Raw genomic sequence first — 57671 nt, 5'->3', positions numbered from 1 at the left:
ATCAATTAAGCGAATCATGGCGTACTATCATCAGTTAGAAATCAAAGCTAAGTGATTGAAATTAAATATTTAAAATAGAGGTGTAAATATTTAATAACAAAATACCAAAGCTGCTGCCACCTTAAAGTAGTAACAAAAGTTACTTTTTAACTACTTTAAGGTAGCATGGTTCTTCCAACGATTGCCAAGAGAAGTATTACTATGATTAAAATTGAAAAAGTCCATCATGTCGCTTATCGCTGTAAAGACGCAAAAGAAACGGTTGAGTGGTACAAAGATAAACTGAATATGGATCTGGTATTGGCAATCGCTGAAAACGAAGTACCTTCAACTAAAGCCCCCGACCCTTATATGCATATCTTTCTCGATGCGGGTATGGGTAATGTATTGGCCTTTTTTGAGCTACCCAATTCAGACGAAATGGGCCGCGATGAAAACACGCCGGCTTGGGTACAGCATTTAGCGTTAAAAGTCGCTGACTTTGATGGCTTGGTCGCGGCAAAAGAGTCATTAGAAAGCAAAGGGGTAGAGGTATTAGGCCCTGTTCATCATGGGGTGTTTAAGTCCATTTACTTTTTTGATCCTAATGGCCACCGCCTTGAATTAGCTGCCGATATAGGTACACCAGAGCAATACAAGCAATTAAATGAAGTGGCGCCATTAATGATAGAAGAGTGGTCCAAAACCAAACGTGCCCCCAAGCACGCCGCATGGTTACATGAACAAGATTAAACCCTTTTAGTCGACTCTCAAATAAAGCCTGACATATGCCATCAGGCTTTTTTTATCTCTCTTTTTGATTGCAACTCTCCAGTTCGTCCAGTAGGCAAGTAATGAGATTAATGACATAATTGATTTATCGTTAAGTTGTCTTATCAAACATCAACGTCATGTATCATCTTGAACTTAAAATACCTCCGGTTATCTTAGTGTTGCTCTTTGGCGTTATAATGTGGGCTAGCAGCACTTTCTTACCGTTAGTTCCTTTGAATGATTTGTTAAGCCTAAGTATATTTATTCTTTTAGTAACAATAGGCGCAGTACTCACTATAGTAGGTGTAGTGGCATTTAAACGGGCGCAAACAACAGTCAATCCGATCAAACCTGAGACGAGTTCAGTATTAGTTAATACAGGGATTTACCGACTCACCCGAAACCCTATGTACGTAGGAATGGCACTTACGTTAACAGGCTGGGCTTTTTTTCTTCATAACCCGCTATCATTAATTTTTGTAGTAGCTTTTATTGTCTATATGACCTATTTTCAAATAAAACCCGAAGAAAAAATGCTAAAAGCATTATTTAAACAACAATATGTCGAATACTGCGCTAAGGTAAAACGCTGGATATGACAAATAGAATTGCTTACCTGCTGTTATCTACCTTTTTAATAGCCTGCTCAGATACGCAGGTACAAAGCTCCAATGCAACCCTAGAGCAACACTACAGTCAGGTCTCGCTTAAAGCAGCAGATATCTCTGATAATGGCCGATTCACTTTACTCAGTGATAATGCCCAAGTGTGTTTGTGGAATAACAACAAAAACAAACTACAATATCCTTGCCTTAACAGCCTTGATGCTCAAATGATCGAGTTATTGGGAATTTCATCATCGAATAAATATTTTTACACCTCAAACCGAGTCAATGTACATTTATACGATTTACACTCAGGGCGTTTAGTCACGGTATGGAGCGCCGGTGACAATATTATTAATGATATTGCAATGTCAGCCAATGAGAGCAAATTAATTTTTGGCTTTCGAAGCGGCCAAGCAAGTATTGTTTCGGTACTGGATAATCAAATTGCCACTTTCAAACCTCACCGATTAGATATAAACAGTGTTGCTATATCAGATGAGGGCGACAAAGCTTTCACCGGCTCAAGTGATAAAACAGCCGTGTTATGGCAAACTAATACCGGTAAAGCAATTCACCGTTTTGAACATCAAACACGCGTCAATCATGTCACCATGAGTGACGATGCTAGCTTAGGTTTTACCTTAGATGCCATTCGAGATAGATCTTTTTGGTTACTGAAAATAGGGGCGCCTTTTGCTGAATTAAAAAACAATATCAAGTTTATTGAATTTAATGATGCACAGTTTTCTGACAGCAAAAAGTGGTTAGCCAGCGCCTCTCCCAAACAAAAGATCCAATTATGGCAAACGAAAACAGGGGAACTACTCGGCCAATGGCAAGCGTTTAAACCAGCAGATAGTATTCGAGCTTCAGTGATCGCCATTGAATTTATTAATCATAACACGCTTGCAACCGTCACCAGCGACGGCGTGTATCAAACCTGGCCAATTCAAGCAATTTACCCCTAGCAGGGGCTGTTCGATCCTGATATCAGCACTTAGCAAAATAACTGCTGTACAAAATAAACCTAAGCTCTATGATAGGAGAATGGGTAGCGCGATTTTGGCGTTTAATCAGAGCTTATAAAAGAGTATAAAGAGAGTCGTTGTGGATTGGTTAGCAGACGAAGCCCCTGAAGAAAAAAAACACTACTTAACACCATGGAAAATAGTCATTGTCGATGACGATGAAGAGGTACATAAAGTCACTCAGATGACTTTAAGAAGCTTTGAATTTGAACAACGCCAGCTGGAGTTTGTAAACCTATACAGCGGTCAGGAAGCCAAAGACTACTTTGCCAATCATCATGATATCGCCATGGTATTTCTTGATGTTGTCATGGAGTCAGACAGTGCGGGACTTGACGTGGTCAAATATGTCAGAGAGACTTTACATAATCATTACACCCGCATAATCTTACGCACAGGTCAGCCAGGCACCGCTCCAGAAGACGAAGTCATTAAACAATACGACATTGACGGCTATAAGACCAAGACTCAAATTACCGCTAACACTTTAAATCATACCGTTTATCTTACGTTGCGTTCATATCGAGATTTAGTGCGTATTCAAAGTTACCAACGAGGGTTAGAAGCCCTGATCCACTCCATTGCTGATATTACCCAAATTGATAATATTATGGAGTTATCCAATGCGGTACTAGAGCAAATCAAGTCAGTGCTAAATGCTGAAAACACCCATTTTCTGGTTAAAGAAACCGAGGCTTTTTCTTTAGTACAAACTGACGAACATTGTTGGAACATTTCTATCGGCGAGTCTTGTGCATCTTTTGTAGAAGCAGATAACAATAAGTCGGAAGAGCCGATCGCCAAACTTGCCCAACAGTGTTTTCAACAAAAAGATCACTTAATTAAGCCACCTTATTATTGTCATTACTATCGTTCTGCCAGAGGTACTGAAAGTACTTTTGTTGTTAAGGGGCTTGGAGAACTAACACCAACCTCATTAAAGTTAGTTAAGCTGTTTTCTATCAACATTATTGTCACCATTGAAAAACTGCTTATCACTCAATAATACCCCCCGTATTCGGCGCTTAAGTTTTACTGCTTAGCTGGTGCACTTGTGACCAAAATTGACTTGATAATTTGTTGATGACATTTGATTCTGCATTAATCAGCATAGCAAAACCAATGCCTAACTCTGGTGCATAGCCAATATCAGCACGAAAGCCTGCCACCCAACCAGAATGATAAATAATGGTGTGATCATTTACCTGATAAATACGCCAACCATAGCCATAGTGGGCATCATCTAAATATTCTCGCCAGTATTTTCGCCTTAACTCTTTCCGCGTTTTAATTCTAGGCGTGGTTAGCTGTTCAATTAACTGTGGTGTTAATACCTCAGGTTGATAACCTAAATTGGCAATTAACCACTTTGCCATATCATTAATACTGGCATTCACACCTGCCGCTGGCGCTACTTTATAATAATCCGGCTCAACATCCACGGTACGCCATACATACTGTTTAATAGTATTACCTTGTTGGTCTTTTCTACCGGTATTAATTCGATTGATTAAAATATGTGGCTTAGCGGTATTATTCTCAGTTAAAAACACTTCGATACCGGTTGAGGCATCTTCCATCTTCAACGGTGTGAATATGCGTTCATCAAGTAACGCTTCATAACTTTTGCTTTGGCTTGCCTCAATTGCCGGCTGTAAAAAACCGTAAGCAATATTTTGATAACCGTAACATCGCATTGGCTGACAAATAGGCTTAATACGTTTAAAGCGTGAAATGATTTTTTCCATGCTCCAATTCTCATGCAGTAAATTGTCATATGCATTGGGCATCAAACCGCTGGAATGGCTTAATAGGTGATGTAGCTGAATTTTCTCAGCTGCGCCTGATTTAGCCAGTGAAAACTCAGGCACATACTTAGTAATGGGATCCGATAAACTCAGACGGTGCTCTTGTGCAAGCATAGTCGTCAACGTGGCAGCAAAAGGTTTTGACACTGAAGCTAACCGAAATATGGTATGTTCATTAATCGCTTGCGACTTATTCTTATCGGTATAGCCAAAGGTATTTAGCGCAACGACTTCATTGTCCTTGACGATGGCATACGCCCCGCCTGGTACACTATGCTTATCAAGTTCTTTCGCAACATGGCGGGTAAACGATTCACTAAACTCGTTTAAGTCAAAAGCATGTGCAAGAAGTGGCAACCATAAGCCAATAAACAGATAAATAAATCGAAGGAGCATAAGAAAAGCATTGATCAATAAAACCCCATTTTAATAACGTGTATTTTAAAGGTCAATAAAACCCAACCGTGAATACCCTTTCGCACGATATCTGTTTTATAGATAAAACCAACTCAACAGAAAAGATAACGATATCCACATTAAAATAATAAGGGGGACTCCTACACGGATGAAGTCTGAAAATTGATATCCTCCGGCATTCATCACTAATATATTCGTCTTATATGCCATAGGAGTGGCATAACTTAAATTAGCACCAAATAATACCGCTAAAATAAAAGGCTCAACTGGCAAGTTCAACTGTGTTGCCACCGAAACCGCAATCGGGGTACCGATAACCGCAGCCGCATTATTTGACACCACATTAGTTAACACCGCAAGCATTAGCATTAACGCAGATATTATGCCACCAGGCGGTAAATCAAACGCTAGAGCAACAAACAATTGCGCAATATACTCAGCTCCCCCTGTTTGCATCATAGCCGAACCTAGCGCCAGTGAAGCAACTACAATTAACACCACCTGACTACTGAGTGCCGCAGACACTTCGCCCCAATCTAAACACTTAGTGGCCAGTAATACTAAAATGCCGCACATGGAGCTTATCGCGATAGGTAAAATACCGAAGGCGGCAACGGCAACCACTAAAAATAATACCGTTAATGCCACGGGTGCTTTTTTTGAATGGGGTAAATCAGAAGCGCCATCAATAATCAAAAAGCCTTGCGCTTCTCTAAGCTCAGCAACTTGTCGACCATCCCCTTGCACTAACAGAACATCACCCGTTTGGATAACAATATTGCCAATACTTCGTCGGCCAATTTCCATCGCTTTACCATCGCGGTGTAACGCCAATACCGAAATGCCATAACGTCTGGCAAATTGAACGTCTTTGAGGGTACGTCCCACTAATTCAGACGACTGGATCACCACAATTTCGGCTAATTTCTGCTTTTCTGCCTTTAACGGATGTTCGTCATCGACACGATGCGCCCCTGAAAATAACGTTGCTTGTAAAACAGATTCAAATTCTTTGAGTTGATCTGGGGTATCTTTCACATGTAAGCGATCCCCCTCTTTTAACACCGTATCAGGAAACGGCATGATATTGCGATAATCGGGACTTCGCTGAATAGACTCTATCGTCATTTGATCATCGGTTAACTTAAAAATTTCTGCCACGGTTTTACCGTTAGCCACACTGTCTTCATTAATATTCAAGTACGCGCTAAACAAGCGCAGTGAGGTATCAGGTAAAGAAGCTTCACGCGCGGGCAATAATTTTGGCGCAATCAGCCAGAGGTAAACAATCGCAATCGCCCCAGCAATTAATGCAGGCAGACTAAAATCAAACATATTAATACGCGGCAGCCCCATATCGCTCGCTACACTGACCACTAATAAGTTGGTAGAGGTTCCTATGGTTGTGGTCATACCGCCCACTAGTGTTGCTAATCCCATGGGGAGTAACATCGAAGAAGTATCTGAATGAGTACGCAAGGCGACGCTGGTGAGAATTGGCAACAACAACACCACAATAGGGGTATTATTGACAAATGCACTCAGGGCACCGGCAATAATCAAGGTGAACAGTAACGAAATCGTAGGGCTAATTTTCCACAGCTTAGCTAAGTTACGTCCGACCGGCACTAACGCTCCGGTACGTACTAAAGCATGACCAATGATCATTAATGCACACACAGTCACTAACGCCTCGTGACCAAAGCCAAAAAACAACGACGAGGGTTCTAAGTGTTTTCCGTCATGTTCAAAAGGAAATACCGTAAAGATCAAGCATAAAATCACTAATACCGACAGTGATGAGGTTTCCAGTGGAATATCTTCTCGGCGAAAAAAGTACAGAGCCACTACAGTTAACACCAGCATGGCTAGGGCGTGGTGGTTAGGAATGTCTGGAATATTCACATTATGCTCTTTATCACAACTAAATACTTGTTTTAGTAAACGTTAGCATCAGCTGAAATAAAACGCGATTATTTCATGATAAATTACACTTTTAATCAATCGCCATTAGAAATTAGTGGTGCACTTCTCTACATTTTCTTGCGTACAATAATGATAATCTAAATAGTAATGTAATTTAGCTGGCCGTTCTTTAAACTGAATATATCGAAATAACAGCTCAGCGCCGAGATGCCCCATTTCAAAAGGGCGCTGGCCAATATTAGCCACGGATAAACCACGCTTAAGCGCCTGTAGCTGTATTTCTTCAGTATCCGCCGACACTATAATTAGCTCTTGTTTGTCAATCATCGACTTAAATGGCGTCATTCGCTTAATATAATCAGGATTAAACTGCGCAAACCCCGCCACTGCGAGAAAAATGGGCGGTTCTGCCAATGTCACCACGGCTTCAAGTTGCGTTAGGGCTTTAGCACGTTTACCTAAACTGTATAATGGGCAACGTACATACTCACTCCAACCCTTTTGTCCGGTTAAACGTTTAGTGCTTTGTCCAGAAAGAGCAAAGCGAATCCCAGCGATACGCTGATTTAAATTCGGCGTGGTTTGATGCCCGGATTGTAAACACAACATATTCGTTTCATCGTCAGCAAACTGTTTAATATATTCACCTAAGGCAATACCATAATCATAATTATTAGTACCAACATACGCTAAACGATATTGCTGATGTTCAGGCAGTAAATCAGAGTCAAAGGTAATTACCGGGATATTATCTTGCTGTAGCTTTGCCAAAGCACTGCTGACGATAAACCCTGAGTCAGTGGTTGAAATTAATAAACCATCAATACCTTTTTTCGCCATGGCATTAATCACTTGAGCCTGAGAGCGAATATCTTGGTAATCTTGCGGTCCATCATAAATACAACGCATATCTTGATGTTGCTTAGCAAATGCTAAACAACCTTTGTATGATTGTTGATAAAAACTATCATTCTTCGTTTTACCAATCACACCAATGACCACCTCGCCAAATACGCTAGAAGTGAACAAGAAACAAACAACACTGATTATATAATACGATAATAATTTCAATTCAATTGCTCTTTTATCAATGCAAAAAACACCATATGCGGTTACCTAAACACCCGAGATCACTATCCTCAACATATAATTTTCTTCATCAGACTATATCTTAATAATCTGGGCTCTTAACGGTGCTAATTTTGCCAATACGCGATTTTGTGTTTGATAAGTTATGTCAATTTCTTCCATTGCTTCAATCAATAGTTCCACCACACGGTTAAAATCTGCCTCATTAATATTCATCCCAGTGTGAATATCAACCATAGTATCACCTGTATATTGGCAAGGCCCCCCCGTTGTCTGACATAAATGACTCATAAAACCTTGCTTAAAATGACTCACACTAGCTTTTGCAAAATAGGGAAAAATTTGTTCATCTTTGGCAATTTTTTTTATAACAGTATTCACTAAGCGTTCCATACCTTGGTGAGCACCTAATTGTTCATACAATGTCGCTTGATGCTTACTATCAATTTTTGTGCTGCATGCCGCCAACAATAACACCAACAACACAGTAAAAATAACACCGTTACACCTATTCATTAATAATACCCCATAACTGATAGATACCAGCCATCTTGATTAGGTAGAGCCGCAATCACATCTAAATTGACATATGCTAGAGTAATGCTGGCATTTTTATTAGGAAACCAAGCGATAAATATATCAGACCAATCACTCTCACCAAGACCTAAATTGTCAGGTTTTTGTCGATATTCAGCACCTATAGCAAAGTGTTTATTAATTAACACCGCTGCCGATATTTCTGCTTCAAAGCCACCTCCACCATTCGAACCGCCGAAACCCAGTAATCCCATTTCATTTGCTTCGGTATAACGAATAGTGGCATTCCATAAAAAGTTGTAACCAGCAATTAAGCCTAAATGTAACCTACTCGCTGCAATATAAATATCGGTACCGGAATCGTGTTGGGCACCAAGGGCGAAGGCAATGTCGGGGGTGTCCAAGGTTTTGTGTTGTATCCCTAACGACAATTGCGGCCAGTGACTATAAACAACATCACCATACAACCTATATTTAACTCCAATAATTTGCTGAGAAAGAGAAAGACTGAGCGGATTAACATCAAAATTTTGCTGGGCAAAAGATAACTCAAGGCGATCATAGAAATTCAATTGAGCACCACAACTGTCAAGCTGAAAGTCCTTCACTGTCGCTTGAGTACAAAATGCAGAAGCTGCTATAGTATTTTCAGTTGCATAACCCGCAAGTTGTGCCCAAGGCACCAGCCCACCTCCGCCAGCACCTTCTACTTGAGAAACGCCAGGGGTTGCTAGAATTTTTCCTCCAGCCAAGCACGTGGATGAGATAATAAAAAATAGTAAGCTAAACTGGCGAATCATATTCTTGATACCATATTACAAGTTGCTCTGCTGTGATCGGTTTAGATAAATAATAGCCTTGAGCATAATCACAGTTAAATTGGCGAAGTAAATCTAAACTCGCTAAGTTTTCCACTCCTTCCGCGACCACATTTAAGCCAAGCTTATGACCCAATGAAATAGTTGAAGCAACAATGTCTTGATCTTGTTCGCATTGATCTAATGTCAAAATAAAACATTTATCAATTTTTAGCTCATCCACTGGTAAGTTTTTTAATTTTGCTAGTGATGATTGCCCAATGCCATAATCATCAACTGAAACCTTAAAACCGATGGATTTTAAATGGGTTAAACGAGCGGCAACCAATTCTTCATTATCGGCTAAATCACGCTCGGTTAACTCCAGTGTGACTTGTTCACTATTAACGTTAAAGCGACTGATTTGCTCAATCAGGTATTCAATAAATCCTTCATGTTGTATATCTTGAGCTGACAAGTTAATAGACACATTGAAGAAATATCCTTGTTCTTGCCATTGCGCTATTTGTTTGAGAACTTGTGCGATAACCCAACGCGTCAAAGGCACAATTAACCCGGCATTTTCAGCCAAGCTAACAAACAACTCAGGATTTACAAATTCCCCATCTTTATTAACCCAACGTATTAATGCTTCTAGTTTATCAACTTTGCCCGTCTGTAAATTCAATTTCGGCTGATAGTTCATAAACATAGGACTTTGTTCACTCTCAAGTGCTGCTTTTAACTCTTCGATTAGTTTTAATTTATACAGGTATTGTTCATCTTCACCTTGTTGATAAAAGCGTAATACTTTTTGCTCTTTGAATGCTGAGACTGCAGCCATGGTTGCGCGCCTCATTAATCTTTCACCATCTGCACTATGCTCGATAGAGTTTGCCACACCAAAATATAACGATAAATTTAATCGAATATCATCGAGCCAAAACTGTCTATCAAGCTCGTCTTGTAATAACTCGATGTAATTTTCAATTTCATCACTTTGCGTGATTGGAATGGCAATCATAAATTCATCAGAATTTACCCTAGCAGCAATCACCTCTAGAGGTGGTGTCACCGTTATACTATCTATATACCTAGTAGTACGGCGTGCAATTTCTTTTAAGATAGCATCACCATTTGCTACACCAATCGTGTCATTTAACACTTTAAAGCCTTTGATATTAAAAGTGATAAGCACTAACTCAATGTGCTTTTCAAGATAATCTGCTATCACGCGGTGCATGGTATGACGATTATATAAGCCAGTTAATAAGTCTCGTTCTGCCTGATACTTAATTTCTTGTTCTCGATGTTCTATTGCAGTACCCATAACACTAAAGCCTTGGTAAAGCTCAAAAAATTCAGTCGGCATCTCGTCTTTAAGTTTAGGTACAGATAAATTACCGGCACTAATTTTTTTAGTAAGATTACTCAATAGATTTAAAGGTATAGTCACTCCTCGATGTAATAGCTTTGAAAGTGCAACAGCAATCACTATGACTAATATAGAAATAATCAAAATAGATGAAATTAATTGTATAAAATCATTGTGAATTGCCACTAATGAAGCTGACAGTATCGCTGATACTTTAAAGGAATCCCCCAGCGCTACTTGTTTATGAAAGAAGTCAACAGAGGTGAATAGTAGTTTTTCCGTTCGAGCTTGTTTACTGGTTAATAGCCCCTCAACAGTGGTTGGTTCAGTAAAGGTAGAACTTATAATTTGTTTATTTTTGACAAAAGTAACATCAACCGAGGCAAGCTCTTTTAGTTCCAATAAAGCCTGATGATCAAATTCAAAACCAATGATTGAATAAGCAATGAGTCTCGGAGCCTTGACAGGAACAACAATAATTTGAAATACCTTATTTTGAATATTAACTACCTGCCCATGTACACCTTTTAAAGGCAACAAATTAATATTTTGCTCTAGTACTTTATCTGAGAAAGATTGAAAACTACCGGAAGTGATAACCCTCCCTTCAGTATCAAGCAACACCATTAAATCGGCATTGATCCGTTTACCGTGGTTATTTAAAACGCTATTAATAGTGTTTTTATCTCTGGTAGCTACTGCTTGCTTAAAACCAAAGTCAGCTGCTAATACTCGAGCGGCCGTAATAAGCACTTTCTCCTGAGAAGATAAATTTTGTCGAATGACATTTTCGGCAAAATACATTTGATTTTCTATTTGATTATCAATATATCTTGCTACTTTAAAGCCAAAACTTGCGGTCAATAAAGCAACCGTTACTAAGATCAAACTGGTTGATAACCAAGTTATTTGTGCTTTAAAACTATATTTAGTGAACATTTGAGAAAACATCTTCAAAGCTATCTCGTGGTGCTGGTGGTATTGTTTCTATCACGACACCAAGCTCGCCATCTATTCGTTGAATTTGCTCTTTGGTAATTGTAATAACTTGTCCAACACCAGCTTTTTGATATGGATGCCATAGGGTTAATTTAGTCAAATCATCCCACGATTCATCTAGACTAATTAACCCCTGAACATCCGATTTATACGCGTTGCCAAACTCAGAAACATAAATATAGCCAACCATCTCATCATGTATATTGCACCCTAGTACCACCACACCTGATTGATCAAAGCTTATCGGACTTTTTGGCTTTCCCGCATATAGTTTTAGCTCGAAAACTTTAGGTTTGGAAAAAGAATAAACGTGATGGCGAATATTATCACTATTAGGAAAGCTAACAGCGCTATTTTTGGGGACAAGCAAGACATTAGGGAGAAAAGTTTTGTTCACTTGATCCATGACATAGATACCGTTTTTTGGCGATGGTAACTGGCTTGCTTGTGATGAAAGTATTTCAATAACAGCATCCGATAACGGCTGCAGATTATGGTCAACAATACGCAATTTTAAGCCTTGTCCGGTACTGGCAAAACTAACGATGTAGAATATAAACACTGCTATTATTCTTTTATTAATTCTATAAGTTACCATTACTTAATTATGCCATTATGACTTTTTATTGAGCATAGCCTCTTGCAATTTAAGTGTCTAGTAAACCTCGCTTTTATGTAATATTACAAAAGCGAATGCTAGAATAAGACTAGCCTATCGGACGGATAAGCCTATTATTGGTATTAACTTGGCATTGCCAGTTTGTATCGACCAATCAGAGTAAAAGCATGACATCATCCCTTAAAATAGGAATAACCACCACGTTAGCGATGATAGCGTTTGCCGCAAATTCATTGTTATGTCGCGAAGCTTTAGCATCAGGGCATATTGACGCGGCAAGTTTCACCTTGGTTCGTATTATCTCAGGCGCTATCATGCTTGGCTTATTTTGGTTATGCAAATACCGCTCACACTCACTTGGCGGGAACTGGTTATCAGCCTTAGCTTTGCTGATTTATGCGGCGGGGTTTTCCTTTGCATATCTTAATTTAGGTGCAGGAACAGGTGCCTTGTTATTATTTGGTGCTGTGCAAGCAACCATGATTATTTATGGCTTATGGCAAGGGGAGCGCTTGCGTCTTCGTCAAACTATCGGTGTTATCATCGCAGCGCTGGGATTAATTGCATTATTATTGCCCGGAGTCACTGCTCCACCATTGCTAGATGCTAGCTTAATGGTTATTGCCGGTTGTGCTTGGGGCGTCTATTCCTTACTTGGCAGAGGTAGTCAGCATGCTACCTTAGCTACTGCAGGTAATTTTATTCGGGCGATCCCTCTGACAGTTATATTATTTTTGATACTCGACAACGTTAAACACACCAGTTCTATTGGTATTAGCTATGCGGTTGCCTCTGGTGCTCTCGCTTCTGGCGCAGGTTATGCGCTCTGGTATGCTGTATTACCTGCATTAGCGGCAACCACAGCGGCAACGGTTCAACTCAGCGTGCCGATTATCGCCGCATTTGCTGGTATATTTTGGTTAAATGAGGCCATCACACTCAGGTTTACCTTAGCCTCAGTAGCGGTACTTGGCGGCATCGCTTTGTTTATTGTCAATAGAAAGCCCCGCTAAGTTAGTACTTCATGCTTATAGATCATTACTCTAAAAGTACAGAAATGAATGTAAAGTAATTCGGTGAAAGCCCATAAAAAAGCGTTCTATGCATTTGGTGATTAATAAAAAATCGAATAATATCAATTAGCAAAATAATAATACTAACAATATTTTATCCAAGGAGTGACCAATGCAAAAAGTATGGTTAAGCCGCTCGATCACCTTTATCTTTTTACTTTGCGTCAGTACGCTGAGCATTGCAAAAGATAAAAAAGTGGATGAGCGAGCTGAATATATTCGTGCTAATTACACCAAGTTTGAACATAAAATTACCATGCGTGATGGCATCAAACTATTTACCTCTGTTTACCTACCAAACGATAGATCGAAAAAATACCCGATAATGATGCAACGAACGCCTTATCGAGTAGCCCCCTACGGTAGCAATAAATACAAAACACGCTTAGGGCCAAGTGCAAGCTTTGAAAAAGAAGGCTTTATTTTTGTGTTCCAAGATGTACGTGGCAAATTCATGTCTGAAGGGCAATATGTTAATATGCGCCCGCAAGATGCATACACAAAAGGCAAACAAGCCACTGATGATGCGACTGACACTTATGACACCATCGATTGGCTTGTTAAGAATATTGACAACCATAATGGCAAAGTGGGTATGTGGGGTACTTCCTATCCGGGTTATTACACATCGGTAGCCTCTATCAACAGTCACCCCGCATTGAAAGCGATTTCACCGCAAGCACCGATTGCTGACTGGTTCTTTGATGATTTTCATCGCAACGGAGCTTTTGTATTACCGATGGCGTTTATCTTTTTCGACTCTTTTGACAAAGTACGAGAAGATGTACATGCCCATTGGCCAAAACGTATGGACGCAATAACACCTGACGGTTATCAATTTTTCCGTGAACTGGGGCCATTATCTAACGTCAATAAAAACTACTTTAACGGTACCCGCCCTTTTTGGAATGAATTAACTGAGCATCCAAATTATGACGATTATTGGCAGGCACGTAATGTCTTACCTCATTTGAAAAAAACCAAACCTGCTACCTTAGTTGTTGGTGGCTGGTATGACACTGAAGACTTATATGGCCCACTTGCGACCTACCAAGCAATGTCAAATGGCAATAAACAAGATCATATTAAAATGATCATGGGCCCTTGGTATCATGGACAATGGAATAGTGGTAAAGGTGAAAAGTTAGGCGAGGCAGATTTCGGCTTTAACACCAGTCAATATTTCCAAAAAGAAGTACTGCTACCCTTTTTTAAACAGCATTTAAAAGGCGAAGGTGAAGCTAACTTAGCCACAGCGACTATGTTTGAAACAGGTAGTAATCGCTGGCGTCATTTTGATGTTTGGCCACCAAAAAAATCAAGTAAACACACCTTGTTTTTAGCCGAAAGTGAATCACTTAAAACCACAGCAAACAACAAAGGTGCCAGTGATTTCATTAGTGACCCTAACAAGCCAGTACCGCATTCAGCCAATATCAGTAGAGGATGGGACAGACCTTATATGGTTGAAGATCAGCGCTTTGCCGCTCGTCGACCTGATGTACTAGTGTTTGAAACCGACATCATGAAAGATGATATGACCATCGCTGGCGCCATCGATCTTGACCTGTGGTTTTCAACCACACAAAGTGCGGCTGACATCGTTGTTAAACTAGTAGATGTCTTCCCGGGTAAAGACGTCAATAACGACAAGGTGGATCAAGAAACCGGTAACCGCCATGAATTAGTGCGCTGGGGAGTAATTCGTGGTCGCTTCCGTGATAGCTTTAGCGAACCAAAAGCTTTTACCCCCAATAAAGCAACTAAAGTCAATTTTGAACTTTATGATGTGTTACATACCATAAAACGTGGCCATAAGTTACAAATCCAAATTCAAAGCAGTATGTTCCCGTTTATTGATATTAACCCACAAAAATACGTTGATAATATTTTTCATGCGACACAAGACGATTATGTCAAAGCAACGCATAAAATCTATCACAACAAGCAATACCCTAGTGCCATTCACTTTAATACCATTAACTAGTGGCAACACCTCAGCCGTAAATAACTCATTAACGGCTGACCTTTTTGCTGAGGCACTCACGATAATTGAGTGCCTTTTCAAACTAACCTATTTCATACATCATCTCCGCCATCACACCTAAAATACTTGTAACAACTAGGGCGTGCTTTTCACTGACCGCGATCAAATCATCATTTTTCAATCGGTTAAAAATTTCATATTTTTCTACCTCAAACTTATTGCTAATGATAATAATTTGCATTAAGATCCGCATCAAATTATTTCTCACTGACTTTTAGGCAAAAAACACCTCATGAAAACTCGAATAACTTTACTTGCCCTACTCACTGCATGGCATGCACAGGGACAAACACTGACAGAAAATTCAATGGCTGATAGCAAAGATATTGAACGTATTGTGGTGACTGGCAGTCGCATTGTCGAAAGCATTGACGAAGTGCCCGCGACAATTACCATCATCAATCGTCAACAAATTGAAAAGCAATTAAAAGTATCACCTGAGTTACAAACAATACTGGCAACCTTAGTACCGGGATTAGCGCCAAGTACTGGCACGTCAAGCAACTCCAGCCAAACCTTAAGAGGACGTTCTCCATTGGTCATGATTGATGGCGTTCCACAATCGACACCATTACGTAATGGCGCGCTTGGTATCAGAACCATTGACCCAAACTCCATCGAGCGTATTGAAGTTATTAAAGGGGCGACCTCGATTTATGGTAATGGCGCAGCTGGCGGCATTATTAACTACATTACAAAAAAAGCCCATGCAGACAGCAAATTTAATGGTCAAGTGAGTCTTTCCAGCCGCTTTAGCACCGCAAAATTTGAAGACAGTACAGGTCAGCGTATTGAAGGGATGATCAACGGTCAGCTCAATAATTTCAGCTATGTTGCCAGTGCAAGTTTCGAAGAAAATGGCCTACAAAAGGACGCCGAAGGCGATGTTATCGGCTTAAAATATGGCTTATCTGACGCGGTAATGCACAATTATTTTACCAAATTTGGTTATCAATTTAATGATGATATTTCGATGCAATTGGTCATTAACCACTACCAGTCAGAGCAAGACAGTAATCTTGTTGACGTTGTTGGTAGTGTTAATAGTGGTGAAAAAACTTATGCCATTAAAGCACCTGCTGGCACCGATGCTCCTGGCGAACCACAAGGGCCGAATAATCAAAATGTGATGTTGAAATATACCGATCAGGCGCTGTTTGATAATACCCAATTAGTACTTGATGCCTATGCGCAAAAAGTGAAGAACACTTTCTTTTATTCTCCGGTATTGGCCAACCCAGAGCAGGGCTACGATGGTGGTCAATCAGTGATAAAGTCTGACAAAAAAGGCTTACGAGCTACCTTTAATAGCCTATTTGAGTGGGATGACCTAGAGGCAACCATCATTTACGGGATTGACGCACTAAACGATGTGACTTCTCAGCCTATGGTTGATGGTCGGGTATGGGTGCCGGAAATGGACATGGAAAACGTTGCCGGCTTTTTGCAAAGCAAATGGCTAATACAGGAAGACTTAATTGTAAAAGCTGGGGTTCGACGTGAAAATATTGACTTAGCAGTACAAGATTATAAAACCTTAAGGCTGTGCAAAAGCGTAGATATCTGCTCAATACCAATGGCGGTAAAAGGCGATACCCTCAACTATAGCGCAACCACCTATAATGTAGGCGTGCGTTATAACATCGCCGAATACTTCCAGCCATTTGCAAACTATTCACAAGGTTCAGATATTTCAGACATTGGCAGACTACTTCGCACCGCGACCGTCAGCGACATCGCCGATATTCAAACACAAGCATCCATTATTGATAACTATGAAATTGGTTTTACTTCCGTAGTTGATAACCTTCGAATGGAATTTTCAGCTTACCGAAGCACCTCAGAATTAGGCACCACCAATAAATACGATCCTGCTACTGGCGTTTATATGCCGGTTCGCGCACCTCAAGAAATATATGGTTATGAAGCACTGGCTCATTATCAATTGGCTGACAACTTTGATATTACCGCTACCTATGCTTGGGTTGAAGGCAAGGACACTAAAAATGACATTTACTTAGGCGCAAAACAAATTAGCGCCCCTAAAGGCAGCATCAACATCAATTGGTCACCAAATGAGCTATCAAGCATGTCGTTAACCTACTTATATGTCGGTAACCGCAAACGCTTTGATACGGTTGCAGGTGAGCATGTCGGTGATAAAGGCCCGATCAATAGCTACCACTTAGTTAACTTTAGTGGCCAATATCAATTGAATCGAGATTGGCAAGCATTCATCGGTATTGAGAACTTGTTTAATCAAGATTACTACCCAGCTAAATCTCAGGCATATACCTACAGTGGCTACAATGTTAAAGGCTTAGGCACCACGGTTAACCTTGGTGTGCAATACCAGTTTTAACCACATAAGCTGCTAAACCGTCCCCCATGACGAGGTTCTCGTAACCGTAAAAGGTCACTTGGATCTCGTCAAACTTCATTTTGACAATCATTATGTTAGGTCTTACTCCTTGAAAGTTTTCATCAGGCGCATCCATTTAATATTGGCACTATTAAGTGCCGGTTTACTCATAAGTTTGAGCCTTTCTGGGGCATTACTCCTGTACGCAAAAGAGATACAAGCATGGCTTAGTCCTCAGTATTGGCAAGTCAATAGCGCAGATCATCTCTTACACCAGCAACCCTTACCGTTGTCATCATTGGTCAACCATATCGAACAAGAAACCAATACGAAAATACAATTTATTCAACGAAATCCTGATCCTAACAAAGTATGGCAAGTCAGACTCAGTAATAAACAATACCTAAATATTAACCCATACACTGGCGACATACTGCTCAGGCATTCTTTTTACGATACCTTTTATGGTTTTATCATGGCATGGCACCGCTGGCTGCTTTACAGTAATGACCATGGGGAAAGGCCGTTACAACTTTGGGTGTCAATTGCTTGTTTGATCTTCATCATCGAAGTAGTTATTGGCGTATACTTATGGTTAAAACCCAAGCACAGATTAAAGCGTTTACGCGTGCGTTGGCATGCTAAAAAGTCGATCTTATTTCACCAATTACACGGTAGTCTTGGGCTGTTATTAGCCTTCCCTTTGATACTAATCGCCTTTTCAGGTATCTCATTTTATTGGCCAGAAATCAGTCAAAAAATCGTTGAACAAGTCACCTTTAGCCAAATACAACAACCAATAAAGATACCCACTGTCACAACCAGTCAAGGTAAATGGTTAAACTCATCCCTTGATCAAGCGTATTATAATGCTGCTCAAGCATTACCAACGGGCGAGGTATATCGTATTTATTTACCCCAAGAACCCACATCTGCTTTAGCACTCAGAATACAAATGCCCGATGAGAGTCATGCCTATAGCTGGAGCTGGGCAAATCCATACACTGGCGACGTACTTCAAACCTTTAATGCATCCACTACGACACTCGCCACACAAGTATGGAATTTCAGGTACAAGTTTCATATTGGTGAATTTATTGGCTGGCCAATAAAAATGTTATGGTTGTTATTGAGCTTATTACCTTGTTTTTTCATCATTTCAGGCATTTACCTCTGGCGCTGTCGACATACTAAAAGTAAGCGTATTGCCAATAAATGTTAATTTGTTTAAAAACAACATTATTTCAATTTAGTACTATACTGATCTCAACAAGCTCATTACCTCAACCAAGTGAAAGTTAAAGACACTAATGAATGAAGACACTCAGATATTTGACCGATTTTCCTGTAGTAATTGTGCTGATAAAGGCAGCTTAGATTTCGATTTCACCATGGCATTTCAGCCTATAGTTAATTGCAAAACCAGCGAAATATTTGGTTATGAGGCTTTGGTGAGGGGAGTAAACAACGAACCCGCTTTTGAAATTATTAACCAAGTGAATGACGAAAATCGGTACTTATTTGATCAAAGCTGTCGGGTAAAAGCAATAGCATTGGCTGCAAAATTAAAACTGGAGTCAATCTTAAGTATCAACTTTTTGCCAAACGCCATTTATCAACCTGAGCGCTGTATTCGCACTACCTTAGCTGCAGCAGAAAAATATGGTTTTGCCACTGAGCGAATCATGTTTGAGTTCACCGAAACAGAAAAGATTAACGACAGCGGTTTCATAAAAAGCATTGTCGAATATTACAAAAAAACGGGGTTTAAAACAGCCGTAGATGATTTTGGTTCAGGCTATGCTGGGCTTGGCTTAATTGCCGATTTTCAGACCAACATTGTCAAAATTGACATGGAATTAATCCGCAATATTGACCAAGATAAACCTCGACAATACATACTAAAGCATTGTCTCAATTTATTTAACGATCTCAATGTCACTCCGCTGGCAGAAGGGATAGAGACCATCAATGAAATGCGCTTTTTGCAACAAGCAGGTATTGAGTTAATGCAAGGTTATCTGTTTGCTAAACCTGGATTTGAAAGCTTACCAAGCGTTAACTTTGACCAATTGACATAAACCTCCAGCCCTCCTATGGTAAACAGGTAACTCTAGTAGCCTAATTCAATGAATAATTTACTGATAATTTCAGAACAAGCCGCACAATACGAAAAGTTAATCACAGCGCAAACTTTGCCCGATCTAAATATTCATCTGGCACAAGATACTGAACAAGCAAAAGACGTTATCAACGATGTGAATATCATTTTAGGACAACCGGCTTTAATAGCACCATTACTTAAATATGCATCAAAGCTGCAATGGGTACAGTCAACGTTTGCCGGTGTAGAAGCTTTATGTCAGCCAAAGCTTCGCACAGATTATTGCTTAACCGGTGTCAAAGCCGTGTTGGGCCCCTTGATGAGTGAATACGTTTTTACCTATATACTTGCACTAGAGCGCCATATTTTTACCACACAAAAACATCAACATAATCAGCTCTGGCACAGCTTACCCTATCGCAGTTTAACTGGCTTAACTATAGGCATATGTGGACTAGGCTCTATCGGGCAAGCGATTGCCAAAACAGCTGCTCATTTCCAGATGAAAGTATTAGGTTTAAGCCGCACAGCAAAGCCGATGCAATACATAGATAAGGTGTATTCACCCGATAACATTTGTGAATTAGCTCAGCAAGTCGATTACCTAATAACCGTGTTACCTCACACCAAGCACACGCAACACATGATCAATGAGAAAGTGTTACAAGCACTTGGCAGTAACGGCGTATTGATGAATGTTGGCCGCGGTGCAATCATTGATGAGCAAGCGTTAATTGAATCATTACGCAATAAACAAATACGTGGCGCAGTATTGGATGTCTTTCAAACAGAACCTTTGCCAAACGACAGTCCATTTTGGACCTTAGATAATGTATTGATCACACCACACAACGCTGCGGTGAGTTTTCCAGAAGATATCTATAAAATATTTTGCGATAACTATCTACGTTTTACCCAACAACAACCGTTAGAGTACTTGATTAACTTCGATGATGGTTATTAATAATACCAGTAAAATTTAATCACTAAGCTGAGTTTTTCGATTATAGTTAATGTAGTTTCAGTATGGAGTATATGTAAATGGATAAACCCCTTTCTACCGATACGGTAAATGCCAGTATCTTTCGCCCTCATGGCCGAATTGAAATCTATAGCGAACACGCCTTACTTTTTATTAAAGCCGTCGGACCATTTAATAAAGAAATTGTTGATGCGTTAAACACCATAGAAAAAGATATTATTTTAGATAAAATAGACACTTATGGCTATTGGTCCGAGTTAGTTGAATTTGAACATTCATGCATCATCACCCCCGAAACCCAAGCAGCGCATAAAAAATATCTAACAAAGATGAATAACAATGGTATTGCACCCAAAAAATCAGCTTTTTGGATCCCAAGTAATGTAGAAGGCAGCAATATGATGCCCAGTGTATATCAATCTATTTATAAACAATGTGGTATCGATATGCAGGTTTTTCCCGATAGAGATGCGGCACTAGCTTGGTTAACCCAAGACAATTAGCAACGATTTACCGCATTCGCTAAAATTTCCATGCCGTTTTCTAACATAAACTGCTGAAATGCCTGCGCTAATAAACTTGGCTTGCGCGCAGTATTTTGCACTAAACGCCATTGGCTTTTTATCGGAAAATGCTCGACAGGCAATATTTTTAAGCCAGGGGTGACACCAAAGTCTAAACTGTGTCGACTTAACACTGCCAAACCTAACCCTGCTGCAACCGCTTGCTTTATCGCCTCACTACTGGCAATTGTCATTTTCTCACTTAAGACAAACCCCTGTTGATGAAACAACTTCTGGGTCGCTGCTCTTGTGCCTGAACCATGTTCTCTAAGAATAAATGGATAATGACTTAAACGAGCTAAACTCACGGATGATTGCAACGATAACTCATGCCGCTCTGGTGCCACTACTACCAGTTCATTATCGAGAAAAGGCGTTTCTACGACTTCTACGCCAGGCGGCACTTGGCTAAATAAATAAAAATCATCGCTATTGTCGCGTAATCTAGCATGGATAGTTTCACGGTTAGCAATCTCTAATGCCACTTCAATTCTGGGGTAGCGCTTAGCAAATGCTGCCAATAATACGGGTAAAAAATACTGTGCCGTTGTTACTACAGCAATAGACAATGTCCCTGTTACTACTCCTTGTAAATTATCAATATCAGTTTTTAAATTATCTAACGATTGAAATATTTGATTCGCACAGCGCAGTATCGCTTTACCCGCATCAGTCAGTTCGACTGTACGCCCTTTCATGTGATAAACCGGTAAGCCAACCAAGTCACTCAAATTTTTTAATTGGATAGATACTGACGGTTGAGAAATGTACAATTTTTCAGCAACCAAGGACAAACTTTGGTAGCGAGCCAAAGCTTGTATCAATTGTAACTGCCTGATTGTCGGTTGTTTCACACTCATCTATAGACTTTTATCTATAATTTACATTTAAAATATATATTAGACTCTATTTAGATTCATTTCTAGGATAGTGTTATCTGTTAATACAGGAAGATAACTATGTTAGAAACCATTTCACAAAATATTCGTGCCCTTGGCTCATGCCTTGGCAACACCATTGCCGATGAGAAAGATCAGCAGTGGTTAGACAATATTGAACGCGTTCGCTTGCTAGCAAAAGACGGCGTTGCCAATGATGATTTAGCCATTGATGAATTAAAAACCTTATTCCAGTCATGTGATGAACAAAAGTTATTAGTGTATGCCCGTGCCTTTAGCCAATTCTTAAATTTAGCCAATGTTGCTGAGCAACAACATACCACCAGTGAACAAGGCTTAGCAGAGCTGGACTTGCCCCATCCGCTGTCCTCTCTCAAAGAGCAACTTGGTGATACTTCAGCAGAAGATTTTTTCACAGCAATCCAAAAGCTGCACATTGAGTTAGTACTGACTGCCCATCCAACGGAAGTGAATCGACGCACCTTTATACATAAATACCATGAAATTGCCGAGCAACTTGAAGACTCTGGTGCCGCGCTCAATAACCGCATTGAAGAATTGATTGAGCAAGCGTGGAATACCAATGAAATTCGCCATCAACGCCCGACACCATTAGATGAATCACGCTGGGGGCTTAATGCCATTAGTAATAGCCTGTGGCAAGCAGTACCTAAATTTGTCAGAGAGCTAGATGAGCTATGCCAACAAATCTCAGGCCAGCCCTTACCACTAGATGCAACACCAATCACTATGGCAAGTTGGATGGCGGGTGATCGCGACGGCAACCCATTTGTGACCGCAAAGCTGAGTAGACAAGCAATTATTCAGGCACGCTTAATGGCAGCTGAGCTATATCTGGCTGACTTTCAAGCACTCTATTTAGAGTTATCAATGGATAAAGCAAATGATGAACTCCTTAATGCCGATGTTGATAATATTGGCCCATACCGTAATGTACTCAAGCAGACCATCAATAAGTTATCTTATAGTATCGGTCAGTTAAAAAACGATAACAGCCAAGGGGTTATTTCATCACCTAATGAGCTATTACAGCCATTGTATCGATGCCGTGATAGCTTACTCGCGGTTGGATTGAACCGCACCGCCAACTCGCTGTTACTTGATGTGATCCGCAAAGTCCATTGCTTTGGTATTTCGCTGGTCAAATTAGATGTGCGCCAACACAGTGAGTTTCATGATCAAACCCTTGCCGAAATTGTCGCTGAGCTTGGTTTAGGTGATTATCTTGCTTGGGATGAACAACAACGTTGTGAATTTTTACAGCAAGAAATCAACAACCCAAGACCATTATTACCCAAAGTCACCTGGTCAGCACAAACGCAAGAAGTATTAGATACCTTCCATTTTGTTGCTGAGCAGCCAAAAGAAGTGCTTGGGATCTATATTATTTCGATGGCTAGCCGCCAAAGTGACGTATTAGCGGTTAACTTACTCATGAAAGCAACGGGTATCAGTTGGGATATGCCGATTGCGCCATTATTTGAAACCCTAGACGATCTCAATAATGCCGCTCAAGTTATTGATGTGTTACTTAATGATGCCAGTTATAAAACGCGTTTACATGGTGCTCAGCACGTTATGATTGGCTACAGTGATTCTGCCAAAGACGCTGGTGTATTAGCCGCCGCTTGGGCGCAATACCAAGCGCAAGAAGCACTAGTTGCTGTAGCAAATAATCATGACATTACCTTGAAACTATTTCATGGTCGTGGTGGTACTATTGGTCGAGGCGGCGGCCCTGCACATGCCGCGATTGCTTCTCAACCTCCTGGCACACTTGATGGTGGTTTACGCGTAACAGAACAAGGAGAAACGATTCGCTTTAAATTTGGCTTGCCAAACCTTGCAGTGCGCAGTTTACATTTATACGCCAGTGCCATACTGGCCAGCTTAGTGAATCCACAACCTGCACCTAAAGCATCATGGCGTAAACTGATGGATGCCATGGCGAAGCATAGCTGTGATATTTACCGAGGTTACGTGTGTGATAAAGAAGACTTTGTCACCTATTTTCGTCAGGCAACACCAGAGCAAGAGCTGTCGGCTTTACCGCTTGGTTCACGCCCAAGCAAGCGTAAATCGGATGGTGGCATCGAGTCATTACGTGCCATTCCGTGGATATTTGCTTGGAGTCAAAACAGGTTAGTTGTACCGAGTTGGCTGGGGTTTGGTCAGGCGATTGCAGAAGTTGGGCTCAATCAAATCAACACCATTGTTGATATGCTCGATAATTGGCCTTACTTTCGCGCGAGGATTTCACTGACAGAAATGGTGTATTTAAAGTCTGAACCTCATATTTCCAAACTGTATGATCAAAGCTTGGTTGAGCCAGAACTACAATCTTTAGGTGATGAGCTAAGATCTCAGTTAACCAAAGACAAGCAAACCTTGCTTAAGCTTTTGGGGCAAACTCAATCCTTAGAAAAAGATCAATGGAATCTGACTTCATTCCAGTTACGTCAGCCTTATTTACTGCCGTTACATTTAATGCAAATTGAAGCATTAAAGCGACTGCGTAAACAACCTGAACACCCGCTATGTGAACAACTATTGATGGTTACTATGACGGGTATCGCCACAGGGATGCGAAACACAGGCTAGGGACTGTTAATCTAGCTTATTGAGCCCGAGCTAACGGCGGGCTTAATAAGCTAACTTTTACTCTTTACCACTAAGGCTTGTTTGCTATCGCGGCTCTGGCTTGGTGAAGCTTTTTATAGCTATCAATCAATCTTAAGTGCTTGTCCAGCCCTTCTAGTTTCATGCTGGTTTTGGTTAAACCATAAAATCTAACCTCGCCATTAACTGAACCTACGACATTGTTCATTAACTCTGTGCCGAACATGCGCTCAAAATTAGCAATAAAGTGCTCCAGTTCCAGCTCGTCATCTAAAGTCACTTCAAGCACGGCGTGTACTGCTTGATAAAATAAGCCGCGTTCTACCGTGTTATCATTAAACTGTAAAAACTCACTTACAAGCTCAATGGCATCTTCTAACGCTCCTAATGCTAAACAAATCAGGATTTTAAGCTCTAAAATGGTCAATTGCCCCCACACGGTATTTTCATCAAACTCAATACCAATTAGGGTGCGAATATCAATATAATTGTCTTGCTGGCTGTCTTCTAAGCGTTCAAATAAACTCACTAAGGCATCATCACTTAAAGCATGAATATTGAGAATATCTTCACGGTAATCAAGCGCTTTATTGGTGTTATCCCATATTAAATCTTCCACGGGATACACTTCTGAATAATCTGGCACCAGTATACGACAAGCCGTTGCACCTAGCTGATCAAAAACAGCCACATACACTTCTTTTCCTAAGTCTTTCAAAATGCCCATCAAACAAGCATTTTCTTGTTCATTGGTACCGGAAAAGTCCCATTCACAAAAATCATAATCATGTTTAGCACTAAAAAAGCGCCATGAAATAACCCCTGTTGAGTCAATAAAATGCTCAACAAAATTTTCCGGTTCGGCGACTGCCATGCTATTAAAGGTTGGTTTTGGTACGTCATTTAGTCCTTCAAAGCTACGGCCTTGCAATAACTCAGTTAAGCTTCGCTCCAGTGCCACTTCAAAGCTAGGATGGGCACCGAACGAGGCAAAGACGCCCCCTGTTCTAGGGTTCATCAAGGTGACGCACATCACAGGAAACTGCCCGCCTAAAGAAGCATCTTTAACAACGACGGGAAAACCTTGTTCTTCTAAACCTTGAATACCAGCTAAAATGCTAGGATATTTTTCCAGCACCTGCTGTGGAACATCAGGTAGCACAATCTCTTGTTCAATGATTTGCCTTTTTACTGCCCGTTCAAATATTTCAGATAAACACTGCACTTGTGCTTCATAAAGGTTGTTACCTGCACTCATGCCATTACTTAAAAATAAATTTTCAATCAAATTTGATGGGAAATAGATAGTTTCGCCATCAGACTGACGGGTATAGGGAATTGCACAAACACCACGGTCAACATTGCCGGAGTTAGTATCAATTAAATGCGAACCACGCAATTCATCATCGGGGTTATAAATAGCTAAACAGTGATCATCTAATAAGCCTGCTGGCAGTGCATCGTCGTCTTGCAGAGCAAACCATTTTTCATTGGGGTAGTGGACAAAATCACTATTGGCGATTTCTTCGCCGAAAAACTGATCGTTATAGAAAAAATTACAATTAAGGCGCTCAATAAACTCACCTAGCGCAGAACAAAGAGCACTTTCTTTGCTTGCCCCTTTACCATTGGTAAAACACATAGGCGAAGCAGCATCACGAATATGTAACGACCAAACATTCGGCACAATATTACGCCAAGACGCCACTTCAATTTTCATCCCTAAATCAGCCAAAATACCGCTCATATTGGCGATAGTTTCTTCTAGCGCAAGGTCTTTGCCAAGAATATAGGTATGGGCATCGTCACACGGTTTTGCCATCAGCATGGCTTGGGCATCTTCTTCTAAGCTATCGACCAACTCAACTTTAAACTCAGGCCCTGTTTGCACCACTTTTTTTACGGTACAGCGATCAATCGAGCGGATAATGCCTTTACGATCTTTCTCTGAAATACTCTCAGGTAATTCAACCTGAATTTGAAAAATCTGATTATAACGATCTTCAGGATCGACAATATTGTTCTGCGATAAGCGAATATTATCGGTAGGGATATCTCGAGCATTACAATACACTTTAACAAAATAAGCGGCACACATTGCTGAAGAGGCAAGGAAATAATCAAATGGACCAGGCGCAGAACCATCACCTTTGTATCGAATAGGCTGATCAGCAATAACAGTAAAATCATCAAACTTAGCTTCAAGTCTGAGATTGTCGAGATAATTAACTTTAATTTCCATTGATTAGGTACTCACCTTCGAGTTAACGCAGTTAACAGCCATTTTACACCAAATAACGATCATAATGGCTGATGATTAACAACTATTTAATTGGGGCATGTTGATCTTTCAAGTTTCTCTTGAACAAAATTCAAACAGCAATGAGCAACACGCCCTAAGCTAATTATCCTTGTTTTCGCTGAAATAGTCTTACTAAATTATCACTTTTTATCAAAGGGTGCTTTTTCAAAGGGAAAAACTGATGCACGCCAAAGTAACTAACACCACATGGAAAACCTCAGCATTGAAAAAAACAAGTGAGCAAGCGTAAAGGTTTTATCGAAAAAAGGATGGGTAACAAAGGTAAATTCGGTTAAAAATTGCGCTATATCAATAGAGCTTACACTTTTACAAATTTGTAACTGCAAGCAGCTCACATTGTGATTATACTCAGATTTACTTCAATAATCTTTGCATTAACTAGCTCTATGACACTGATGAAATTACCTCTATGACACTAATAAAATGGGATGATGAAACATTGAGTGTAGGGATTAGGCATATTGATAAACAACATAAAACGTTGGTGAATTATATCAATGAACTTGCAACCCTTATTGACAATCAAGCAGATCACACTCAGCTAGATGAGATTTACTCGCAACTTGTACAGTACACACAATATCATTTTGCCAGTGAAGAACATTATTTTGAAACGCTCAGTAACAATGATCTAGCGCTACATAAACTGCAACATAAACACTTTCTTGAAGAACTGGACAACTTTAAAAAAGAGCCAGTATCAATAGATTTATTACACTTTTTATTAGATTGGCTAGTTGTTCATATCCAGTGTGAAGATAAAAAGTTCATCAATAAACACGAAATCAAATTAGTGTAAAAAAATATTTTAACTTACCTGTAACTATTTCTGTATGACTCTCGTATTCGTTATCAACCCAATAATGGGCTGGTGATGCAGCAACTGCTGACAGTGGTTCACCTAGATACCTAATGTGGTTTATTGACAAACACATTAATAAACAAAGAGGAATACACTATTATGAAAAGCTTAAAATCAATCACAGCAATCGCACTAATCGGTTTACTTGCTACGTCAACCTATGCTGTACAAGCCAAAGAACGCACTAACGGTAGAGGCGCATCGGGTACTCCGGTGATTTATGTGACTTCTCAACATCTTTACTACGATACGCTTTTACTTGGCGATTTACCTTATAACGGTACGGATAATTTTCAAAAATTAGAAATGTCTGGCCCAACAGGCGTACAAACAGAATTTGGCCCTATGGATACCGGTTACTATGGTGGACGTTGGTGGGTAGACGCAAATAACAATGACATGATGGATGACGAAGATGTGTATTTTCTTTGTCCACTATTAGGGCCTGGTCGAGCTAACCCATAATCTTATCCACTCATACGCACATGTAGTGATCAACCTGTGTTGATCACTACCTTATGTTCTTCACTTCTTCTTCAAACCTCATCACTTACAATAAACAACACAAACGCTGCAAGCCAAGATAAATAAGGGATTAAGACACTTGCTGATCTGGTCGCCAACGCCACGCTAACCCAATACCAACAAGCATCATGACAAGCCCAGGCGCGATATGAAATTTCAACGTATGTGCAGGTGCATACATGCAGGCAAACTGCATATAAAACGCCGGCATCATACCAGCGGCTAGACTCAACGAAATAGCAGTACGCATTGGCTTTAAAGGATAGAAACGACGTACAAGATACCAAGCAAAATAAATAGGAGGGATTGAATAGAGCATAGTTTCATAAAGACAAAAATGACGTACTCCTAGGCTTGAAGGCTCCAATGCTGGCGCGGCTAAACCGATAACATACTGTGTCCACCAAAGTAGCATCAGCCCAAAACCAAACATCATAAAACGTTGGCTTAAAACGCCTGGCACTGCATCACGAAATGCTTGCAAGCTCAACCAATATATTGCCACCAGCCCCAGTAGCATTTCAAACAAAAATCGGGGAGATTCGCTAAGCTGAGCAAAAGCTCCTGGGCGAATTGGACCAAATATATGTATTATCGCCACCACATAAATTGCACTCACCATAAACCACGCACTAGCGACAAGGTTAACATTCGGTGCGCGTTTTACCGGCGCAAGATCTTGGCTCAATTTTGCAATCAATGCTGCTCGGTTAGCCATTATTTTCAGCCTCCAAAATCTGTTTCAATTTATTTATTGCTCTGTGCACTCGTACCTTCACGGCACTTTCTGAAATACCTAACTGCTTAGCAGTTTCCGCACTGGTAAACCCTAACATTTTCGTTAATGTTAAAACTTCTCTTTGCTGGCTTGATAAGGCATCTAATAAACTATCATTACTCATACTATCTTCCACAGCATGAGCTTGATTACCTTGTGCTAGCACTTCTTGTACTTGCCTTTGCTGTTCAACAATGCGTTGGCAAGCATCTTTGTGTCGTAAAAAATCAATCACTTTATGGCGAACAATGGTAAACAGCCATGGTCTAAAGGGGCGATTAGGGTCATAGGTATGACGAGCGTTATGAATAGCAAGTAAAGACTCTTGTACGCAATCTTCTAAAAAAAGCTGATTACCAAAGCGCTTGCGTAAATAGGCATGAATAACATTCGCTAATTCTGTCAGTAACTGTTGATAGTCATGCTCACTGCCTGCTTGAGCTTTTACCATAAGCGCTGACCAACGTGTACTATCTGACGGTTGAGATGTCATTGTTATTATATTTATCTCCCTGAAATAGCCTAATTGACACGTAAAAAAGCAACACAGTAGCTTTACTAAGTTACCAAAGTAATGCGTTTGAAAGCAAGCAATCTTAACTAAGATACTCTGTGTGAAACTTTGCAAGCTATGCCCGTACATTATAGCACCTACCTATTAGTCATCTATTGACTAAATACGAACAACAGCGCTCAATGGTTACAAAATTAACGTGATAAATACAAGAAAACACTGAGGGATATGGATTACTAAAACACCTTTCGCACTCCAAAATGCTCTAGTGAAAGGTATTTAGTGATTGAATGTTAAAGTATAACGAAGTAAACAAACGCTAGCTGTGTTGTTTACTTCATTTGGGCATTAGTATTCTTCAACTTCTACTTCTTCATGCTCAATTACATGCACTTTAGCACTACTATTTAAGGTATGAAAACTTTTCACTTTAATAGCATCTTTATATTTGAGCCAAAGTCGTTCAATAAGCGTTTCTGCTTCACGGCTTGATTGACACATACTAACAAAGTTTTCTTCTACTTGATTTTCAGCATCTGCACAGCCATGCTCTAAGTCTGAAAGACGTCTGCCAACTAAGGTTAACAATTCAGACTCACGTATAGAAAACTTACCACTGCGACTAAATCCACGGGGGAAGTGCACATCATCATAAAATTTATTTGTTTGAACAAAACCATGTATTAAATTCATTTTAGTAAAATCCATTGACAGATAGCTAGATTTTCAGGAAGTATGCTGTCAATTTTATATAGTGTAAAACAATAAAAATTTATCGTAACGATAAGAGATAAACTGTGGATATAGAACTGATCAAAACCTTTATTGAGGTGAAAAATTGCAGGCACTTTGGCAAAGCTGCCGAACACTTGTACTTAACTCAAGCCGCGGTGAGCGCTAGGATAAGGCACCTTGAACAATACTTTGGTGTTGAGCTATTTACCCGCACTCGCAACAATATCCAGCTGACTCCATCAGGAGAACGGTTAGTGTCTTATGCGGAATCATTACTACAAACATTAAGTATGGCAAAGCAAGATGTTGCCCTCAGTGCTGAGCAAGTTACTCAACTTTCTATTGCTGGTACACCAAATACTTGGGATACCTATATTCATGACGCTATTTCTAAAATATATGCCATTCAACCTGAAATAAGCTTAGTCGCCGAAATATTAGCAAGAGAACAAATCACTAGGCAGTTACTCGAAAGATCACTTGATGTAGCTATTTTATTTGATCCTCCCAAAGTTGAAGAGTTAAAAATTGAGCACCTGCATACCTTTGAACTGATGCTTGTGTCGACAATAAAGGATCTTGATGTCACAAATAGCGCATCCATGCGATATATCATGGTTGATTGGGGCACTAGCTTTAACGCTTGGCATGCTAAAGAGCTCAAAAAACTCCCCGCACCCAATGTGAGAACCAGTACCGCCAGAATCGCTCTTGATCTCATGTTAAAATGCGGTGGCAGTGCTTATTTACCTGACGTACTTGCGCTACCATTTATTGAACAAGAACAACTGTATCAAGTATCGAGCGTCCCCACATTCAAACGCAATGTTTATATCGCATTTCACCAAGATAATGAAAATGCAGAAAAGCTTGATGCGATAAAACACTATTTAAAACAAGGCGAAACTGAAAAAAACTAACCTAATATTTGCATACAGAATAAAGCTATCAGCCAAAAATCAGCCTTTGATTTCATCTCGCTTGTTTTTGAGTGGTTGGGTGCTTTCTGATATATTCTAATGGTAAGTAATTAATTTTTGGTAGAAATTATTATTCAAATAATATTTAATAAGGTATAAGAAATTCTCACTAAAAGAATTCCCGCTTTGTTCATGGAGAGACAATGAAAATTCAATTAGACAATGGACGTTTTATCCATTTAAATCAATCACCTAGCAGAAAAAGATTCGTCTTGGCGTAAAAAGGCACGCAGCACGTAAAACTAAATCAAGGACGGTGTATGAAAAAGCTTTTAGTCATCATGCTAATTTTTACTGGGTTTTATCAGTGGTCAATAGGCGAAAGTAACTCTGTAGCTCCAGTGGCAACACCTGTTAATCAAGCAAAAACCGCTAGCTATCTAGATAATGATAAAATTCAAAATGCCTATAAAAATAGACTTAGTAACATTCAAATTAAAGGTGAAGGAACCGTAATTAAGATATTACCTGATGACAATAAAGGTTCTCGTCATCAAAAGTTTATTTTGCGGCTTTCTTCAGGCCAAACGTTATTGATTGCACATAATATAGATTTAGCCCCAAGAATTAATTCTATATCAAATGGCGATAATGTTCAGTTTTACGGTGAATATGAATGGAACAATAAAGGCGGTGTTATTCACTGGACACACTATGATCCAAATGGTCGCCATATTGGAGGCTGGTTAAAGCACAGAGGCAAAACATATCAGTAGCGATATCAACCCCATAAAGTGCAGGACTGCTAACACTCAGTTCCGTTTCGCTACACAGTAAAATCAAGCATTTATCAATCCCTGATTGGGTTGTTAAACAAAAATTCAAAGTAAGTTGGATATAAAAATATAAAAAGGAAACATAAAAATGTTAAAAAAAGTAGCTGTAATCTCTCTAGTTCTTTTAGGCTTTACTGGGTGTTCCACATACTCAGTTAATCGCTATGCTGTGTCTGTAGACAATATTTCGTCGTTAAAGAACATGACGGATTCTAATATTAATGTTGGTGAATTCCGTGCTGCTGGAGAAAGCCAAACAAGCATTATGTGTAGAGGTGTTGGGCCAATCAAAACTCCCGATGGCCAATCATTTGAAGGATTCATTCGTAAAGCATTTATTGATGAATTAAAAATGGCAGAGGCGTTCGACGATAATGCTCCTGTAACCCTCACAGGCATATTAGATTCTATCGATTTCTCCTCTGCATCAGGTAGATGGGATATTGCCATGACCGTTAATTCCTCTAATGGTGAGTCTATATCGGTTAGAGAAAATTACGCTTTTACAAGTAGTTTTTATGGTGAAACAGCATGTAATCAAACAGCCCAAGCTTTGATGCCGGCAGTGCAAAACTTGATTGGCAAAATTGTTCAGAATAAAAGCTTTCCCAAATTACTTAAAGGTGCCTAAAAACGCATTAACCTAAACTGAGCAAGTTGGTCGTTTTTAGTAACACAATAAGCGTCGAACTTGCTCTGCAATTTAAGCAAAACGTTAACAACAATAGCGGTTAAGAAGTAAAAGTACTCACAAGCAATAAAGTACAGGACTACCAGCGCTTAGCTCAATTCCGTTTCGCTACACAGTAAAATCAAGCATTTATCAATCCCTTGTTGGGACGTTAGTTTCGCAGCCCTCGACTCTAACGATATTTTTTAATGGGCATGGAGATTAAAATGAAAAAAGTAGTATTAGCATCAGCCTTATTATTATCCCTTGGCACGGCTCACGCAGTAGAGTCACCTCGTTGGGATTATGCTTCTATTTCTTATCAATCGGTTGATATCGATGGAGATAAATTAACAGGCTTTGCTATTTCAGGAAGTAAGTTACTCAATAAAGATTTTTTTATTGCGGGTAGTTACGGCAATGCTTCTGATGATGTAAAAATATATAACTCACGTGTAGATGTTGATTTTAATACATTATCTCTTGGTTTAGGTTATCGTTCTGCTATTTCTCAAACGACAGATCTTTTCGGTGTCATTTCATACGAAGATATGGAAGTAGAAGCCTCATATCAAGGTAATTCAGAAAGTGAGAGTGAAAACGGTTATGGGTTAGCGCTAGGCGTTCGTTCTATGCTCTCTGAAAAGATTGAGCTAAGCGGCTCAATTAAATATATCGATATTGCAGATGAAACGGAAACAGCCTTTGGTGTAACTGCTTTATATAATTTTACAGAGCAATTTTCAGCTGGTGTAGGTTTTAGCAAATCAGATGATGTTGATGCTATTTCTGTATCAGCAGTGTATTTCTTCTAAGAAAAAACACATCACAATATGGCGTCAATAACTCATTACGAGTTATTGACGCTTTCTGTAACCGCATATCTAAGCACAGAAAGTAGTATTTAATTCTACTTAACTATCAGTGATGTTTGCCGAGCAATGTTAAGTAATTGGCACTTGTCATGTGTATCAACACTGTGGATACTAAGCACAGATTTGGCTATATCAATGCCAATTACTTTAATCAGTGACATTAAGCTCTGCTCAATTGAAGCTTTTTATTAACGTCACTATAGCACTCTTATTAACGATTAATGCTGAGTGTAAAATCCATATCATTCATGATAATTTTCAAGGAAGTACTATGATTTATTCAACGCTAGAGTCAATTCCAGGTAAAGAAATTAAAGAAGTAGTAGGCATAGTTACAGGCAATGTTGTTCAAGCTAAACATATTGGGCGTGACATTATGGCAGGTTTAAAAAGTATTGTTGGTGGTGAAATTCGTGGTTATACAGAAATGCTAACTGATGCGCGAGATATTGCCGTTTCACGCTTAATTGAAAATGCTCACCAAAAAGGCGCAGATGCGGTTGTTGGTATTCGTTTTACCACAAGTACAATAATGGATGGCTCATCTGAAATTATGGTTTTTGGCACCGCGGTTAAGTTAAACACTGAATAAGTCGATTATTGCTTAACAACATATGGCAAAGTTATCATAAAATACATGGGCTAATTTCAGGCTTTCTATATTTTTACTAACCGATAGCCCTTTATTTTCATACAGTGTCACATCGGTGACGCATTGCTGACGTTGTTGCGACGTTTACATTAAACCGTACTTTCCTCATATTGAGCGCTGCTTAATTTGAGGAAAAACTTAAAATGATTATGTTACTTGATACAGACAAATTAAAATCAGAACGACAACAACGTGCTTGGAGTCAATCACAACTCGCAGAATCTTCTGGCGTTAGTTTACGTACCGTACAACGGCTTGAAAAAGATGGTAAATCTTCTTTAGAGTCAGCAAAAGCGTTAGCGGCAGTTTTTAATATCAAAGTCTCAGATCTGTATGCCAATGAAGCTTCATTAGAGAAAAAAGATAATATTCCACAATTTTGCCTGCTCAGCGATTCAACTAAAACGTTATGTGCCACATTAGCTATTTTGGGCAGCGTAATATTTACCATCTTTTCGCCTATAGGGTTGGCGTCAACGAGCTTAGCAATAACCTGTGCGATATTTTACTCATTTGTTTTTGGTTTATTAATTGATGCGATTCGCGGACGAGGTTTTTACAACTATTTACATGAACTAAGTGCTGCACAAATCCACGTTTCTAGCGTGATAAAAGTACAAATTAGCCGACTTGCTACCTTCTTATTTAAACCAGTCATGATTTCCTTAATCACTATTCTACTGCTTAGCTTTTTTATCTATATGAATATGAAAGACTATCAAAAACAACGCATTATGAATCTTCTTTCAAATAATGCGCAGATTTCGTCAGTCAATTCGCAAAGTTAATCGTTTCATCAGACGAGTAGAGTCGGTATCGATTGCTGACTTGAAGATATAAAGAACATGTATTTTTATGCCTTATAGCCTCGTCCATGAGGCTGTTTGATTGTTATAGCGCTCGGATCTGAGTAATTTCTTCGCTCGTAATACCTAATGATTCAAGAAATTTCTGATGCTCTACTGGCTCTAGTTCTTCAAATTTTTGATGCCACTTGACCATATCTGTTTCAGTGAATCCTGCGGCAACCATGATTTCTACCCAACGTTGTTTATTCACAATGTTTTCCTCTAATAAGTTTGGTTCTTGAAGCAATACGACAACAGCCTTTTGCTGTGCACGTAAGTTTTGGATTTCTCTTTCCAATTGATTAAAGTGATCTTTCAATATCTGGGTTTGAGACTCTCCATTTCGGTTCAACAAGGTACGAATACTAGACACTGATAGCCCAAACGAGCGATAGGAAGTAATCGCTTCTAAGCGTTTTACCTCATTTTCACCATACCAACGGTATCCATTCTCAGAACGGTACGCTGGCATCAAAAGGTTTTCTTTTTCATAGTACAAAATAGTTGTACGTGAAACGCCAAACTGTTTTGCGATTTGGGTGACAGTTAGCATATCTATGCTCCATTGTTTGACCGAAAATGCATCTTGAACCCTAGCCTTATAGACGGGTCAACAGATTAATGACCTTTTCATAATTTTATGTCATCGATGATGAATCTACCTATAAATGGCACTTTCAGTGGTTCAGCACTACACTTTATTCGTATGTTTATCGCCTAACCAAATGAAACTGCAAACCTTAAAAATAATATCCAACAAAAATGAACAAGCACTTAAAACGTAAGGTTTATGCAGATTAGTCAATAGGTATAGAAAATAATAAGGAGCAATGACAGTGGATAAAAAATTTATACTCACGGCTTTGGGTTACGCCATTGTTGGCATGTCTCTAGGCATATTTATGGCCGCCTCGAAAGATCACGGCCAATTAGTCACCCACGCACATATTTTACTTATCGGCTTTGTGGTGTCTTTTATTTATGGGCTTTGCCATAAATTATGGTTGAACAACCTAGTGTCAAAACTGTCATTAGCGCAATTCTACATTCACCAGATAGGAACGGTAGGCGTTGTTGTTGGGCTGTTTTTGTATTACGGTAAATTTGTGTCTTTGGAAACAATTGACCCACTACTCGCACTGTCGTCATTAGCCGTGTTAACAGGCATGATTTTAATGAAGGTAATATTTATTAAATCATTAAAAAATGAGTAAAACTCCTAGTGAATTTGTTACAGTGATCTGAATCATCCATATCACGCAAATAGACTTTCTGCGGATTAAAAGGCAATATTGATTTTTTAGTTAACGCTTCACAGCTAATTGATCAACCATCAACACAAGTATTTAAAAATGTGGGATAACATCTCCCTAACAGACATATATGCAATAGAGTCTTTATTTCTCTAATCTGTATAGATGTCTTAAATTCAAAATAAAAGAGTCTAGTTGTTCAGGGGAAGATCACAGTGCCAGAAACAGACATTCAACGCCATAGTCTTGTTAGGTAAACATTATCATCATTAGATAACCATGCAATATCTCTGAAAACCAGATACTTAAGAAAAAGGCTGTTGAAACCCCCGTGGCCTGAACAGTTGATAGCCTGAATTTAGCTTTTGATTTAAAAAAGACATAAATAACTGATAATGCAAGTGCGGATAACAATAATATCAAACTATTTAGTGCGCTTAATTCAACAGCCTTTAGCAAAAAGCGCAACGAAATTAGAATAATGCACGGCAAAGCAACGAATAAGAATACATCCTTAAAATTTACAGATACTTTATCTTCAACTATTCGATAAATAATTAAATATAAAATTACTGAAGCTAAAACTAAACCAATCACCTAACTCTCCGTATTTACCTAACAAATGATGTGCGGAATAAAAATATAAATAAGCCACATCGCGCACTAAGCCCAACTAGGTGGCCAACCAAATATAAGCATACTAATTAGAAATAATGGAACGGTGCTGGCAGTTAAAAAGTACCCATAAATCATCGATGTTCTGTAAGAATTACAAAATTTAATCCCTTCATTTGATCCTGAGTCCAGATATGATTTTCTTAAGAGATACTTTGTAGTGGGCCATGCTTTGATAAGGTCGCCATTATTAAAAATTGTGGGCTTACCAGCGTGTTCCCATTGCACTGAATGATGTTTCTTCAATTTGATCAAAAAAGTCCACTGAATAGCACTTCCTACAACTAGCATACCTAAAAAGTAGAACAGCGTAATTGCTGTTGGGTGCATTAACAAATCCATTTAGTTTTCCTTGTCTTTTAACTCTGAATCTTTTGAAAATTTTTTCTTTATCCACTTCCAGCCATATACAAATGGAAGGAAGATAATAAACCAGAATTTTTTAGCAAAAATAGCTGCCGCAGCTAGGATTCCAGCTTTTGCTGCTGCTTTGCCAGTAGCGAGTTTATATACCAATGCACCAACACCTGCTGCCGCTACACTGTCTTGTCCCGGAATGTAATCAGCGTATTGGAATCCTTCGTTATAAGCATAATTGGCTATTATAGGTTCAAGGACGACTTCAGAACTTGTAAATTGGCTGGGAGAGCCAATCCAAAGTATTTCTGTATAACCTTCTCGACCAAGTTTTAATGCCTTGGCATTAATAAATTTACTGTTTTCTTCATCATGCCCAGCAATAGCCCAATATACGGTGTTATTTTCTTTGTCTAGGAATGGCTCTTGTGCCCATGAGTCAACAAAAATGTCTAAATATCCCTCACCTCGTTGCTTGTTAGTTTCGATGGTTCCCTCTTTGATCTCTTCTAACATCTTATCTTTGTCGATGTTTTCAGCCCAATCATCTTGAGTTAGGTAGCCAACCTTATTTATGGTATAAATTACTTGTGAGTCTACTTCTGGCCCATCTACTCTAAGTATTGCTGCATCAGGCTTATGGTTTTTATGTCCCTGAACAATAAACATATATTTGCTTGCCTCTTCTCCAACAACTAAAAAGTCATTTTCTGTCGTAGTAACAGTCGCTTTATCATCAGCGATAGAGTAAGTAGTAGGCTCTTGTTTCCAGTTAAGGGTTTGTAATTTGGAAATCACTTCTTCTTGACTGGCACTTACTTGTGCTGCAAAAATGGCAAATATGAGGGTAAGTATTTTCATAACAATCCTTTGTTTATATTATCGTTTTATGTTTATCAATATATCAAGTAAAGTTACTGTTTGCTATTGATAATCAATAGATTAAACGAGCCTCAAAAATTAAGTAAAAGGATTTCATTTTTGGAAGAACCAGATTATAAGAGTTATACACTCAACGAGCTTCAAGAAACGTATTGTCATATCAATAAAGAAGCTTATCCAGAACGAGCGAAAAAACTAAAGAAAGAAATCGAATCCCGTTTGATTTCAGACAAAGAGTTTATAGAGCACGATTCTTATAAAGATATAAGCGAATACCAAGCACCTGATGGAAATTGGTTTAAGTTGCATTGGAAAGGACTCTTACCATTGGATCTTAGCTATTGGGTTAATGTATTTGCTATTGGTCTAGCACTCTTGTTTATCACACCCCCATTATTTCAATACTTGGCTGATAGTGATGCTTCTTCCACAGTTAGAGGACTGCTTATTATTGCATTTTATGTGGTAATAACTGGCGTATCTATATGGCAGTTGGTTGGGCTTTATCGCTCTGCTGATAAGCATACCACCAGAGGCGGCTCCTCTGGCTGGGCAATGATAGCTAAACTAATGGTTCTGATTGGTATTGGTCGATATTGCTATGATATGAATCAAACTGGAATTCCTTTCATTTTAGAAAGTGGCAAACTTATAATTGGAGAATCAAAGTTGCCACCATTATCTATCCGTGTAATGAATCAGGGTACAGAAGTAGAACTTCAGGGAGGACTTGAATTTGGCGCATCTAACCGCCTGTCTCAAGTATTAGTTAATAACCCTTCGATTAGAATAATTCATTTAAATAGTCAGGGTGGGCGTATAGCGGAAGCTAAAAAGCTAGCTATATTAGTGAAGCAGAATAAGTTGATAACATATAGCAAGACGCAGTGTTTATCTGCTTGTCCTATAGTATTTCTAGCTGGAAAAGAAAAGTTGTTAGGAGATTCTGCCAAATTAGGATTTCACAGTGCTTCGTTTGGAGGTGTTTCAGGTAGTGACGTTGAAGAATTGAACAAGTCCTTACTTTCCCAACTTGAAGAAGCCAAAGTCCCATCGTGGTTTGTTAAAAAAGTATCGAAAATAAGTTCTGAGGATGTGTGGACTCCATCAACTGACGAGCTTATTAAAGCTGGTGTTATTGATAAAGTGGTAGATTCGGGAAACTATGCTCATAGCGGAGTTAGCGATTGGCAAAACCCCACAACAATTGACCAAGAGTTACAAAAGCATGAAGTTTATCAAAGCCTCAACCAATTTGATAAAGAAGGGTATAACGTTGTAAGACAAAAGATGGTTACAGCAATAAAAGATGGAACACCATTAAATACCCTTACTACTGGTGTTAACCATTACCTTTATATTGAAAGGCTAAATCACTATATGCAATTGGGTGGGGATGAGGAAGTCATTCAATATATCGAATCTCAAATAGTACAGATGGAATATTTGAAGAACGATTACCCTGCTAAATGCGCTGCTTATACTTATCCAGAAGTGTTCGAAGTTAATATTACTAATGATATACCTACTATAATACCTTCAGAAATAAGTGAAAAAGAGACCATTGCTTTTAATTCATTAATTAAATCATTATCGCCTGACAATTATATTGTAGATAAAGAAGAACAAACAGCGATCATCACGGGTGTTGTTGACAAAATGATAGCAGTAGATAGTTCATACGGAGACGTTCTTAGCAATCCATCTAAATATCGCGAAGATCCTGAGAAGTTATGTACAGTAGGTATAATGCTCAATAAGGAAATTAACGCATTACCTTTGGAGAAGGCAGGATCTTTGTTAAGAAGTTTTTATCGAACAGAGTCTTAATAAGTACCGAAATTTTAGTTGAGTTTCTGAAACTGATAAAATTCGTTAGATAGATATTATAATTAATGACTGAATCCCAGATAATGTGACTGAAAAAGCGAAAAACTCAATTTTGAGCTACTCTCAAAGCCAGAGCAGTACTAACTCAATTGATGAAATAATCTCAAGCATTATGCTCAGTTACAGATCAATACATAACCATAAACCACTCATCCGACCTTTTTTTAATTTTTTTAGAGTAAACACTTTACTTTTGTAGAGTTGTTACTCTATAATGCAATTGTTCCTTAGCGAACGCCTGTTGTAATAATTTTATATTCTAGCTTTCCCCAAAGCTATCCAGCCGAAGATTTTATCTTCGGCTTTTTTTTTACCCAAAAAACAGCCGTGTTATTGTTTACCGATGTTCTTTACAACCAGTAAATCACTGTTATTAATTTCTTGCACAAATATCGCTTGAGGTTTTGCTTTTTCGGTTGAATAGATAATCACTCGTCGTTCTGTTACCTGAATACCTTTGTCACCAGAACGTACATAAATGCCCCCTGAATATGTGCCAGATGTTGGATACCAACCATCTTGATGACTTTTGAGCCATGCATTCAATGTTTGGTATGCTTGATCGGCTGAAGTTAAATAAATGGTTTTATCTCTGTCATCACTGAGGAATACTTTTACCTCAGGCGCTAATTCAATATTAACCACTTTACTGCAACCGGAGATCGCCAAAATGCTGGTTAAACTAACTATTAATGCATAGCAAAACTTTTTCATTAGAACCTCTTTTCTTACTTCAAATATTAGCTGCGTCTACTTTTTATTCAGGATGAATAAAATAGAAAAATTGATTATTCTTGTATCAATTTAACGATTAAAAGCAAAGCAATAAATAATAAAGCTGACATTTTTACGGTCTACATCAAAGCTTGCTTGGTAGTGTCATGAAAACTTATTTTGACTAGCACAGCGCTTCCATTGAAAATAGCATGATTGTCATTGACCACCTCAACAAACAATATGATTGTATCAATCTTTAAACACTTTTTTTGGTTAGGCTGCATTAGCTTTGGCGGGCCTGCAGCACATATTGGTTATTTTCATCAAAAATTTATTCAACAGTTAAAATGGTTCAGCCAAGAAGAATATGGGCAAATTGTCGCGTTAAGCCAATTTTTACCTGGGCCAGGCTCTAGCCAAGTAGGCTTTGCTCTTGGCTATAAAAAAGCGGGATTAGCGGGGGCATTAACGGCGTTTTTTGCCTTTACCTTGCCATCAGTGATCCTCATGATTTTATTAGCGAGCCTGAGTTACCAATTAGTTGATAACACTTATTTTTATGCCATCACCCACGGATTAAAATTATTAGCCGTAGTGGTAGTTGCAGATGCTGTGTTCTCTATGTATCAAAGCTTTTGTCGCGATAAAATAACTCGGGCAATCGCTATTTTTTCTGCAATGGTGCTATTGTTATTTGGCGGTATTTTAATGCAAATGTTAGTACTAGTTGCTGCCGCATTTATCGGTATTAAGTATCTCACTAATCAAGAGATAATATCACCTTCAAAAATACAAATAGCTTGGCTGCCCTTAATCGGCTTCATTACCTTGTTAGTTTTACTGCCAAGTTTGGCGCAAGTATCTTCACAATGGCAGCTCGCCTCAGATTTTTATCAAGCAGGAAGCTTAGTGTTTGGCGGTGGTCATGTGGTGTTACCCTTACTGCAAAATTTACTTGCACACTCTATTTCAACCGACACTTTTCTAACGGGTTACGCCGCCGCGCAAGCAGTACCAGGCCCAATGTTTACCTTAGCCACTTTTTTAGGCTTTCATTTATCGCCCAGCTTTCCAGTATTAGGCGCCTTAATTGCAACGTTAGCCATATTTTTACCCGGTTTTTTATTGATGTTGACCTTTTTAAAGCATTGGCAAGGTATCGCACAAATACCTCGTCTAGCGGGTGCTATTCAAGCCGTCAATGCCGCAGTGGTTGGCTTACTTTTATCTGCGCTTTATGTGCCAGTGTTCCAATCAGCCGTTGTTAATCAAGTTGATATGGCTATTGTGATAGTAGGTTTGTTCTTATTAAAGCAATACAAAACACCTATGGTGGTGTTGGTACTGGGCTTTGCATTGGCTGGCTTATTGGTAAAATTTACTTAAAAAAAATAGGCAACAGATAAGTTGCCTATTTTTATTTAAAATGAATAAATTACTCTGCGTCTACAGGAGCTTGTTCCATGGTACTAAGCCATTGACAAATAATTGTGTTAGCTTGCTCAACGCCTGTTTTTTTCAACGATGAAAATGCTTGTACTTTAATGTCAGCATTCAGTGCTTTCAGTGATTTTTTCACTTTCAATACTTCCGCACTGGCTTTACCTTGCGATAACTTATCCGCTTTCGTCAATAAGGCTAACACTGGCAGCTCACTATCTGCCGCCCATTCAATTAAATCTCGATCTAGATCTTTGAGCGGATGACGAATATCCATCAGCACCACTAACCCTTGCAAGCTTTCGCGTTTTTCTAGGTATTCACCAAGGGCTTTTTGCCATTTCTTTTTCATTTCTAATGGTACTTTGGCAAAACCATAGCCCGGCAAATCAACTAAGCGTTGACCATCGCCTACTTCAAACACGTTGATCAATTGCGTTCTACCTGGGGTTTTACTGGTTCGAGCTAAGCTTTTTTGGTTGGTTAATGCATTTAATGCGCTAGATTTTCCCGCATTTGAGCGACCAGCAAACGCCACCTCGATTCCTGCATCATCAGGTAGGCGTCGTATATCAGGCGCACTAATAGTAAAGGTTGCTCGATTTAAATTAACAGCATCAGTAGACAATTTTTTTTCCGATCTTGGTAAACATAAAAGCGGATTATATCTCTTTTTGAGCAAAATTAATAAAAACCACGCTTTTTTTGGTGTTTTTTTGTTAAGCGCTATTAAATAATTAGTGTATTCGTGTAAAATGCCGCGTTAATCAATAACTTTAAAATTTGCTTGGTTGGCAACAATTCAAGCGCCAAAACACAGAGAGCGACTCATGAAAAACGTCTTAATGTCTATTGTCATCGGATTAGGTATGTTGTCACATGCTAATGCGTTTGAAGGTGATGCTGCAGCAGGTAAAACCAAAGCAGCAACGTGTGCAGGTTGTCATGGAGCCAATGGTATCGGCATTATGGGTGCTTATCCCAACTTGGCAGGCCAACATGCAGATTATATCGTTAAACAATTAAAAGCATTTAAAGCAGGTGATCGTGCTGACCCAGTAATGGCGCCAATGGCAGCTGCTCTTTCTGAGCAAGATATGCAAGATGTTGCAGCTTATTTTGCAAGCTTTGGTCGTGATGGTGCTGCACCAGCGGGCGCAACTGCAGCAGCAGATGAAAGTGCAGCCCCTAGTGCTCCTACGGCAACCGTAGCTGCAGCCCCTGTTGCTGATGCAAGTGCAGGTAAAGCACTTTATGAACACGGCGACCAAGCACGCGGTATCACAGCATGTGTAGACTGCCACGGTAAAGAAGGTAACAGCAAAGTATTAATCAATCCAAACTTAGCCAACCAACACCCTGAGTATATCGCCAAGCAATTAAAAGCATTCAAAGCTGAATCACGTCACAATGCGTCAATGAACCAAGTGTCAGGTAACTTAACTGATGCAGATATTGCTAACCTTGCTGCTTACTTTGATGATACATCAGCAGTGGGTGAGGTTGCGGCTTCTGCAGGTAAAGTAGCGGTTAAATCTTTTGCTGGCGATGTTGATGCTGGTAAAGCAAAATCAGCCACGTGTATCGCTTGTCACGGCGCTGATGGTAACGCAACTGTTGCTATTTATCCTTCATTAGCCGGTCAAAGTGAAACTTACTTAGCAAAGCAATTACACGAGTTTAAATCTGGTGTTCGTGACAATGCCGTAATGGCGGGTATGGCTGCGGCATTATCTGATGAAGACATTAAAAATGTTGCTGCTTATTTTGCTGCACAAACATTGAAACCAGCGCCTGCGAATACCAGTGCAGCGGGTAAACAATTATACGTAAGTGGCGATGCAAAACGTGGCATTAGCGCTTGTATTGCTTGTCATAGCGTTAATGGTGGTGGCATGGATAAAGCGGGCTTCCCTGCCGTAGCAGGTCAAAGTGCAGCTTACATCAAGTCTCAACTTGAACAATTCCGCTCAGGCACTCGCGCTAATGACAACAATGGCATCATGCGTAATATTGCCGTTAAGTTATCTGACAAAGATATTGCTGCCTTAGCTGATTACATGGCCGCATTAAAATAAGTTATGTTTCCACTTCAAAAAAAGCAGCATTTAGCTGCTTTTTTTATACGCAAAATTTGTCGTCAATTTCACTGATAAGTTGTTAATTTCACACAACTTAATTACTCCATTAAATCAAAAACATTAAAAACACAATAAATTCAATAAGATAAACAATGGTACAAATACTGCTAACCAACTATAGTCAATAAACAATAGTTAATAGGTATGCGCTTATGAGTGCCTCGGAATATCAAACAAATCACACACAGCCTTTGCAACCCATTACCAGCAAAGATCGTATCCAAGTCATGGATCTTTTGCGAGGGTTTGCCCTCGTCGGTATTATTTTTATGAACATTGAATGGTTTAACCGACCAATCTCTTCACTTATGATGTTTGACCATAGCCAAACAGGTATTGATTGGGGAGCAAGCTGGTTAATCAAAGTATTTATCGAAGGTAAATTTTACAAACTGTTCTCTGTACTTTTTGGTATGGGCTTTGCCGTTATGCTGATTAATGCGCAAAAAGCAGACCGTCCATTTGGCGCATGGTTTACTCGTAGGATGCTTGCCTTGTTCGTCATTGGTATGGCGCATATGATCTTTTTCTGGGGAGGAGATATTCTCCATGATTATGCCGCTGGTGGTATGTTATTGCTTGGTTTTATTTTGTTACTTCGTACTAAGCGATTAGCAAAATTCAATCATCCTCAAGCCTTTCTCAAAACAGGCTTAGCCATTATTATTCTGCCTATCATTATTGCGAGCAGTTTTTCAATTTACTATGGTGTCTCCCACACTAGCCCAACCATAGAAACCAACTGGCAAGAACGCGCTGAAGTGCTACGTCAAACACAAGAGAAACTCGATGCCTTTAAACAAAGCGATGAATATTTATCAATTACTTTAGAAGATGCTTTAGCTGCTGACCAAGAACCCGTTGAAGAGTCGATTACTGTAGATGAACAAGCGACTACCGAGACAGAAAATAACGAACAAATAAGCACAACTGAAACAACTGATGTCAGTAACGCTGACGATGAACAAGTTGCAGAAAGCGATGAAGAGTCTATTGCAACGCGAGTTGAAAAGCGCTTTGAACGAAAAAAAGAACAAGCCATTGCATTACGAAAAGAAAGCTTAATTCTCTCACAAGCCAGTTATTGGCAGGTCACTCAATACCGCACAAAACATGCCATCGGCGAATTAGCTAAAACCCCCATCATGGCATTTATTATCAGCTTACCTTTATTTATGATCGGTTATTGGTTAGTTGCCAGTAAAAAGCTTGAGAACCCTGAAGCAAACAAAGGTCTATTTAACTTGCTGTGTTATGGCGGCTTAATTTTAGGTGTGATCATGAATTTATGTGGCGTCTTTATTGCGCTTCATCCCGCCGCGAAACAAACACAGATATTACAAATAGCAGGCAATAACATTTTCTTCTATGGTCAATATCTTTTGTGTTTTGGTTACATCGGCCTGTTTGTTAAATTGTCCCTAAAATCATGGTTTTTAAAGGCTTTTGCCTGGTTAGCTCCTTTAGGGAAAATGGCATTAACAAACTATATTAGTCACTCAATAATTTTAACCAGTATTTTCTATGGTTATGCAGGCGGACAATTTGAGCAAATAGCCCGTGGTGAACAAGTGTTGATTGTTGTTGGTATTTTATTCGCGCAGACAATATTCTGTCATCTTTGGTTAAGCTATTTCCGTTTCGGCCCATTAGAATGGCTATGGCGCTCTGTGACCTATTTAAAGTGGCAACCCTTACTAGCAGAAAGAACAGATAAAGCTAACTTAACGGCTCATCATTCCCCAAGCTAGTGCCAGTAAAAGCCCAAGTAAAAAGCAGCATGATGCTGCTTTTTTTTTGCGTAAAATTAATGGCGAAAATGTCATCTTATCTTACACTTAGAATATGAATTCATGTTATCCCCCTCACAATTGGGTTGCTTGCTTAAAGTGTGACACGCTATCGGTTTTGCCACCAATTTCACCAGGTGAAAGTGCAATTTGTCCGTGCTGTGGTGCCACCTTATTTTCTCGAAAAAAGCAATCAATAGAGCGCACTTTAGCTATTTCAACCGCAGGGTTGTTAATCTATATTCCCGCTATCACTTTACCTTTACTCAGCATTAGGGCCTTAGGTGTTTATAACGAAGTTTCTTTGCTACAGAGTATTTTGCTGTTGATTGAAGATGAGTTTTACTTAGTCGCTTTTTGTGTGTTTATCTTTACCTTAGCCGTGCCCTTGGTACGCTTATTCTCGACATTTTATCTCTCTTTACAATTAAAACGACAACAGATCACCCCCAGTTTATTAACCTTCTTCCGCTCTTATCATCAATTAGATCACTGGGGGATGACGCAAGTATTTTTTCTTGGTGTCATTATCTCTATTTATAAATTACTGACCATGGCAACGTTAACCATAGGTAGCGGATTAATCAGCCTATTTTTACTGCTATTATGTTCAACCTTAATTACCAGTACGTTAGATCATCACTATGTCTGGGAAAAAATGGAGCAAGCCCTTGCTATATCGCGCGAGTAAACTGGGCTTAAGCTCATGTCCATGCTGTCAAAAGCTCAATTACCTTGCTCAGCCAAATGCAAGGTGTGCTCGCTGTCATACACAGTTATCTTTTAGAAAATCACATAGTCAACAGCTGACATTAGCATGGACTATCGCGGCATTGCTGATGTTTATTCCTGCAAATATTTACCCGATCATGCTGATTTATAAAATGGGAGTACCTGAAGCAAATACCATTTTAACCGGTATCGTAACCTTAGTTAAAAATGGCCTTTACCCTATTGCTGCGGTTATTTTTCTTGCCAGTTTTATTATTCCTTTTATTAAAATTATTGGGCTATTCTTCCTACTATATAATACACGACGATATTCCAATATTTCACGCACAAAACAAAGTCAATTTTATCGCATGATAGAGTGGTTAGGTCCATGGTCCATGCTAGATGTATTTGTCGTTACCATCATGGCAGCACTGGTTAATTTAGGCTTCTTTAGCTCCATTGAAGCAGCAGCAGGCTTAAGTTATTTTGCCTTAATGGTGATATTTACTATGTTGGCAGCTCACAGTTTTGATGTTCGCCTACTTTGGGATATTGAACGAAGGAACATCCATGTCTAAGCCAAGCAGTTCGGAACCACCAAAAGCGCTAGTGCAACGTAAGCAAGGTGTATCAGCTATCTGGCTAGTACCCGCAATCGCGTTAATTTTTGGTGCTTGGCTGTTAATCAAAGCCTATCAAGAGCAAGGCACCATGATCACCGTTCAATTTGATAATGCCCGTGGCATAGTTGTCGGCAAAACAGAAGTGAAATATAAGGGATTAACCGCTGGTATTGTGCGAGGTGTAGAGGTCAGTGAGGACTTACAAAGTATCATAGTAGAAGTTGAGATGATCGCTAACGCCAGCAACATGCTAACGGATAATACCTTATTCTGGTATGTCACTGCCGATGTCTCATTTCAAGGGGTCAGTGGTTTAGAGACGTTATTTTCAGGCAGCTATATCAATATTCAGCCCGATATTCACTCTCAAGGAGTACCCAAACGCCACTTTGTTGCCATTAAAGAACCTCCCATGCTTGATATGTCGACCAAAGGCTTACACATCACCTTAGAAGCCAATCAATTAGGCTCTTTAAATAAAGATTCTTTGGTAACCTTCAAACAAATTACCGTTGGTCGGGTTTCAGGTTTTAAATATTCATCAGAAAGCGACAAAGTGGAAATTGGTGTTTTTATCGAACCTGAATACGCCCATTTGGTGAATGCTGACACTCGTTTTTGGCACTCGAGTGGTATCGAGATCTCTGGCTCACTTACCGCTGGGGTTAATATTCAAACCGAATCGCTCTCAACCATGATTTCTGGTGGGATCGCTTTTGATAATCCGATAAAAAAAGCAAATTCAACTGACTATCAACCAGAGAAAAAATATATTCTGCACGATGGTTTTCAAAGCGCCCAGATGGGATATCTTATTTCACTCACCCTCAATATGGATGCCGGAATTGATAATGGTGCCCCAATCCGGTTGCATGGCTTAACCGTAGGTAAAATATTGACAGTTGACGACATTAATGCAAACACAGGAAAAATAATTGCGCGAGCATTAATCAATCCTCGGTTAACCCCATACTTAACAACTGACGCTCAGTTTTTTGTTATGACACCTAAGCTTAATTTAACGGGGACTAGCAATATGCAAAGTATACTGACTGGCCCTTATATTGGCATACGCCCAGCAACCAAAGGAGAATTAACCAATCACTTTACTGTCTATAATCAACAACCGCCGTACCCGTATGAAACACCTGGATTACACTTAACACTAACAACTAACGATATTGCCTCATTAAAGGTTGGTACGGGCATTTATTACCAGCAACAAAAAGTAGGTTCCATACAAGCCATTGCATATTCGAGTACGGACAGCCCACAAATTCACATTCATATTAAAGAGCAATTTCAACATCTTGTCTCAAAAAGCAGTCAGTTTTGGCAAATGAGCGGCGTACAGGTATCTGCTGATTTGACGGGAATTAAGCTACAAACTCACTCATTACAAAGTGCGCTTAATGGCGCAATTGCATTTAATCGTGGTGATACCGAACAAGATGCGATAAATGGCGATACCTTCGCTCTAGCGCTTAACCAAACACAAGCAATGCAGCACCTTAAGTTAACCATACTGGCTCAGTTAAACGCTAACGTAGATATTGGTACTAAACTGTTCCACCAAGGACAATTAATCGGTGAGGTACACCACATCATCAAGGAAAGCCAACATAAAAAATTAAATGTCGGTATCTTTGATCAATACCAAGACATTTTGCGTGAAAATACGCATTTTACTTTAGTTAACCCGCGATTATCGCTAGTAAATATTACCGATGCCAGCATGTGGTTCAATGGTAGTTATATCCTAGTTAATAGTGGCGGTGGCGAGAAAAAAACTGAGTTTACTTTGGCAAGTGCTCCGAGGGCGAAACATCTCAGTGCCAAGGGCTTACAACTTACTTTAACTGCTGATCGAAGTTATGGTCTTTTACCCGGTAGCACCATTAATGTTAAAGGCATTGAAGTGGGCCAAATTGACAGTTTAGCACTGAACTCAAATGGCGAAAAAGTGACCATCACGCTCACCATTGATGCGCAGTATCAACACTTAGTGAATCACTACACGCGCTTTTATAATACCAGCGGTATTCGTGTGAAAGGGAGTTTAAATCAAATTTCGGTACAAGCTGACAGCCTAGATACTATTTTAAAAGGTGGCTTAAGCTTCTTTACTCCAAAACAATTTACCTCGCAACCTCCGGTTGATGAAGGGCAAATTTTCCACTTATTTGCCAATCAGCAACAAGCAGAAAAAGCAGGAACCGCCATTAGTATTCATTTCAATGATATCCAAGACTTAGCCGCTGAGCAGTTAATCAAATTTCACGGGCAAACCATCGGGCATATTGAGCGCATAGCCCTTGATAAACAAGGTGTAGGAGCAACAGCTTACGGCTATCTTGCCGATGATTACCGACATTTTGCGGTAAGTGGCAGTCAATTTTGGCATAGCAGCCCAAAATTAAATCTGATAAATCCTTCCTCCGTGAAGCAAATATTAGCAGGTACAACTATCCAAGCCCTGCCAGGCAATGGCGAACAACAAACACACTTCCAAGCACTCGATCTTCCTCCCGCAATATCCTCATTAAGTTATGGTTTGAACTTAACATTATCGGCCCAACAATTAGGGGCGATAAAAGTGGGAGTTCCGGTGATGTATCGACAAGTGCTGGTTGGCAAAGTAATTGGTATTGATTTAGCTGAATCTGCTGATCAGGTAGACATTTTTATTAATATTGCCGAACGCTATCGAGCATTAGTTTCTCCTGACAGTAAGTTTTGGCGAGTCAGCGGCTTTGAACTTGAGGCAGGCTTTTTTTCAGGTATCGAATTAAAAGCAGAGTCAATCGAAAACATCTTAACCGGCGGTATTGCTTTTGCAACGCCAGCTCCTGCCAGTTCAATTGACAAGAAGCAACAATTAAACCGTTTTGTCTTATACGCGCAACCCAAAGCAAGCTGGTTAGCATGGAGCCCTAAAATTCAGTTAAAACAATAGTCAGAATAAAGGGGAGCCAAAATAAAACACCCGTTAACTTACATTATGTTTACATTTAGATGCAATTTTATTAAGTTATAAGTGGTTCATTTTGATACAGTTTGACTAGCGCGTGTTGATTTTTTGCACTTTCGCATCCCTTTTAACCATTAAAATAAGAATAAAAAATGACAACAACACTAACTCAGCCTATTAACGAATCCGAAAGGATAGTTACCATAGACATTATACGGGGCGTAGCATTGCTCGGTATTTTAATTATGAATATCCAGTCTTTTTCAATGATTTTTTCTACGTATAGTAACCCTCTTGTATTCGGTGACTTAACCGGGGCAAACTTCTACGTTTACTACTTATCGCACTTGTTTGCCGATCAAAAGTTTATGACGCTCTTTTCACTATTGTTTGGTGCAGGTATTGTCTTAATGGCGAATAATGTCACTAGCAAGCAAGGAAATCCAACCGCAATTCATTATAAAAGAATGGGAATTTTAGCGGTTGCAGGGCTGATGCATGCTTATTTACTTTGGTATGGTGATATCCTTTTTGCGTATGCCATTGGCGGTATGATTGCCTACACGGCTCGTCATAAGTCTCCACGCTTTTTAATTATTTTAGGTTTTTTCTTAATCACATTATGCTCATTAATCATGTATGCGGCGGGTGCTAGCTTGCCTTATTGGGAGGCAGCTGATCTGGAAAAAATGCAGCACTTCTGGTCGCCAACGGCCGAAGCCATCAAACAAGATATGTTAGCGTATCAATCTTCTTGGCTTGATCAAATGGACAAACGTCATGCAATGGCGGCTGAAATGCAAGCTAACCTGCCTTTTTATCTGACGCGTGTCATAGGTATCATGCTAATTGGTATGGCCTGTTTCAAAATGGATTTTTTTGGTAAACGCTATTCCAATTCATCGTTAACAATAACCGCCGTTTTAGCATTGGCGACTGGCTTAAGTCTAATAGTGTATGGCAATCAGTTAAATTTTACTGCCAATTGGCAATTAGAAAGCATGTTCATTGGCTCACAATTTAATTATTGGGGCAGCTTATTAGTCGCATATGCTTATATGGCGTTATTAGTGATTTTTTGCCGCTCAAATGCTTTGCCTAAAGTCAAAAATGCATTAGCAAATGTAGGCAGAATGGCATTAACTAATTACCTTTCTCATACAATTATTTGTGGTTTTATTTTTTATGGTTGGGGCTTGGGCTTGTATGGCACAGTGGATCGCACCACACAAATACTGGTGGTATTTGCCATCTGGATATTCCAAATTGCATTTTCGACATTTTGGATGAATCGCTTTCGTTTTGGACCATTTGAGTGGCTATGGCGCAGTTGTACTTATGCACGCCTACAGCCGATGAAAATAGCCAATTAAATCAGCATACGCTGAAAATCCTGAACCACCTTTTCGGGATTTTCAGCTTCGGTGATCGCCGTGACCACCGCAACTGAATCAACCCCAGTTTGCCAAACGTCAGCAACGCGTGAAAGATTAATACCGCCAATCGCGACAATAGGGATATCGCTTGCCAATGATAGAATCTGTCGCAAATTATCCAGCCCTTGAATTTGTCCGGTCATATCTTTGGTTTTTGTCGGAAAAATTGCGCCAATCGCTAAATAAGAAGGTGTTAACTGTTGGGCCAATAAAAACTCATAACAACCATGTGTACTGATCCCTAAACGTAATCCAGCCTGAGCAATCGCAGGCAAATCGGCATCAATCAGATCTTCTTGGCCAATATGAACACCATATGCCCCATATTCAATTGCCATTTGCCAGTGATCATTAATGAACAAACGACAATCATAACGATGACTTAACTCAACCGCCGCTTTGATTTCATCTCGCAGCTGGGTATCCGATCGATTTTTTAAACGCAATTGAATAATGTTAAGACCTAATGGCATTAAACGCGCCAGCCACTGAACAGAGTCGACCACAGGATATAGGCCTAATGCTTGTTCACCATCACGTTCAATACCTAGACGAGGAAAGTTCAACTGACCGCTGTGTTGCTCCATTAATGGGGTAACCACCTCAGGATAGTATTCACCAGCTGCTGGCCATAAAGTTTGCTCAAACGCACCATAATAGCCAATACGTCCTTGATGATATGCCAACCCTTGCTGAATAAATGCTTTAGTTAAGGTAAAGGCATCTCGCAATAAGTAACCTTGCGCTAAAAATGTGCTGAGCGCACTGGCAAAACTACAACCACTACCATGACTATAATCAGTTGTTAATCGTTCAGTTACTAACTGATAGACGGCATAAGGCGCCGTAGTATATGCATAATCAAGGCACTGCAGGCTTGATGTATGCCCTCCCTTTATCACCGCCTGTTTGATACCACTCTGTTGTAACTGTTGTGCTAACTGAGCCATCTCGTTACTGGTAGATTGTGTGATTTTTTTTGCTTCAACAATGTTTGGTGTTAATACATCAATATACTGGAACAATGTTGATAGTTCAGTCGGCGATAATGTCGACAATTGTCCACCGACACTAGCTTGACCGACAGGATCAAACACCACCACTAGGTTGGGTATATCAGCTTTTAATTGCTTAAGTAAGGTGACTAACCAATCAAGTTGCGAGCTGTTCGCCACTAAGCCTATTTTTATTGCTTGTGGCGGCTTATCTACGATTAATGCTTGTGCCTGTTGCGCCAAAATTGCAATATCTACGGGATGAATGGCTGTCACTTCTGTGGAGTTCTGTACCGTATTAGCAGTGATCAAATGGCACAACTCTCCTCCTAATTTATGAACTGTTTTAATATCAGCGGCAATACCGGCGCCACCTGAACAATCGGCTCCAGAGATTGACCAAATAATAACTTTCGTCTGCTTCATAGCACTACCCCCTAGATTGATGCCAAAAGGGCGTGTCTAAGGTAGGCGTGCTTGGATGCGCGGTTTGCCGTTGTTCCATGATTCCGCCCACATAAGCTTGCTCTCCGGCTTGTAATGCTAAAGCAAATGCTTTTGCCATCACAACAGGCGAATCTGCCAGTGCAATGGCAGAATTAAGTAGTACTGCATCATACCCCATTTCCATGGCTAAACAGGCGTCTGATGGCTTACCGATACCAGCATCTAAAATCAATGTCGCCTCTGGTAAGCGCAAACGGATAGTTTCAAGATTGTATGGATTTATTAACCCTTTTCCCGTTCCTATCGGTGAAGCCCATGGCATAATAACCTGACAGCCTAAATCATACAGGCGCTGGCATAACACTAAATCATCGGTGCAATAGGGCAAGACATTAAAGCCATCTGCTAATAGCTGTTCGGTGGCACTTAGAAGCTCAATGGGATCGGGCTGTAAATTATAATCATCACCGATCACTTCCAGCTTGATCCAGTTGGTTTGGAAAATTTCACGGCTCATTTTCGCTAAGGTAACCGCTTCCTTTGCTGATTTACAACCAGCGGTATTCGGTAACAGATAGCCTTGCTGTTGATTAACAACTTCCTGAATATATTGCCAAATTTTGGCTCCCGCTTGTTGCGCAGGATTTTGCCGTTTCAATGATAAGGTAACCACTTGCGCACCACTGGCAAGAATTGCCTGTTTCATTATTTCAGGAGATGGATATAAGGCACTCCCAATCAATAAACGACTATTTACTGATGTGCCATAAATGGTTAATGACATCACTAACCTCCTTGAATTGGAAACAGCACATCCACACTGTCTCCCTCTTGTAGTTGAGTGTGGGCATATTGCGCTTTGGCAACAAAATCACTATTCACTGCCACAGCAAAGCTTTGCTGCTGATCATTTTCGGTCAAATACAGCGCTAACGCATGCTCGAGCGTCATTGGCGGCTCGGCTAATTTAGTTAATTGACCATTGAGATAAATGTTCATTGAAACTCGCTTCACTTTGATTAATAGGTAGCCAACGGCCATAAGGCGAATCGGCTTGGCTAATCTTGTCTTTGTTAAACATTTGATTAAGTGCATAGTGCACCTGCTTTAACACTACAGGGGCAATTAGAAAACCATGGCGATACAAGCCATTGACTTGCAAAATACGTTCATTCACTAGCACCTTAGGCTGATTATCACTAAAAGCAGGGCGAAGCTGGCTAACATGCTGTCTGATATTGGCTTCCGCAAATCCTGGGTGCACACTATAGGCAGCACTCAGTAGTTCCATCGATGAGCGAACGGTCATCGGCGCGTTGTCTTCACTTTCAATTTCGGTTGCCCCCACCACATAATAGCCGTGAGTTTTAGGCGCAATATACAGTTGATACCTGGGATGCATTAATCGAACAGGGCGATGAAGGTGTACATCTGGGGCAAATAACTGAAATAATTCGCCGCGAACGGCACGTAAATCAGCTAATGGCAGTGCACGCTCGGTGCTTTGCGATGCACGTGCACCACAACCACGACAATCAATCACATAATCACATTCTAACAACTGTTGCTGCTTACCTTGTTGGTAGCGTACTAAACTATGATTGCCTTGCTGATGAATACCGTCTACTTGGGCCTGCTCATGCCAAGTGACCCCCAAATGCTGCAACTCTTGTGCTAAAGCAATTAATAACTTCCGGTTACCGATTTGCCCTTCTTCAGGTAAATAAAGCCCTCGATGGAAACTGCGCCCAAGTTCAGGCTCTAATGCGAGCAATTGCTCTCGGTTTAATGATTGACATTGATGCTCAGGGTAGTGACTTGCCAAAAAGCGTACATAACGCTGATAATGATCCGCGTCTTGTTCATGACTCACCATCAACGCGCCTGCTTGCTGAAAAAAGGTGTAACCGCTTAGCTGTGCCAACAACTTAGGCCATAACTTAAGTGATTCAAACCCCATTGCCACAATATTCGCTTCACAGTGCATCGCTTCACCCAGAGGTGTTAACAAGCCTGCGGCTGCATAAGCCGCGCTCTGTTTAGCTAAGCGGTTGTCTTTATCAAGTAATGTTACTTGATGACCAGAACGCGCTAATTCAGTTGCCAGCATACGCCCTAACAATCCCGCACCAACTATAGCGATATGATAAGAGTGAGTGCGAACACTCACACTTGCTTGACTATCGTTGCCCATGGCATTACTTCACTTGCTGGTAAATTTCACTACCTGTGGCTTTGAACTCTGCCGATTTTTCAGCCATGCCAGCGATTGCTTGTTCTAATTTTTGAGGATCTGTTGATAGCGTTTCATCCAATATCTTCACTTGAATTTGCTCATCTAATTCCAATTTAGCGGCATAATCACGAACATCTTGGGTGATTTTCATTGAACAAAACTTGGGACCACACATTGAACAAAAATGGGCGATTTTTCCAGACTCTTGTGGCAAGGTTTCATCATGATATGCCCGAGCACGCTCTGGGTCTAAACCGAGATTAAATTGATCATGCCAACGAAACTCAAAACGTGCTTTTGACAAGGCATTATCACGAATTTGCGCACCAGGGTGTCCTTTCGCTAAATCTCCTGCATGAGCAGCAATTTTATAGGTGATCAATCCCTCTTTTACGTCCTCTTTATTGGGTAAGCCTAAATGCTCTTTTGGGGTGACGTAACACAGCATAGCGCAGCCATACCAACCTATATTTGCTGCACCAATGCCAGAAGTAATATGATCATAACCAGGCGCAATATCTGTGGTTAACGGCCCTAACGTATAAAAAGGGGCTTCGTGACAATGGTTAAGTTGCTCTTCCATATTGGCTTTGATCATGTGCATTGGCACATGGCCTGGCCCTTCAATCATCACTTGCACATCATGTTGCCATGCAATTTTAGTTAACTCACCTAAGGTATGTAACTCACTAAACTGTGCTTCATCATTGGCATCGGCAATTGATCCTGGACGTAAACCATCTCCTAATGAAAACGCCACATCATAAGCTTTACAAATCTGACAAATGTCTTCGAAGTGAGTATATAAAAAATTCTCTTTGTGGTGCGATAAACACCATTTCGCCATAATCGAACCGCCACGAGAGACAATACCCGTCACGCGTTTTGCCGTCATAGGTACATAACGTAGTAACACCCCAGCATGAATGGTAAAATAATCGACACCTTGCTCTGCTTGTTCAATTAAGGTGTCACGAAATACTTCCCAGGTCAGATCTTCAGCCACGCCATTCACTTTTTCTAACGCTTGATAAATGGGCACAGTGCCAATAGGTACAGGAGAATTTCGAATGATCCATTCACGTGTCTCATGAATATAGCGACCCGTCGATAAGTCCATCACAGTGTCGGCTCCCCATTTAGTTGACCAGACAAGTTTTTCTACTTCTTCTTCAATGGATGAACTGACGGCTGAATTACCAATATTGGCGTTCACCTTGATCAGAAAGTTGCGACCAATGATCATTGGTTCACTTTCAGGATGATTGATATTCGCAGGAATAATGGCACGACCTGAAGCTACTTCTTGACGAACAAATTCAGCCGTGATTTCCTCTGGAATATTCGCGCCAAATCCTTCCCCCTGATGTTGCTGGATTAACACCTCATCCTTTAATTCGGCACGCTTCATGTTTTCACGAATGGCAATGTATTCCATTTCAGGGGTAATAATGCCTTGCCTTGCATAATGCATTTGCGTGACATTTTTGCCTGCTTTTGCTTTGCGAACCTTTGGCAAATTTTCAAAGCGAATATGATCTAAGCCTTCATCTGCTAGTCGTTGCTGTGAGTAACCTGAACTCGCGCCTTCTAATACTTCAGTGTCAGCACGCTGAGCAATCCAGTCAGCCCTTAATTTAGGTAGCCCTTGATGAACATCTACCGTCACACTCGGATCGGTATAAACACCGGAGGTGTCATAAACACGTATCGCCTCATTCGGCTCGAAAATAGGGTTCTCCTCGCTACCACCGACAAAGGTGTCACCTACGGAAATTTCCCGCATTGCCACCTGAATATCATATTGCTGGCCAGCAACATAAACTTTTTGAGAGTTTGGATAGCTTTGTCCTGAGACGTTTTGAATAAATGCTTGTGCTTGTGCTCGACGCTCACGGCGCGAAAGTGGTGTAGCTTGTTGTTTCATGGTATTGCCTTTT

The 57671-nt window shown here is 39.9% G+C and carries 54 protein-coding genes (1 of these 54 only partly in view); 30 read left to right on the top strand and 24 right to left on the bottom strand.

Going from position 1 to position 57671, the window contains the following annotated elements; genetic code table 11:
• From IV514_RS15505 to IV514_RS17725, 5 genes are all read left to right on the top strand, one after another.
• Positions 1-38, top strand: partial view of a PDZ domain-containing protein gene (locus IV514_RS15505; protein WP_206486215.1) — the final stretch only. 1744 nt of this gene lie to the left of the window's left edge; only the last 38 of its 1782 coding nucleotides appear in the window; the start codon falls outside the window, past its left edge; its stop codon occupies positions 36-38.
• Positions 39-201: 163 nt separating this feature from the next.
• Positions 202-732, top strand: a complete 531-nt coding sequence (locus IV514_RS15500; protein ID WP_206486214.1) for a VOC family protein — start codon at positions 202-204, stop codon at positions 730-732.
• Between the two features lie 218 nt (positions 733-950).
• A complete protein-coding gene (locus tag IV514_RS15495) occupies positions 951-1352 on the top strand; it encodes an isoprenylcysteine carboxylmethyltransferase family protein (RefSeq protein WP_241242405.1) in 402 nt (133 codons plus the stop codon).
• Positions 1349-2329 carry a hypothetical protein gene (locus IV514_RS15490; protein WP_206486212.1) on the top strand — a complete coding sequence of 327 codons (981 nt, stop codon included), beginning with the start codon at positions 1349-1351 and terminating at the stop codon, positions 2327-2329. Before IV514_RS15495 ends, IV514_RS15490 begins: the two co-directional genes overlap by 4 nt.
• A gap of 139 nt (positions 2330-2468) precedes the next feature.
• The gene (locus tag IV514_RS17725; protein WP_206486211.1) at positions 2469-3395 is read left to right on the top strand and encodes a DUF3369 domain-containing protein; all 927 of its coding nucleotides are present in this window, start codon (positions 2469-2471) and stop codon (positions 3393-3395) included.
• 19 nt (positions 3396-3414) lie between these two features.
• On the opposite strand, the gene IV514_RS15480 is transcribed toward IV514_RS17725, so the two are convergent.
• From IV514_RS15480 to IV514_RS15450, 7 genes are all read right to left on the bottom strand, one after another.
• Positions 3415-4593: a serine hydrolase domain-containing protein gene (locus IV514_RS15480; protein ID WP_206486210.1), complete on the bottom strand. Its 1179-nt coding sequence runs from the start codon at positions 4591-4593 to the stop codon at positions 3415-3417.
• Between the two features lie 96 nt (positions 4594-4689).
• On the bottom strand, positions 4690-6519 hold the full coding sequence (locus IV514_RS15475; RefSeq protein ID WP_206486209.1) for an SLC13 family permease: 1830 nt from the start codon (positions 6517-6519) through the stop codon (positions 4690-4692).
• A 105-nt stretch (positions 6520-6624) separates the two neighbouring features.
• Positions 6625-7611, bottom strand: coding sequence for a substrate-binding domain-containing protein (locus IV514_RS15470; RefSeq protein ID WP_241242404.1), 987 nt, complete (start codon positions 7609-7611; stop codon positions 6625-6627).
• A 93-nt stretch (positions 7612-7704) separates the two neighbouring features.
• On the bottom strand, positions 7705-8145 hold the full coding sequence (locus tag IV514_RS15465; RefSeq protein ID WP_206486208.1) for a group 1 truncated hemoglobin: 441 nt from the start codon (positions 8143-8145) through the stop codon (positions 7705-7707).
• Positions 8145-8966, bottom strand: coding sequence for a DUF3034 family protein (locus IV514_RS15460; RefSeq protein WP_206486207.1), 822 nt, complete (start codon positions 8964-8966; stop codon positions 8145-8147). Before IV514_RS15460 ends, IV514_RS15465 begins: the two co-directional genes overlap by 1 nt.
• On the bottom strand, positions 8950-11289 hold the full coding sequence (locus IV514_RS15455) for an EAL domain-containing protein (RefSeq protein ID WP_241242424.1): 2340 nt from the start codon (positions 11287-11289) through the stop codon (positions 8950-8952). Before IV514_RS15455 ends, IV514_RS15460 begins: the two co-directional genes overlap by 17 nt.
• Positions 11267-11899 (bottom strand): methylamine utilization protein, encoded by a 633-nt coding sequence (locus IV514_RS15450; protein WP_346776936.1) that lies wholly within the window; start codon positions 11897-11899, stop codon positions 11267-11269. Before IV514_RS15450 ends, IV514_RS15455 begins: the two co-directional genes overlap by 23 nt.
• Positions 11900-12123: 224 nt before the next feature.
• Here IV514_RS15450 and IV514_RS15445 point away from each other — a divergent pair, with 224 nt between their 5' ends.
• Together IV514_RS15445 and IV514_RS15440 are read left to right on the top strand one after the other, a co-directional pair.
• Positions 12124-12969 carry a DMT family transporter gene (locus IV514_RS15445; RefSeq protein ID WP_206486204.1) on the top strand — a complete coding sequence of 282 codons (846 nt, stop codon included), beginning with the start codon at positions 12124-12126 and terminating at the stop codon, positions 12967-12969.
• A 172-nt stretch (positions 12970-13141) separates the two neighbouring features.
• Positions 13142-15016: a CocE/NonD family hydrolase gene (locus IV514_RS15440; protein ID WP_206486203.1), complete on the top strand. Its 1875-nt coding sequence runs from the start codon at positions 13142-13144 to the stop codon at positions 15014-15016.
• Positions 15017-15098: 82 nt separating this feature from the next.
• On the opposite strand, the gene IV514_RS15435 is transcribed toward IV514_RS15440, so the two are convergent.
• A complete protein-coding gene (locus IV514_RS15435) occupies positions 15099-15257 on the bottom strand; it encodes a hypothetical protein (RefSeq protein ID WP_206486202.1) in 159 nt (52 codons plus the stop codon).
• A 51-nt stretch (positions 15258-15308) separates the two neighbouring features.
• On the opposite strand from IV514_RS15435, the gene IV514_RS15430 reads away from it, so the two are divergent.
• From IV514_RS15430 to IV514_RS15410, 5 genes are all read left to right on the top strand, one after another.
• A complete protein-coding gene (locus tag IV514_RS15430) occupies positions 15309-17438 on the top strand; it encodes a TonB-dependent receptor (protein ID WP_206486201.1) in 2130 nt (709 codons plus the stop codon).
• 109 nt (positions 17439-17547) lie between these two features.
• The gene (locus IV514_RS15425; protein WP_206486200.1) at positions 17548-18660 is read left to right on the top strand and encodes a PepSY-associated TM helix domain-containing protein; all 1113 of its coding nucleotides are present in this window, start codon (positions 17548-17550) and stop codon (positions 18658-18660) included.
• A gap of 88 nt (positions 18661-18748) precedes the next feature.
• The gene (locus tag IV514_RS15420; protein WP_206486199.1) at positions 18749-19519 is read left to right on the top strand and encodes an EAL domain-containing protein; all 771 of its coding nucleotides are present in this window, start codon (positions 18749-18751) and stop codon (positions 19517-19519) included.
• 48 nt (positions 19520-19567) lie between these two features.
• A complete protein-coding gene (locus IV514_RS15415) occupies positions 19568-20506 on the top strand; it encodes a D-2-hydroxyacid dehydrogenase (RefSeq protein ID WP_206486198.1) in 939 nt (312 codons plus the stop codon).
• A gap of 77 nt (positions 20507-20583) precedes the next feature.
• Complete coding sequence (locus tag IV514_RS15410) at positions 20584-21027, top strand: hypothetical protein (protein WP_206486197.1); 444 nt, start codon at positions 20584-20586, stop codon at positions 21025-21027.
• On the opposite strand, the gene IV514_RS15405 is transcribed toward IV514_RS15410, so the two are convergent.
• The gene (locus tag IV514_RS15405) at positions 21024-21947 is read right to left on the bottom strand and encodes a LysR family transcriptional regulator (RefSeq protein WP_206486196.1); all 924 of its coding nucleotides are present in this window, start codon (positions 21945-21947) and stop codon (positions 21024-21026) included. The two genes, IV514_RS15410 and IV514_RS15405, sit on opposite strands and share 4 nt — an antisense overlap.
• Positions 21948-22046: 99 nt before the next feature.
• Here IV514_RS15405 and ppc point away from each other — a divergent pair, with 99 nt between their 5' ends.
• The gene (gene ppc, locus IV514_RS15400; RefSeq protein WP_206486195.1) at positions 22047-24608 is read left to right on the top strand and encodes a phosphoenolpyruvate carboxylase; all 2562 of its coding nucleotides are present in this window, start codon (positions 22047-22049) and stop codon (positions 24606-24608) included.
• 70 nt (positions 24609-24678) lie between these two features.
• On the opposite strand, the gene IV514_RS15395 is transcribed toward ppc, so the two are convergent.
• Complete coding sequence (locus tag IV514_RS15395) at positions 24679-26868, bottom strand: OsmC domain/YcaO domain-containing protein (protein ID WP_206486194.1); 2190 nt, start codon at positions 26866-26868, stop codon at positions 24679-24681.
• Between the two features lie 490 nt (positions 26869-27358).
• Here IV514_RS15395 and IV514_RS15390 point away from each other — a divergent pair, with 490 nt between their 5' ends.
• Both IV514_RS15390 and IV514_RS15385 read left to right on the top strand, forming a co-directional pair.
• Positions 27359-27748, top strand: coding sequence for a bacteriohemerythrin (locus IV514_RS15390; protein WP_206486193.1), 390 nt, complete (start codon positions 27359-27361; stop codon positions 27746-27748).
• Positions 27749-27910: 162 nt separating this feature from the next.
• Entirely contained in the window at positions 27911-28276 is a 366-nt protein-coding gene (locus IV514_RS15385; protein ID WP_206486192.1) for a hypothetical protein, read from the top strand.
• A gap of 130 nt (positions 28277-28406) precedes the next feature.
• Here the strand turns inward: IV514_RS15385 and IV514_RS15380 are convergent, their stop codons facing one another.
• The 3 genes from IV514_RS15380 to maoP all read right to left on the bottom strand — a co-directional run bounded on the left by IV514_RS15380 (position 28407) and on the right by maoP (position 30321).
• Positions 28407-29054 carry an NrsF family protein gene (locus IV514_RS15380; protein WP_206486191.1) on the bottom strand — a complete coding sequence of 216 codons (648 nt, stop codon included), beginning with the start codon at positions 29052-29054 and terminating at the stop codon, positions 28407-28409.
• On the bottom strand, positions 29047-29607 hold the full coding sequence (locus tag IV514_RS15375; protein WP_206486190.1) for a sigma-70 family RNA polymerase sigma factor: 561 nt from the start codon (positions 29605-29607) through the stop codon (positions 29047-29049). Before IV514_RS15375 ends, IV514_RS15380 begins: the two co-directional genes overlap by 8 nt.
• 369 nt (positions 29608-29976) lie before the next feature.
• Positions 29977-30321: a DUF413 domain-containing protein gene (maoP, locus tag IV514_RS15370; protein WP_206486189.1), complete on the bottom strand. Its 345-nt coding sequence runs from the start codon at positions 30319-30321 to the stop codon at positions 29977-29979.
• 104 nt (positions 30322-30425) lie between these two features.
• Here maoP and IV514_RS15365 point away from each other — a divergent pair, with 104 nt between their 5' ends.
• From IV514_RS15365 to IV514_RS15340, 6 genes are all read left to right on the top strand, one after another.
• A complete protein-coding gene (locus IV514_RS15365; RefSeq protein WP_206486188.1) occupies positions 30426-31283 on the top strand; it encodes a LysR family transcriptional regulator in 858 nt (285 codons plus the stop codon).
• Positions 31284-31603: 320 nt separating this feature from the next.
• On the top strand, positions 31604-32059 hold the full coding sequence (locus IV514_RS15360; protein WP_241242403.1) for a DUF3465 domain-containing protein: 456 nt from the start codon (positions 31604-31606) through the stop codon (positions 32057-32059).
• Between the two features lie 148 nt (positions 32060-32207).
• Positions 32208-32750, top strand: coding sequence for a hypothetical protein (locus IV514_RS15355; protein ID WP_206486187.1), 543 nt, complete (start codon positions 32208-32210; stop codon positions 32748-32750).
• Between the two features lie 266 nt (positions 32751-33016).
• Positions 33017-33604 (top strand): porin family protein, encoded by a 588-nt coding sequence (locus IV514_RS15350; protein WP_206486186.1) that lies wholly within the window; start codon positions 33017-33019, stop codon positions 33602-33604.
• 331 nt (positions 33605-33935) lie between these two features.
• Positions 33936-34256: a heavy metal-binding domain-containing protein gene (locus tag IV514_RS15345; RefSeq protein ID WP_206486185.1), complete on the top strand. Its 321-nt coding sequence runs from the start codon at positions 33936-33938 to the stop codon at positions 34254-34256.
• Between the two features lie 203 nt (positions 34257-34459).
• The gene (locus IV514_RS15340; protein WP_206486184.1) at positions 34460-35104 is read left to right on the top strand and encodes a helix-turn-helix transcriptional regulator; all 645 of its coding nucleotides are present in this window, start codon (positions 34460-34462) and stop codon (positions 35102-35104) included.
• 103 nt (positions 35105-35207) lie between these two features.
• Here the strand turns inward: IV514_RS15340 and IV514_RS15335 are convergent, their stop codons facing one another.
• Complete coding sequence (locus IV514_RS15335) at positions 35208-35717, bottom strand: MerR family transcriptional regulator (RefSeq protein ID WP_206486183.1); 510 nt, start codon at positions 35715-35717, stop codon at positions 35208-35210.
• A 283-nt stretch (positions 35718-36000) separates the two neighbouring features.
• Here IV514_RS15335 and IV514_RS15330 point away from each other — a divergent pair, with 283 nt between their 5' ends.
• Positions 36001-36378, top strand: coding sequence for a TonB-dependent receptor (locus IV514_RS15330; RefSeq protein ID WP_206486182.1), 378 nt, complete (start codon positions 36001-36003; stop codon positions 36376-36378).
• Between the two features lie 288 nt (positions 36379-36666).
• On the opposite strand, the gene IV514_RS15325 is transcribed toward IV514_RS15330, so the two are convergent.
• The 3 genes from IV514_RS15325 to IV514_RS15315 form a co-directional block, all read right to left on the bottom strand.
• Positions 36667-37014, bottom strand: a complete 348-nt coding sequence (locus IV514_RS15325; protein ID WP_206486181.1) for a hypothetical protein — start codon at positions 37012-37014, stop codon at positions 36667-36669.
• Positions 37015-37080: 66 nt separating this feature from the next.
• Positions 37081-37434, bottom strand: coding sequence for a hypothetical protein (locus IV514_RS15320; RefSeq protein ID WP_206486180.1), 354 nt, complete (start codon positions 37432-37434; stop codon positions 37081-37083).
• Positions 37435-38310: a DUF2167 domain-containing protein gene (locus tag IV514_RS15315; RefSeq protein ID WP_206486179.1), complete on the bottom strand. Its 876-nt coding sequence runs from the start codon at positions 38308-38310 to the stop codon at positions 37435-37437.
• Between the two features lie 120 nt (positions 38311-38430).
• Between IV514_RS15315 and IV514_RS15310 the strand changes: the two genes are divergently transcribed.
• Entirely contained in the window at positions 38431-40161 is a 1731-nt protein-coding gene (locus IV514_RS15310; protein WP_206486178.1) for a hypothetical protein, read from the top strand.
• A gap of 390 nt (positions 40162-40551) precedes the next feature.
• Here the strand turns inward: IV514_RS15310 and IV514_RS15305 are convergent, their stop codons facing one another.
• A complete protein-coding gene (locus IV514_RS15305) occupies positions 40552-40935 on the bottom strand; it encodes a hypothetical protein (RefSeq protein ID WP_206486177.1) in 384 nt (127 codons plus the stop codon).
• Between the two features lie 246 nt (positions 40936-41181).
• Between IV514_RS15305 and chrA the strand changes: the two genes are divergently transcribed.
• Entirely contained in the window at positions 41182-42324 is a 1143-nt protein-coding gene (chrA, locus tag IV514_RS15300) for a chromate efflux transporter (protein WP_206486320.1), read from the top strand.
• Positions 42325-42373: 49 nt separating this feature from the next.
• On the opposite strand, the gene yihA is transcribed toward chrA, so the two are convergent.
• Positions 42374-43006, bottom strand: a complete 633-nt coding sequence (yihA, locus tag IV514_RS15295) for a ribosome biogenesis GTP-binding protein YihA/YsxC (RefSeq protein ID WP_206486176.1) — start codon at positions 43004-43006, stop codon at positions 42374-42376.
• Positions 43007-43208: 202 nt separating this feature from the next.
• Between yihA and IV514_RS17565 the strand changes: the two genes are divergently transcribed.
• The 6 genes from IV514_RS17565 to IV514_RS15265 all read left to right on the top strand — a co-directional run bounded on the left by IV514_RS17565 (position 43209) and on the right by IV514_RS15265 (position 51990).
• Positions 43209-44456 (top strand): c-type cytochrome, encoded by a 1248-nt coding sequence (locus tag IV514_RS17565; RefSeq protein WP_241242401.1) that lies wholly within the window; start codon positions 43209-43211, stop codon positions 44454-44456.
• Positions 44457-44671: 215 nt separating this feature from the next.
• Positions 44672-46270 (top strand): DUF418 domain-containing protein, encoded by a 1599-nt coding sequence (locus IV514_RS15285; RefSeq protein ID WP_206486175.1) that lies wholly within the window; start codon positions 44672-44674, stop codon positions 46268-46270.
• 157 nt (positions 46271-46427) lie between these two features.
• Positions 46428-47000, top strand: coding sequence for a paraquat-inducible protein A (locus tag IV514_RS15280; RefSeq protein WP_206486174.1), 573 nt, complete (start codon positions 46428-46430; stop codon positions 46998-47000).
• Positions 46954-47601: a paraquat-inducible protein A gene (locus tag IV514_RS15275; RefSeq protein ID WP_206486173.1), complete on the top strand. Its 648-nt coding sequence runs from the start codon at positions 46954-46956 to the stop codon at positions 47599-47601. Before IV514_RS15280 ends, IV514_RS15275 begins: the two co-directional genes overlap by 47 nt.
• Entirely contained in the window at positions 47594-50602 is a 3009-nt protein-coding gene (locus IV514_RS15270) for an MlaD family protein (RefSeq protein WP_206486172.1), read from the top strand. Before IV514_RS15275 ends, IV514_RS15270 begins: the two co-directional genes overlap by 8 nt.
• Positions 50603-50769: 167 nt before the next feature.
• A complete protein-coding gene (locus tag IV514_RS15265) occupies positions 50770-51990 on the top strand; it encodes a DUF418 domain-containing protein (RefSeq protein ID WP_206486171.1) in 1221 nt (406 codons plus the stop codon).
• Here IV514_RS15265 and thiE read toward each other — a convergent pair.
• Genes thiE through thiC form a run of 5 tightly spaced genes read right to left on the bottom strand, consistent with a single transcriptional unit; the run spans position 51987 to position 57658 of the window.
• Positions 51987-53474, bottom strand: a complete 1488-nt coding sequence (gene thiE, locus IV514_RS15260) for a thiamine phosphate synthase (RefSeq protein ID WP_206486170.1) — start codon at positions 53472-53474, stop codon at positions 51987-51989. The two genes, IV514_RS15265 and thiE, sit on opposite strands and share 4 nt — an antisense overlap.
• A gap of 4 nt (positions 53475-53478) precedes the next feature.
• On the bottom strand, positions 53479-54279 hold the full coding sequence (locus IV514_RS15255; protein WP_206486169.1) for a thiazole synthase: 801 nt from the start codon (positions 54277-54279) through the stop codon (positions 53479-53481).
• Positions 54280-54281: 2 nt separating this feature from the next.
• The gene (gene thiS, locus IV514_RS15250) at positions 54282-54494 is read right to left on the bottom strand and encodes a sulfur carrier protein ThiS (RefSeq protein WP_206486168.1); all 213 of its coding nucleotides are present in this window, start codon (positions 54492-54494) and stop codon (positions 54282-54284) included.
• Positions 54463-55689, bottom strand: a complete 1227-nt coding sequence (gene thiO, locus IV514_RS15245) for a glycine oxidase ThiO (protein WP_206486167.1) — start codon at positions 55687-55689, stop codon at positions 54463-54465. The genes thiS and thiO overlap by 32 nt, the downstream gene beginning before the upstream one ends.
• 4 nt (positions 55690-55693) lie before the next feature.
• Positions 55694-57658 (bottom strand): phosphomethylpyrimidine synthase ThiC, encoded by a 1965-nt coding sequence (thiC, locus tag IV514_RS15240; RefSeq protein WP_206486166.1) that lies wholly within the window; start codon positions 57656-57658, stop codon positions 55694-55696.
• Positions 57659-57671: the final 13 nt, after the last annotated feature.

Source organism: Thalassotalea sp. G2M2-11 (assembly GCF_017168195.1).
Classification (GTDB): Bacteria; Pseudomonadota; Gammaproteobacteria; order Enterobacterales; family Alteromonadaceae; genus Thalassotalea_E.
The sequence above is the reverse complement of the archived record's forward strand: the minus strand, read 5'-3'. Positions and strand labels throughout refer to the sequence as shown.

What these genes read in the sequence shown, in the direction of transcription:
- IV514_RS17565 (WP_241242401.1), top strand. Translation starts at nt 43,209, where the DNA reads ATGAAAAACGTCTTAATGTCTATTGTCATCGGATTAGGTATGTTGTCA.
- IV514_RS15255 (WP_206486169.1), bottom strand. Translation starts at nt 54,279, where the DNA reads ATGTCATTAACCATTTATGGCACATCAGTAAATAGTCGTTTATTGATT.
- IV514_RS15285 (WP_206486175.1), top strand. Translation starts at nt 44,672, where the DNA reads ATGAGTGCCTCGGAATATCAAACAAATCACACACAGCCTTTGCAACCC.
- ppc (WP_206486195.1), top strand. Translation starts at nt 22,047, where the DNA reads ATGTTAGAAACCATTTCACAAAATATTCGTGCCCTTGGCTCATGCCTT.
- IV514_RS15305 (WP_206486177.1), bottom strand. Translation starts at nt 40,935, where the DNA reads ATGAAAAAGTTTTGCTATGCATTAATAGTTAGTTTAACCAGCATTTTG.
- IV514_RS15445 (WP_206486204.1), top strand. Translation starts at nt 12,124, where the DNA reads ATGACATCATCCCTTAAAATAGGAATAACCACCACGTTAGCGATGATA.
- IV514_RS15355 (WP_206486187.1), top strand. Translation starts at nt 32,208, where the DNA reads ATGTTAAAAAAAGTAGCTGTAATCTCTCTAGTTCTTTTAGGCTTTACT.
- IV514_RS15315 (WP_206486179.1), bottom strand. Translation starts at nt 38,310, where the DNA reads ATGAAAATACTTACCCTCATATTTGCCATTTTTGCAGCACAAGTAAGT.
- IV514_RS15500 (WP_206486214.1), top strand. Translation starts at nt 202, where the DNA reads ATGATTAAAATTGAAAAAGTCCATCATGTCGCTTATCGCTGTAAAGAC.
- IV514_RS15380 (WP_206486191.1), bottom strand. Translation starts at nt 29,054, where the DNA reads ATGGCTAACCGAGCAGCATTGATTGCAAAATTGAGCCAAGATCTTGCG.
- IV514_RS15455 (WP_241242424.1), bottom strand. Translation starts at nt 11,289, where the DNA reads ATGTTTTCTCAAATGTTCACTAAATATAGTTTTAAAGCACAAATAACT.
- IV514_RS15390 (WP_206486193.1), top strand. Translation starts at nt 27,359, where the DNA reads ATGACACTAATAAAATGGGATGATGAAACATTGAGTGTAGGGATTAGG.
- IV514_RS15395 (WP_206486194.1), bottom strand. Translation starts at nt 26,868, where the DNA reads ATGGAAATTAAAGTTAATTATCTCGACAATCTCAGACTTGAAGCTAAG.
- thiS (WP_206486168.1), bottom strand. Translation starts at nt 54,494, where the DNA reads ATGAACATTTATCTCAATGGTCAATTAACTAAATTAGCCGAGCCGCCA.
- thiE (WP_206486170.1), bottom strand. Translation starts at nt 53,474, where the DNA reads ATGAAGCAGACGAAAGTTATTATTTGGTCAATCTCTGGAGCCGATTGT.
- IV514_RS15350 (WP_206486186.1), top strand. Translation starts at nt 33,017, where the DNA reads ATGAAAAAAGTAGTATTAGCATCAGCCTTATTATTATCCCTTGGCACG.
- IV514_RS15335 (WP_206486183.1), bottom strand. Translation starts at nt 35,717, where the DNA reads ATGCTAACTGTCACCCAAATCGCAAAACAGTTTGGCGTTTCACGTACA.
- IV514_RS15465 (WP_206486208.1), bottom strand. Translation starts at nt 8,145, where the DNA reads ATGAATAGGTGTAACGGTGTTATTTTTACTGTGTTGTTGGTGTTATTG.
- IV514_RS15440 (WP_206486203.1), top strand. Translation starts at nt 13,142, where the DNA reads ATGCAAAAAGTATGGTTAAGCCGCTCGATCACCTTTATCTTTTTACTT.
- IV514_RS15405 (WP_206486196.1), bottom strand. Translation starts at nt 21,947, where the DNA reads ATGAGTGTGAAACAACCGACAATCAGGCAGTTACAATTGATACAAGCT.
- IV514_RS15340 (WP_206486184.1), top strand. Translation starts at nt 34,460, where the DNA reads ATGATTATGTTACTTGATACAGACAAATTAAAATCAGAACGACAACAA.
- IV514_RS15320 (WP_206486180.1), bottom strand. Translation starts at nt 37,434, where the DNA reads ATGGATTTGTTAATGCACCCAACAGCAATTACGCTGTTCTACTTTTTA.
- IV514_RS15410 (WP_206486197.1), top strand. Translation starts at nt 20,584, where the DNA reads ATGGATAAACCCCTTTCTACCGATACGGTAAATGCCAGTATCTTTCGC.
- thiO (WP_206486167.1), bottom strand. Translation starts at nt 55,689, where the DNA reads ATGGGCAACGATAGTCAAGCAAGTGTGAGTGTTCGCACTCACTCTTAT.
- IV514_RS15490 (WP_206486212.1), top strand. Translation starts at nt 1,349, where the DNA reads ATGACAAATAGAATTGCTTACCTGCTGTTATCTACCTTTTTAATAGCC.
- IV514_RS15420 (WP_206486199.1), top strand. Translation starts at nt 18,749, where the DNA reads ATGAATGAAGACACTCAGATATTTGACCGATTTTCCTGTAGTAATTGT.
- IV514_RS15480 (WP_206486210.1), bottom strand. Translation starts at nt 4,593, where the DNA reads ATGCTCCTTCGATTTATTTATCTGTTTATTGGCTTATGGTTGCCACTT.
- IV514_RS15435 (WP_206486202.1), bottom strand. Translation starts at nt 15,257, where the DNA reads ATGCAAATTATTATCATTAGCAATAAGTTTGAGGTAGAAAAATATGAA.
- maoP (WP_206486189.1), bottom strand. Translation starts at nt 30,321, where the DNA reads ATGAATTTAATACATGGTTTTGTTCAAACAAATAAATTTTATGATGAT.
- IV514_RS15275 (WP_206486173.1), top strand. Translation starts at nt 46,954, where the DNA reads ATGTCTGGGAAAAAATGGAGCAAGCCCTTGCTATATCGCGCGAGTAAA.
- IV514_RS15430 (WP_206486201.1), top strand. Translation starts at nt 15,309, where the DNA reads ATGAAAACTCGAATAACTTTACTTGCCCTACTCACTGCATGGCATGCA.
- IV514_RS15415 (WP_206486198.1), top strand. Translation starts at nt 19,568, where the DNA reads ATGAATAATTTACTGATAATTTCAGAACAAGCCGCACAATACGAAAAG.
- IV514_RS15385 (WP_206486192.1), top strand. Translation starts at nt 27,911, where the DNA reads ATGAAAAGCTTAAAATCAATCACAGCAATCGCACTAATCGGTTTACTT.
- IV514_RS15270 (WP_206486172.1), top strand. Translation starts at nt 47,594, where the DNA reads ATGTCTAAGCCAAGCAGTTCGGAACCACCAAAAGCGCTAGTGCAACGT.
- IV514_RS15265 (WP_206486171.1), top strand. Translation starts at nt 50,770, where the DNA reads ATGACAACAACACTAACTCAGCCTATTAACGAATCCGAAAGGATAGTT.
- IV514_RS15360 (WP_241242403.1), top strand. Translation starts at nt 31,604, where the DNA reads ATGAAAAAGCTTTTAGTCATCATGCTAATTTTTACTGGGTTTTATCAG.
- IV514_RS15460 (WP_206486207.1), bottom strand. Translation starts at nt 8,966, where the DNA reads ATGATTCGCCAGTTTAGCTTACTATTTTTTATTATCTCATCCACGTGC.
- IV514_RS15375 (WP_206486190.1), bottom strand. Translation starts at nt 29,607, where the DNA reads ATGACATCTCAACCGTCAGATAGTACACGTTGGTCAGCGCTTATGGTA.
- thiC (WP_206486166.1), bottom strand. Translation starts at nt 57,658, where the DNA reads ATGAAACAACAAGCTACACCACTTTCGCGCCGTGAGCGTCGAGCACAA.
- IV514_RS15495 (WP_241242405.1), top strand. Translation starts at nt 951, where the DNA reads ATGTGGGCTAGCAGCACTTTCTTACCGTTAGTTCCTTTGAATGATTTG.
- IV514_RS15345 (WP_206486185.1), top strand. Translation starts at nt 33,936, where the DNA reads ATGATTTATTCAACGCTAGAGTCAATTCCAGGTAAAGAAATTAAAGAA.